38 protein-coding genes, 3 tRNA genes and 1 pseudogene are annotated in these 46580 nt (G+C 66.0%); 24 read left to right on the top strand and 18 right to left on the bottom strand.

The window, feature by feature from the left end; genetic code table 11:
• Positions 1–136: 136 nt before the first annotated feature.
• From HY699_02560 to HY699_02570, 3 genes and pseudogenes are all read right to left on the bottom strand, one after another.
• The gene (locus HY699_02560; protein MBI4514684.1) at positions 137–334 is read right to left on the bottom strand and encodes a hypothetical protein; all 198 of its coding nucleotides are present in this window, start codon (positions 332–334) and stop codon (positions 137–139) included.
• Between the two features lie 952 nt (positions 335–1286).
• Positions 1287–1679, bottom strand: coding sequence for a DMT family transporter (locus tag HY699_02565; GenBank protein ID MBI4514685.1), 393 nt, complete (start codon positions 1677–1679; stop codon positions 1287–1289).
• 130 nt (positions 1680–1809) lie between these two features.
• Positions 1810–2002 (bottom strand): annotated as a pseudogene (locus HY699_02570) (efflux RND transporter permease subunit).
• A 170-nt stretch (positions 2003–2172) separates the two neighbouring features.
• Here HY699_02570 and HY699_02575 point away from each other — a divergent pair.
• The 10 genes from HY699_02575 (at position 2173) to HY699_02620 (ending at position 10967) form a co-directional block, all read left to right on the top strand.
• Positions 2173–3141, top strand: a complete 969-nt coding sequence (locus HY699_02575; GenBank protein ID MBI4514686.1) for a chromate resistance protein — start codon at positions 2173–2175, stop codon at positions 3139–3141.
• Positions 3142–3245: 104 nt separating this feature from the next.
• Positions 3246–3887 (top strand): superoxide dismutase, encoded by a 642-nt coding sequence (locus HY699_02580; GenBank protein MBI4514687.1) that lies wholly within the window; start codon positions 3246–3248, stop codon positions 3885–3887.
• Positions 3888–3900: 13 nt separating this feature from the next.
• A complete protein-coding gene (locus tag HY699_02585) occupies positions 3901–4587 on the top strand; it encodes a DUF1080 domain-containing protein (protein MBI4514688.1) in 687 nt (228 codons plus the stop codon).
• On the top strand, positions 4584–5762 hold the full coding sequence (locus tag HY699_02590; GenBank protein MBI4514689.1) for a chromate transporter: 1179 nt from the start codon (positions 4584–4586) through the stop codon (positions 5760–5762). The genes HY699_02585 and HY699_02590 overlap by 4 nt, the downstream gene beginning before the upstream one ends.
• Positions 5763–5775: 13 nt before the next feature.
• Positions 5776–6654, top strand: a complete 879-nt coding sequence (locus HY699_02595; protein MBI4514690.1) for a YncE family protein — start codon at positions 5776–5778, stop codon at positions 6652–6654.
• The gene (locus HY699_02600) at positions 6645–6803 is read left to right on the top strand and encodes a hypothetical protein (GenBank protein MBI4514691.1); all 159 of its coding nucleotides are present in this window, start codon (positions 6645–6647) and stop codon (positions 6801–6803) included. Before HY699_02595 ends, HY699_02600 begins: the two co-directional genes overlap by 10 nt.
• A gap of 80 nt (positions 6804–6883) precedes the next feature.
• Complete coding sequence (locus tag HY699_02605; GenBank protein MBI4514692.1) at positions 6884–7561, top strand: hypothetical protein; 678 nt, start codon at positions 6884–6886, stop codon at positions 7559–7561.
• Entirely contained in the window at positions 7558–8580 is a 1023-nt protein-coding gene (locus HY699_02610; protein ID MBI4514693.1) for an extracellular solute-binding protein, read from the top strand. The genes HY699_02605 and HY699_02610 overlap by 4 nt, the downstream gene beginning before the upstream one ends.
• A gap of 43 nt (positions 8581–8623) precedes the next feature.
• Entirely contained in the window at positions 8624–10153 is a 1530-nt protein-coding gene (locus tag HY699_02615; protein MBI4514694.1) for a hypothetical protein, read from the top strand.
• Positions 10154–10268: 115 nt separating this feature from the next.
• The gene (locus HY699_02620) at positions 10269–10967 is read left to right on the top strand and encodes an ABC transporter ATP-binding protein (protein MBI4514695.1); all 699 of its coding nucleotides are present in this window, start codon (positions 10269–10271) and stop codon (positions 10965–10967) included.
• A 49-nt stretch (positions 10968–11016) separates the two neighbouring features.
• Here the strand turns inward: HY699_02620 and HY699_02625 are convergent, their stop codons facing one another.
• The gene (locus tag HY699_02625; GenBank protein ID MBI4514696.1) at positions 11017–11793 is read right to left on the bottom strand and encodes a DMT family transporter; all 777 of its coding nucleotides are present in this window, start codon (positions 11791–11793) and stop codon (positions 11017–11019) included.
• Between the two features lie 528 nt (positions 11794–12321).
• Between HY699_02625 and HY699_02630 the strand changes: the two genes are divergently transcribed.
• Positions 12322–12717, top strand: a complete 396-nt coding sequence (locus HY699_02630; GenBank protein MBI4514697.1) for a GxxExxY protein — start codon at positions 12322–12324, stop codon at positions 12715–12717.
• Between the two features lie 408 nt (positions 12718–13125).
• On the opposite strand, the gene HY699_02635 is transcribed toward HY699_02630, so the two are convergent.
• Positions 13126–13926, bottom strand: coding sequence for a type IV toxin-antitoxin system AbiEi family antitoxin (locus tag HY699_02635; protein ID MBI4514698.1), 801 nt, complete (start codon positions 13924–13926; stop codon positions 13126–13128).
• A gap of 147 nt (positions 13927–14073) precedes the next feature.
• Here HY699_02635 and HY699_02640 point away from each other — a divergent pair.
• Positions 14074–14164, top strand: a tRNA-OTHER gene (locus tag HY699_02640).
• Between the two features lie 365 nt (positions 14165–14529).
• On the opposite strand, the gene HY699_02645 is transcribed toward HY699_02640, so the two are convergent.
• Positions 14530–17043: a hypothetical protein gene (locus HY699_02645; protein MBI4514699.1), complete on the bottom strand. Its 2514-nt coding sequence runs from the start codon at positions 17041–17043 to the stop codon at positions 14530–14532.
• Positions 17044–17246: 203 nt separating this feature from the next.
• Here HY699_02645 and HY699_02650 point away from each other — a divergent pair, with 203 nt between their 5' ends.
• From HY699_02650 to HY699_02660, 3 genes are all read left to right on the top strand, one after another.
• The gene (locus tag HY699_02650; GenBank protein ID MBI4514700.1) at positions 17247–17747 is read left to right on the top strand and encodes a hypothetical protein; all 501 of its coding nucleotides are present in this window, start codon (positions 17247–17249) and stop codon (positions 17745–17747) included.
• Positions 17748–17806: 59 nt separating this feature from the next.
• Complete coding sequence (locus HY699_02655; protein ID MBI4514701.1) at positions 17807–19999, top strand: molybdopterin-dependent oxidoreductase; 2193 nt, start codon at positions 17807–17809, stop codon at positions 19997–19999.
• Positions 20000–20155: 156 nt separating this feature from the next.
• Positions 20156–21307: a L,D-transpeptidase family protein gene (locus HY699_02660; GenBank protein MBI4514702.1), complete on the top strand. Its 1152-nt coding sequence runs from the start codon at positions 20156–20158 to the stop codon at positions 21305–21307.
• Positions 21308–21424: 117 nt separating this feature from the next.
• On the opposite strand, the gene HY699_02665 is transcribed toward HY699_02660, so the two are convergent.
• Positions 21425–21497: transfer RNA gene (locus HY699_02665), tRNA-Cys, on the bottom strand.
• 111 nt (positions 21498–21608) lie between these two features.
• Here HY699_02665 and HY699_02670 point away from each other — a divergent pair.
• From HY699_02670 to HY699_02680, 3 genes are all read left to right on the top strand, one after another.
• Positions 21609–22409 carry a PKD domain-containing protein gene (locus HY699_02670; GenBank protein ID MBI4514703.1) on the top strand — a complete coding sequence of 267 codons (801 nt, stop codon included), beginning with the start codon at positions 21609–21611 and terminating at the stop codon, positions 22407–22409.
• Between the two features lie 77 nt (positions 22410–22486).
• Positions 22487–22918, top strand: a complete 432-nt coding sequence (locus HY699_02675; GenBank protein ID MBI4514704.1) for a PKD domain-containing protein — start codon at positions 22487–22489, stop codon at positions 22916–22918.
• A gap of 66 nt (positions 22919–22984) precedes the next feature.
• Positions 22985–23058, top strand: a tRNA-Gly gene (locus tag HY699_02680).
• Between the two features lie 62 nt (positions 23059–23120).
• Here HY699_02680 and HY699_02685 read toward each other — a convergent pair.
• The 3 genes from HY699_02685 to HY699_02695 all read right to left on the bottom strand — a co-directional run bounded on the left by HY699_02685 (position 23121) and on the right by HY699_02695 (position 25672).
• A complete protein-coding gene (locus HY699_02685) occupies positions 23121–23900 on the bottom strand; it encodes an enoyl-CoA hydratase/isomerase family protein (GenBank protein MBI4514705.1) in 780 nt (259 codons plus the stop codon).
• 90 nt (positions 23901–23990) lie between these two features.
• Positions 23991–24995 carry a zinc-dependent alcohol dehydrogenase family protein gene (locus tag HY699_02690; GenBank protein ID MBI4514706.1) on the bottom strand — a complete coding sequence of 335 codons (1005 nt, stop codon included), beginning with the start codon at positions 24993–24995 and terminating at the stop codon, positions 23991–23993.
• Between the two features lie 23 nt (positions 24996–25018).
• Positions 25019–25672, bottom strand: a complete 654-nt coding sequence (locus HY699_02695) for a glutathione S-transferase family protein (protein MBI4514707.1) — start codon at positions 25670–25672, stop codon at positions 25019–25021.
• 179 nt (positions 25673–25851) lie between these two features.
• Between HY699_02695 and HY699_02700 the strand changes: the two genes are divergently transcribed.
• Positions 25852–26616 carry an enoyl-CoA hydratase/isomerase family protein gene (locus tag HY699_02700; protein MBI4514708.1) on the top strand — a complete coding sequence of 255 codons (765 nt, stop codon included), beginning with the start codon at positions 25852–25854 and terminating at the stop codon, positions 26614–26616.
• A 2-nt stretch (positions 26617–26618) separates the two neighbouring features.
• On the opposite strand, the gene HY699_02705 is transcribed toward HY699_02700, so the two are convergent.
• The 4 genes from HY699_02705 to nadB all read right to left on the bottom strand — a co-directional run bounded on the left by HY699_02705 (position 26619) and on the right by nadB (position 33636).
• Positions 26619–28073, bottom strand: a complete 1455-nt coding sequence (locus HY699_02705; protein ID MBI4514709.1) for a wax ester/triacylglycerol synthase family O-acyltransferase — start codon at positions 28071–28073, stop codon at positions 26619–26621.
• Between the two features lie 67 nt (positions 28074–28140).
• Positions 28141–29781: an acyl-CoA dehydrogenase family protein gene (locus HY699_02710; GenBank protein ID MBI4514710.1), complete on the bottom strand. Its 1641-nt coding sequence runs from the start codon at positions 29779–29781 to the stop codon at positions 28141–28143.
• A gap of 127 nt (positions 29782–29908) precedes the next feature.
• Positions 29909–31882 carry a protein meaA gene (locus HY699_02715; GenBank protein MBI4514711.1) on the bottom strand — a complete coding sequence of 658 codons (1974 nt, stop codon included), beginning with the start codon at positions 31880–31882 and terminating at the stop codon, positions 29909–29911.
• Positions 31883–31971: 89 nt separating this feature from the next.
• On the bottom strand, positions 31972–33636 hold the full coding sequence (gene nadB / locus HY699_02720; protein ID MBI4514712.1) for an L-aspartate oxidase: 1665 nt from the start codon (positions 33634–33636) through the stop codon (positions 31972–31974).
• A gap of 97 nt (positions 33637–33733) precedes the next feature.
• Here nadB and HY699_02725 point away from each other — a divergent pair, with 97 nt between their 5' ends.
• The 4 genes from HY699_02725 (at position 33734) to HY699_02740 (ending at position 37075) form a co-directional block, all read left to right on the top strand.
• Positions 33734–34321: a lytic transglycosylase domain-containing protein gene (locus tag HY699_02725; protein ID MBI4514713.1), complete on the top strand. Its 588-nt coding sequence runs from the start codon at positions 33734–33736 to the stop codon at positions 34319–34321.
• 70 nt (positions 34322–34391) lie between these two features.
• Entirely contained in the window at positions 34392–34958 is a 567-nt protein-coding gene (gene pgsA / locus HY699_02730; GenBank protein MBI4514714.1) for a CDP-diacylglycerol--glycerol-3-phosphate 3-phosphatidyltransferase, read from the top strand.
• Between the two features lie 71 nt (positions 34959–35029).
• Positions 35030–35329 (top strand): hypothetical protein, encoded by a 300-nt coding sequence (locus tag HY699_02735; GenBank protein MBI4514715.1) that lies wholly within the window; start codon positions 35030–35032, stop codon positions 35327–35329.
• A 51-nt stretch (positions 35330–35380) separates the two neighbouring features.
• Positions 35381–37075: a hypothetical protein gene (locus HY699_02740; GenBank protein ID MBI4514716.1), complete on the top strand. Its 1695-nt coding sequence runs from the start codon at positions 35381–35383 to the stop codon at positions 37073–37075.
• Between the two features lie 10 nt (positions 37076–37085).
• On the opposite strand, the gene rfbD is transcribed toward HY699_02740, so the two are convergent.
• The 4 genes from rfbD to HY699_02760 are packed head-to-tail and all read right to left on the bottom strand — an operon-like array spanning position 37086 to position 41705.
• Entirely contained in the window at positions 37086–37940 is an 855-nt protein-coding gene (rfbD, locus tag HY699_02745; protein ID MBI4514717.1) for a dTDP-4-dehydrorhamnose reductase, read from the bottom strand.
• A gap of 6 nt (positions 37941–37946) precedes the next feature.
• On the bottom strand, positions 37947–38606 hold the full coding sequence (locus tag HY699_02750; GenBank protein ID MBI4514718.1) for a hypothetical protein: 660 nt from the start codon (positions 38604–38606) through the stop codon (positions 37947–37949).
• Positions 38603–40372, bottom strand: coding sequence for an aspartate--tRNA ligase (gene aspS / locus HY699_02755; GenBank protein ID MBI4514719.1), 1770 nt, complete (start codon positions 40370–40372; stop codon positions 38603–38605). The genes HY699_02750 and aspS overlap by 4 nt, the downstream gene beginning before the upstream one ends.
• Positions 40373–40400: 28 nt before the next feature.
• The gene (locus HY699_02760) at positions 40401–41705 is read right to left on the bottom strand and encodes a histidine--tRNA ligase (GenBank protein ID MBI4514720.1); all 1305 of its coding nucleotides are present in this window, start codon (positions 41703–41705) and stop codon (positions 40401–40403) included.
• Between the two features lie 72 nt (positions 41706–41777).
• On the opposite strand from HY699_02760, the gene HY699_02765 reads away from it, so the two are divergent.
• Positions 41778–46235, top strand: coding sequence for a hypothetical protein (locus tag HY699_02765; GenBank protein MBI4514721.1), 4458 nt, complete (start codon positions 41778–41780; stop codon positions 46233–46235).
• Positions 46236–46580: the final 345 nt, after the last annotated feature.

Below are 46580 nucleotides of genomic sequence, written 5' to 3' on the forward strand. Positions count from 1 at the left end.
GTGCGGCGCAGGGGCATGCGGGCGCACCACGGCGCAACGGTCGCGGCGCGATCGTGAAGACGCAGGGAGTGGGTGGGTGGGAGAATCCGCGGGTGATCATGACGTGTCGTGTGCGGCCGCCAGACGCTGTGGACCATCACGGCGGGCGGGGGGCAGGAGTTCCAGCACTTGCAGCGGCCCGCCGCAGTTGGGGCAGGTGGGCGCCGCTGACATCGCCGTGCCGCTCGCCGCGTTCGTCCTCGCGGCGTGGTCGCAGCACACAGAAGTCCTTGGGGTTGCCCATCGTGGTTTCGACGAGAATGATACTGCCGGCTTTGTCGTACATCTTCTTCACGGAATTGCACGAGGAGCACGGCCTTGGCCTTCGCGCTTGCTCCCTCCGCTCGGCTTACGTACAGTGCGCGCACCATGGTTTACGGGGCTGCTGGTCGCTGGTGTGCGTTGGGATAGATGTGCCGTGTGGCTCCGGCGGAGCACGTGTGCTCGCTGGTCATGTGCTCTCAGCGAAGGTGGCAGTTGGTGGCAGCCGGGAAGGTCGAGGTGAGTTAAGCACCTGATTTTCCTACGAGCCGGGGTGGTGGAATTGGCAGACACACAGGACTTAAAAGTCCGGTGGGTTTCTTGACCCGCGGACACCTTTTGTACACTAATGCGAGCCTGCGGGCGTGGCGGAATGGCAGACGCAACGGACTTGAGTCAAAACTTGAGTGCTCGCCGGGAAACCGGCGATGCAGAACTGCCCAAATTCGGGGAACCCTGCGATGGCAATCCCGAGCCAAGCCCGGCGTATAGCCGGGAAGGTGTAGAGACTAGACGGGCAGCACCTAACCCCCGGATTCTTCCGGGGCACGGTGAAGGGATAGTCCAGACCGCAAACCTGTACGCGTACCGAGCGGAACGCGGCAGGGCGGCGAAAGCCGTAGACGGTACGAAAATCCGTTGAGCGAAGGCTCGTGAGGGTTCGAGTCCCTCCGCCCGCACCATCTCTCCCGCTGTCGAAACAGCGGGCTACCATGCGTCCGCCCGGCCGGAACTGTTCCCGCATGTTTCGCACCTAGGTGGACATGATGAGCTTCGCGTACTGGCCAGCGTTCCGCTCGGCTCAGGTTATTGGTCGAGACGGTTCGTGGGCTGACCGAACGCCCGAGGGGCGCGCCAGTGATCCGCGGAGTTTAATCGCTCGTGGGGGTTCAAGCCCCCATCGCACTATTGCCCTTAATAGAATCAGCTATTTATGAGGCGCAGCAAATTTCGGTTCGGGGGCCAAAAGGGGCACCGGATCGGCCTCACGAATGGCGATGCCGATGATGGAGGTCCGGCCAGTGCGGGTGCGCGTGCGCCAGCGGCTCGTGCTCGTGCCAGTGCTCGTGGATCAGGGGCGCCGTCTCTGCATGATCGTGGCTGTGATGCTCGTCGTCGTCCCGATGTGCGTGCGTGTCCGAGAACGGGTCGTGAACGTGCGCGTGCCCGTGCCGAGCGGCAAACATCACGCCAATTCCCGTTGCCATCAGCAACGAGGCCGTGAACTGGGCAGCCATCAGGGGCTCCCCGAGCAGCACTGCCGAAACCACCACGCCGAAGAATGGCGCCGTTGCGAATAGGAGTTGGCTGCGCGTCGCTCCGAGGTGCTGCGCAGCGCTGACGTACAGGAACGATGCTGGCGCTGTAGGAGAATGCACCGACTGCCAGTGCCAGTCCGGTGGCGAAGGAGGACGCGACGAAGCTCTGCGCAGTAACACCCAAGAGCAGGTTCACCGTACCGGCGACGCTGCATTTCCAGACCGTCGCTCGCGTCGCGCCCATGCCGTACATGATGCCGTTGCGGGTGGCGATGCCGAAGAGTGATGAACCCGATGATGGCCGCGACCGAAAGCACGCCGCCGGAGAGAAATACACCCGCCACGCCGCCGATCAGGGCAAGCGGCAGGTTCGCCATCACCAGGGCGGCGTCCCGGCCTGAGGCGAACGCGACGAAGAGCATCAGGAAGATCGCTACCACCACCGTGGCGGATTTTCACATCGGCGCGCGTTGACGGGGCCGTTGTCCGCCGATGGCCTGACGCGTGTGCGGTGGTGCTCGTGGTCGCCGCGGGCGACGCCGGCGGTGGCAACCCCCGACAATGGGAGATTCAATCGTTGCTCGAATGATTCAATTGCGATATCAGCTCAAGCATGGCAGCCGCCGAGGAGCGCTGGTTGTTGCTGATCCACCAGCTACCGCCGAAGCCCGACTACTTCCGCGTCAAGATCTGGCGCCGCCTGCAACGGCTCGGGGCCGTTGCAATCAAGAACTCTGTGTACGTGCTGCCGCGGAGCGACCAGTCCCAGGAGGACTTTCAATGGATCGTCCGCGAAGTCACGGAGGGTGGCGGCGAGGCTTCCGTCTGCGCGGCTCGCTTTGTCGATGGTCTATCCGATACACAAATCGAGGCTCTCTTCCACGCCGCCCGCGCCGCCGACTACGCCCAGATCGCTGAGGAGGCCCGCACGATCGCGGCCGAGTTGCCGGCCGAGCACGCGAGCAGTAACGATCAAGCCACCGCCTTCCACGCCCAGGTAACCCGGCTCCGGAAGCGGTTCGCGGAGGTGGCGGCACTCGACTTCTTCGACGCCCCCGGCAGGGAAGCTACGGCAGGGCTTCTCCAAGCCCTAGAGGCGCGCGTGCAAAGCGCAGACACCCCCACGGAGAGGGTGCTCATCGATCCCACAGAGCTCCGCGGTCGTACATGGGTCACGCGTCGGGGCATCCACGTCGATCGCATGGCGAGCGGGTGGCTCATCAAGCGCTTCATCGATAGTGCCGCGCGCTTCAAGTACGTCGCCACACGCGAATACCGCCCCGGAGCCGGCGAACTGCGCTTCGACATGTTCGAGGGCGACTTCACCCACGAAGGCGACCACTGCACTTTCGAAGTACTGCTCACGCGCTGCGGCATCACCGACCCTGCGCTGCGACCGATTGCCGAGATCGTCCACGATATCGACCTCAAGGACGGCAAGTTCGGGCGCGCGGAGACCACCGGAATCGACAGGCTCATCGCGGGCATCGCGATGGCGCACAAAGAGGATGAAGACCGCCTCGAACGTGCACGCGCAGTCTTCGACGACCTGTACGAGTACTACCGGAGGAAACGCGCATGACGCAGCCAGCCAGTTCCGATCTCACGCGCCGCCAAGCTCTCCAGCTGCTTCTCGCGAGCGGCGCTGCGACAGGGCTCGTCGGCCTCATCAACGGAGGACACGCAATGGCTGACCCAACGGTCCCGATCGGCCCCGCGCCTGCCTACCGCGGGCGCAACGAGGTCAAACCTCTACCGTTCCCTGCCGACAAGCTCACGGGCCTCTCCGAGAAGCTCATCACCTCGCACCACCAGAACAACTACGCCGGTGCCGTGAAGCGACTGAACCAGATTCAGCAACAGCTCGGCTCGCTCCCGCCCGACGCGGCACCTTATCAGGTCGGCGCGCTCAAGCGCGAGGAGCTCATCGCCACCAACTCCATGATTCTCCACGAACTCTATTTCGGAAACCTCGGCGGCAACGGGAAACCGAGCGGCGCAGCGGTCGACATGCTCAAAGTCGAGTACGGCACCTTCGAGGCCTGGGATCACGAATTCCGCCTCGGCTGCCTATCTCTCGGCGGTGGTTCCGGGTGGATGATCCTCAGTTACGATCCACACAACGCGAGTGTGCACAGCTACTGGGCGGCCGACCACACACACAGCCTGGCCGGTGGTGTGCCCCTGCTTGTCATGGACATGTACGAGCACGCCTACCAGATGGACTACGGCGCCAACGCCAAGGGTTACGTCGACGCCATTTTCCAGAACATCAACTGGGACGAAGTGAACAAACGCGCAGAGCGGGCGCGTCGACAGGTCGGTTGAAAGAGGGAACATCATGGGTGCCCCGTTTACAATCTCAGGGCTCGCACTGCTGGTGGCGTCCGCAGCCATTGCGGGAAGCGTCACCCACGTCAACTTCGACTCGTTCGCCACAGGTCAACCACCGCAGGGCTTCAGCACGGCGCTCACCGGCGGCGGTGGCCTCGTCTCCTGGGTCGTGCAGGAAGACGCAACGGCGCCGAGCGCCGGTAAAGTGCTCACGCAGACGAGCCGCGACACCACCAATTCTCGCTTCCCCCTTTGTGTCTACGACGCGATCGCTACGATTGATCTGAGTGTGTCGGTCCGCTTCAAACCTATCTCCGGCACTGTCGATCAGGCCGCCGGAATCGTGTGGCGCTATCAGGACGCCAAGAACTATTACATCGTTCGCGCCAACGCGCTGGAGAACAACGTCGTCCTCTACAAGGTAGAGAACGGCAGCCGTAGCGACCTCAAGCCCGCCGGAGCGTGGCCGCTCGCCTACGGCAAGAAGGCACCGGTGCCTGCCGGCCAGTGGAGCACGCTCGCGGTAGTCGCCCGAGGAGCACGCTTCGAGGTGCATCTGAACGGCGAACATCTCTTCGACGTCGAGGACACAACCTTTCCGAGTGCCGGCAAAGTCGGTCTCTGGACCAAGGCCGACAGCGTGACCTCGTTTGACGACTTCGCGATTGAGCCACTGGATAGTGCGAAGCCATGAACCAAACGATTGCCAGCCGTCACGACGAGCAACCCGCCATCGTGCCCTGCACGCTGAACCAACTCCTATTCTACTTTCTGCATCTCGGCACCTTCGGCTTTGGCGGCCCGATCGCGCTCGCCGGTTACATGCAACGTGACCTGGTCGAGAAGCGACGCTGGATCTCGAAGCAGGACTATGTCGAGGGTCTCGCGCTGGCGCAGCTTGCGCCCGGTCCGCTCGCCGCCCAACTCGCCATCTACCTCGGTTGGGTCCGTGCCGGGAATCTCGGCGCCACGCTCGTGGCGGGCGCATTCGTCCTGCCGTCGTTCGTCATGGTGCTGGCCCTCTCGTGGCTCTACCTGCGCTACGGCGGTCTCTGGTGGATGCAGGGTCTCTTCTACGGGATTGGGGCGGCCGTGATTGCCATCATCGCGCGCAGCGCCTTCAAGCTCGTGCGCATGACGCTCAGCCGCGACGCGCTTCTGTGGGGTATCTTCGCGCTGAGCGCCGTCGTCACGGCGTGGACCGAGTCGGAGGTCGTGTGGCTCTTCGTACTCTCCGGCCTCGCCGTGCTCGTCCTACGCGCTGCGCCGCGGCCCGCTGCCGCAGCCGTCTTCGTGCCGTGGTTCTTCACTGGCCTCGACGGCCCGGCACCGAGCAGCACGCTCGCCACCATCGCCTGGTACTTCGCGGAAGCGGGCGCATTCGTCTTCGGGAGCGGACTAGCGATCGTGCCGTTCCTGTACGGCGGTGTCGTGCAGGACTTCCACTGGCTCACCGAGCAGCAGTTTCTCGACGCAGTCGCGGTCGCCATGATCACCCCCGGCCCCGTGGTCATTACCGTCGCCTTCATCGGCTACCTGGTCGCCGGCCCCGCCGGGGCCACCGTGGCCGCCATCGGCGTGTTTCTCCCCTGCTACCTCTTCGTGGTCATCCCGGCGAAGTACTTCCGACAGTCGGTCAACAACCGCCACGTCAGAGCCTTCGTTGACGGGGTGACGGCAGCTGCGACCGGTGCGATCGCCGGTGCGGCATTCGTACTCGGCCGCCGCGCGATCTTCGATATCCCGACGGCGCTTATCGCGCTGGTAACGCTGGTGGTACTAGCACGAGTCAAAAAGATCCCGGAGCCGCTGGTGATCGCCAGCGCCGGGGTCGCCGGACTGATGCTCAATGGGGGGATCGCCCCCTAAGAGGAGGACGACGATGATTATCCGCAGCTTCAGGGCGGCCGTCGCCGCAACCGTTGCGCTCGCCGCATGTACATTGGTGTTGGTCCCACAGGTGGCTGGGCAGGACACGCCGCCTGCAGCCGTGGCCTGCGCGTACGTGACGAGCTTCGGCGGTGAGGATGTCTGCGCGATCGAGGTACCGAGCGGTAAGGCGCTGGGCTGCGTGCGGACAGGGGCGAAGCCGCACGGGGTGGCTGTGGCGGCCGACGGGCGTCGAGTCTACGTCTCAAACGAGGGGGCGAATTCGGTTGCGGTCGTTGACGCTTCAGCTCTGCGCGTGACCGCGGAGGTGGCCGTAGGCCGCGCACCAAATCAGCTGGCGTTGACCCCCAAGGGCGACCGCTTGTGGGTCACGAACAATTCGGACTCGACCATCTCCGTGATCGACACGGAGCGCCTCGCGGTCGAACGAACGCTCCCGGTTGGCCGAGGACCGCATGTGGTGGTGACCAACGGCGCTCGCAACATCGCCGTCGTCACCTCCGAAGGCGATGGCGCCCTTGACGTGTTCGATCTCACGACCTTGAAGCCGCTCTCCCACATACCGGTGTTCGCCTTTCCTCGCGTGCTGGCGGTGACACCCGCGGGCGACACGGCCTATCTGACCGTCCGCTGGATCAACGGGGCGCTCGTCGTCGACCTATCGGGCCGCGGCCCGCGTGAGCGCATCGCCCTCGGCGAGACGCGCTTCGCGCCGGAAGGAAAGGACGCCCACGGTCTGGCTTTGACCCCGGACGGCGAAACGGTGCTGCTCACCACGCAGATCACGAACGAGCTGACGTTCGTCGATGCGAAGACGCTCGCGGTCGAGGGGGCGTGCACGTCGGACGGAATCCCAACTGGGTGGAAGTGACGCTCGATGGCCGCTACGCGGTCGTCAGCACCACAGACGACGATTCGGTATCGATCGTCGACGTGCAGACGCGGCAGGTGACGGCTGTAGTCAAGGTCGGCCGCCAACCGAAGCGGCTCGCGGTAGGTCGGTGTGGCGAGCGGCCGTAAGCAGCTGGGCCGGCGTGGCCGCGGTGGCGGGAGCTGTGCTGGCGGCCGGACCGCGTGGAGTCCAGGCGTATCGGCCATTCGTGTCAACCGACGCATCGGTGGTCGCGCCGACACAGCTGGAAGTGGAGCTTGGCTACTTCACCCTCGAGCGCGTGGGCGGACAGATCTCGTACACAACACCCGACCTGGTGCTGAACTACGGGCTCGTGAATGCCGTCGAGATCGTGGGCGAGTTCGGGATCGAGCAGCCGCAGGAGACAGGTGACGTGGCGGACCCGGGCCTCTTCTTGAAGGCGGTGCTTCGACCGGGAGTGTTACAAGGAGCAGGTGGAATCAGCGTCGCGATGGAGGCGGGTCCGCTGCTGCCGTCGACGAAGGAGGGAGAACGAGGAGTCGGATTCGAGGGCCTTGGGATTGCGAGCGGACGCTGGTCCGACCTTACCTTCCATCTCAATGCCGGTGGCGGCGTGGATCGCTCAGCGAATGATCCGTTCGCTCTATGGGGCGCGATCGTAGAGCTGCCCGCGTTCGAGAGCGTGCGCGTCGTGGGCGAGGTGAACGGCGAGAGCACACGGGGGCAGTCACCGGTAGTCTCCGCTCTCCTCGGCGCCATCTGGAACGTGCGCTCGGCTGCGATCGACGGCGGCGTGCGGCGCGGCCTGACACCGGCTGCGCCCGACTGGGAGCTTACGCTCGGGCTGACGTTCAGCTTCAGCACCCCGGAATTCTTCGCAGGCATCAAGGAGCGAGAGCGATGATACGCAAGTGGCAAGCGACGCTGGCGGTGCTGCTCATGACCATCGCGCGGATCGCCGCGGCGGACGAGGTCGTGGTCTACACGTCGGTCGACGAGGTCTTCGCGCGCCCCATCGCGCGCGGCTTCGAGGCGGAGAGCGGCATCACGGTGCGCCTTGTGCCCGACACGGAGGAGACCAAGAGCACGGGCTTGGTGAATCGCCTGATCGCGGAGAGAGCGCGACCGCAAGCAGACGTGTTTTGGAGCGGCGATCCCGTGCGCGCCGCTGTACTTGCGCGGAAGGGTGTATCGGCGCCGTATCGCTCGCCGCAAGCCGACGGCTTGCCGGCGCAGTTCTCCGATCCGAACGGACACTGGATCGGATTCTCGGCCCGGGCACGAGTGCTCATCTACAACCGCACCCTGGTGCCCGAGGGGCAAACACCCACTTCGGTTATGGATCTGCTCGCACCGCGCTTTCGAGGCAAGGCGTGTCTTGCCAATCCCCTTTTCGGAACGACCTCAATGCATGCGGCGGCGCTGTTCGCCGTGCTCGGTGAGGAAAGAGCCCGGGCGTTCTTCGAGGGCTTTACCGCGAACGGTGGAAGGATGCTGTCCTCGAACGGCGAGGTGCGCCGGCGAGTAGCCAACGGCGAGTGCGCCGTGGGCATCACCGACACGGACGATGCAAACGTCGCACGCCTGGAGGGCAAGCCCATCGGCGTCGTGTTCCCCGACGCCGATGGCATCGGCACGCTCGTGATCCCAAACTGCGCCGTACTGATTGCCGGCGCGCCGCACCCAGCAGCCGCACGGCGGTTCATCGACTACCTCCTGCGTCCGGAGAGCGAGCGGGCACTGGCGGAGAGCGCGGCGGCGCAAATGCCGCTGCGCGCCGACGTGCCTGTGCCAGAGGGCGTCGTGCCCCTCTCGCAGCTCCGGCCCATGCAGGTGGACTATGGCGTCCTGGCTCAGCTTCTCGAAACTCTCTCGCGCGGCTACCTGAAGGACTGGGTCGATCGCGCCAACTCACAAAGGTGAGAGCGTTACGTCAGATGACGGGTGCGAAGGCCCCGGTTGGGTCATGATCAGCAGTTTGGCTTTGGAGCGGCCGGGGCGATGGCGCGCCGGTGGCATCGGGTTACTCCTGGGCTTGATCGCCGCGCCGGATGTGCTGCTGCTCTGGTACGCGATGGGTGACGGCGCGGTAGGATCGTCGTTCGTACAGTCGATCGGGCGGAGCGCCTGCATTGCTGGCAGTGCTGGGCTCGTCGGGCTGATGTGCGGGCTGCTGTTGGGAGTCGGTGCAGCCCTCTATCGATTCCCGGGCCGCGCCCTGCTTTTGGCGCTGGTAACGCTGCCCTTGCTCGTCCCGTCGTTCCTGTGGGGGATCGGCTGGTCGTCTTTGGCGGCTGCACTGGGCGTGCCGCTCCTGCTCTCCGGGCTTCCGGCGTGCGTCCTGGTGTTGGCTGCAGGGCTGGTTGTGCCGCTGGTATTGCTCACGGCTTACGCCGCGACGGCAGCGCTGACAGGGTCGCAGGTAGATGCGGCGCGGCTCGCTGGGGGAGAACAGGAGGTGGTGTGGCAAGCTAGTCGGAACGCGAGCGCACCGGCGCTGCTTGCCGCAGCGTTGGGCGGGGTCCTAACACTCGCCGACCCGGGACCCGGGCAGATTTTCGGAGTGCAGACGGCGGCCTCCGAAATTCTGACGAGCTTTGCTGCGCTCTACGACTTCGGCCTCGCGGTTCGGCAGTGCGCGGTTCTAGCAGGACTCGTTCTCGTGGGCGCGGTGCCACCCGCACTCCTTGCCACAGCGCGCTTCGCAGACGATCTCCTGGCCAAGCAGACACGCCAGGCGGTCCCTGTGACGCATGAACGCTCGGCGGTGCTCATGGTGGGCGCGATGGCCGTTCTGGCGGTTACGGCGACTATCTTGCCGACCGTCGGGTTGTTGTTGCCGATGGTTAGTGCTGGACCAGAACTCCTGCCGCGGACGGCGCGCGATCCGTTCCAGATGAACCACCCGGAGCTGGTGCTCTTCGGCGCAGCCGCGGAAGTTGGGCGGACTGCCGCAAACAGTTTCCTCTACGCCGGCGGCGCGGCGGTCGTGGCGATGCTGCTCGGCATCGGGGCGGCGGTGTGCGTCGGGCGCTTTCCACGCCTGCGGGCAGCCTGGCTGGCCGCCATGTTGGCGCTCTTCTGTGTGCCACCGGCTCTACCGGCGCTCGGCATCGTGGCTCTCGCCACGAGCGCGCCAGCTTGGGCAGATGCGTTGCTGCGTAGCCGGCTGACGGTTTGTGTAGCGCTCGGGCTACGCCTCGTGCCGCTGTCGAGTGTGATTGCCCTCCGCGCCTGGGCATCGACGTCCCCCTCGTGGGCGATGGCGGCGGCGTTGCACGGCGTCCCTTTGCATCGCTATGCGGCGCGCGTCCTGGTGCCGGTTCTGCGCCCGGCTGTCGGCGTCGGGCTGCTTCTCGTCGCACTGCATCCGCCGACATCGCAACGGTCTTGCTCGTGCATCCGCCCGGCGAGTCCTCCCTGCCGCTCACGATCTTCACGGTCATGGCAAACGCACCGGAGATGTTGGTGTCGGCGCTCTGCCTCGTTTACATAGCCGGCGCTGCAGCCGTGCTGGGGTGTCTCTGGGTGTTGAGCGGAGCAGCTGAAGTATGAAACGCGCGGATCTCGAGTTGCGCGGGGTCTCGAAGCACTACGATGGACGGCTCGCGTTGGACGACGTCTCGCTGCGAGTCGAGCCGGGCGACCACACCGCCATCGTCGGTTCATCCGGGTGCGGCAAGTCGACGCTACTGCGAATGGTCGCGGGCCTCGAGGCCCCCTCGAGCGGCCAGGTTCTCCTGGGTGGAGAGGTGGTCTCCGATACCCAGCGCATTGTTCTGCCGCCGCACCGGCGGGGCATCGCCATGGTGTTTCAGGACCTGGCGCTGTGGCCAAACCTATCCGTGTTGGAGAATGTCCTGCTCGGACTCGGGGGCGCGGAGTGTTCGAAGGCGGAGCGCGCGGTCCGCGCCGCCGACACCCTGGCGCTTTGTGGAATTCCTGATCTCGCAGACCGCAAGCCCGGCACACTCTCGGGCGGGCAGCAGCAGCGCGTCGCCCTGGCCAGGTCCCTTGCCGTTCGGCCAGCGTTTCTGTTTTTGGACGAACCGTTTGCCGGATTGGACCCGGTGATCAAGGCGAAGCTTTTGCGCGAGATTGCAGCGCTTGCAGGTGAGCACGCGTTCACCATCGTACTCGTTACCCACGACCCCTTCGAGGCGACCGAGCTCTGCACGATAGGGGTGTTGCTCGAGGGCGGCCGCGCAACAGAGCGCGGTAAACTGGTCGATCTCTTCCGCAAGTCGTCGGCGGAGATCCTCTGTAGCTTCCGGCAGCGTTTAGGCGGCTGGGCTGGTGCGCTCACATGAACACGTTCGCCGCAGTGGATGAGGTCGCTGCCGAGAAAGCCGCGCTCACTCACGAATGGCGATGCCGGTGATGGAGGTCCGGCCAGTGCGGGTGCGTGTGCGCTACGGCCTCGTGCTGGTGCCAGTGCTCGTGGATCAGGGGCGCCGTCTCTTCATGATCGTGGCTGTGATGCCCGTCGTCGTGCCGATGTGCGTGCGTGTGCGCGAACGGCTTGTGAACGTGCGCATGCCCGTGCCGAGCGGCGAACATCACGGCAATTCCGGTTGCCATCAGCAACGCGGCCATGAGTTGGGCAGCCATCAGGGTCTCCCCGAGCAGCACTGCCGAAACCACCACGCCGAAGAATGGCGCCGTTGCGAATAGGAGTTGGCTGCGCGTCGCTCCGAGGTGCTGCGCAGCGCTGACGTACAGGACGATGCTGGCGCCGTAGGAAAATGCACCGACCGTTAGCGCCAGTCCGGTGGCGAAGAAGGACGCGTCGAAGTTCTGCGTCGAAGCACCCAAAAGCAGGTTCACCGTACCAGCGACGCTGCATTTCCAGAACGTCGCCCGCGTCGCGCTCATGCCGTCGATCAGCGCCGTCAGGTGGTTGTCGAGCCCCCAGCAGAGGCAGGCCAGACTCACGAGCAGGACCGCAACGGCGCCGCTCCCGATCTCGGCCCCCGCCAGGATTATTCCCCCTACCGCGACACCGCCGATGCCGATCCACCCCGACCATCCCAGGCGCTCGCGGAAGAACAGATGCCCCAATACCGCCGTCGCAACGAGCTCCATGTTCAACCAAAGCGATACCGATGTTGCTGATGCGAGGCGCAGGCCGATCAATCGTGTGCCGTTTCCGGCGCACCTCCGTGTTCTTCGCCAGGAGCACGGTTTCAGGGCCGGGGTTTTCGCGCGCGGCGATGCACTCGCGCACGAGGAGGTCGACCCATTCCCGGTCGTCGCGGATCACTTCGGCGATGACCACGCGATCGCCCGTCTTGACCGCGCGGCCCCGCCGGTGGCGGGATTTTCGCCAAATGCCCTCGGTCCAGCGGATCACGTCCGCCTCGATAGATCCGCTACTGCAAGGAATCCACTCCGCCGCCATGCCTATGCTCCGCCCTTCCAGGGGTCGCCCGGCAGGAGTTCGATGAGGCGGGTAGACACCATCGGGGCTGCTGTCCCGATATCCCAGGCAAACCCCGCTGCGAGCAAAGGACCGATGTCCGCCGTGAATTCCGGATCGCCCAGCTTGCCGGCGATATTCCTCTCGAACAGGGCACGCGTGATCTTGTGCCCCTCCCGCTCGGGTGTGCGACAAATCTGTGGGTAGCGGGCATCCGTGCTGAAGAAGCCGACGGAGGGTCTACCATGAAGAACATGAAGGGCACGAAGAGGGAGTTCAGCGAGCTTTCGAATCGAGTCATTGGCTGTGCGATCGAAGTTCATCGGGTCCTTGGCCCTGGGCTGCTCGAATCTACCTATCAACAATGCCTTGCCAGGGAGCTCACGCTGAATGGAATCGGCTTCAAGCTCGAACATCCGCTGCCGGTCGAGTACAAAGGTATCCGTTTGGACTGTGGCTATCGAATCGATGTTCTCGTCGAAGACGAGCTGATCCTCGAGCTCAAGAGCGTCGATGAAGTCTGCGGTATCCATCAGGCGCAGCTCCTGACCTATATGAAGTTGGCGGGAATCAAACAGGGATTTCTGATCAATTTCAACGTTGCGCTCTTGAAAGACGGTCTCCAAAGCTTCGTTTTATGACGTGATTGGGCCTTCATGTCCTTCATGCTCTTCATGGTGAAAGCAAACCGGGGCGCATCTTGATCCAGGCTCTCCATCCGCCACCTCCGGGCGTCTGACCGCAGGCTACTATCAGACAGCCCTTGCAGAACATGGGTTTTCCGAAGTTCCCCACAATCATGTCGCACACCCCTCCCGCTCCGTGTACTGCAGGAATGCGGCGACGATACGGTCAGGGGCGACGTCGGGTTTTTCCAACGCCGTCGCCAGGTCGAACAGGTCGCGGCCCTGCTTGCGCTAGCGCTTCCCGCAGGAGCGGATGCGAGAAAATCTCCACGAGCGCCCGGCTGATCACCAAGTCCTGCTCCACCTGGAAGTCCTGGACCCACGGCGCTTCCGACCGCCACGAGGTGATGTAATCCCGCGGGATCATAGCTCGGCCTCGACGCGGGCGTTGACGTAGAGCTTCCAGCCCTTGTTGCGCGCTCGCTTCCGCGGCGCCTTCGGCAGGAGAACGGCCGATTTCTTCGCGTGACCTCGGACGTACTCCTTGAGCGCCGCCGTCTTCGCGTCGAAGCCGAGGTGCTCCAGGATGTACCCAAGCCGTTGCGCCCAGGGGACCGGCGCCGTCGCTGCCGCGGCGGCAAGTTTCGCGGAGTCGATCCGCTCCGCCAGTTCAGAGAGAACCGTCGCCACCTGTCCGAGGCCGCCCGCGTGCTCGACGTAACCGGCAAGGTCCAGCGCCGTTGCCTCCGACGACGACACCGTGATCGCGCCGCGCGGCGTGTTGAAGTCTTGAACGGGTACGTCCGCGAGACGCTTGCGGGCGATGAATGCGACCCGCACCATGCCGCAGGCGATCGGTCGGCGGTTCTTGGCCAGAAAGACCTGGAACTCCTGTGGCCGCTGATGCGCCGCGCCGTGGTACTGCGCGGCCGACAGCAGCCCCGCGTAGTAGCGGAGATGCAGGTGCTCCATCAGCGTGGGGATGAACTGGTCGGCGGGAAGGCAGCCGAGTACGCGGTATTCCGGCGGGACGATGACGTAGAAACCCCGCGCCGGGGAGGCGAGGAGCTTTTGCTTCGCGAGGCGATTCAGGGCAAGTTTCGCTGCGGCGGCCGAGACGCCAAGAGCCGTTTGGACATCCCGAGAGGCGAAGTGGTAGCGCCCGCTTGCGGCAAGCCCCTCGATGTAGTCCCTGGCGTGGCGGAATTCTCTTTTCACTTGCATAAGGTATCAGCTTCTGATACTTTCCGCAAGCGGAACGTTATTCATGGCAAGTTTCCAGATGCTGGCAGTCCAGAAAGCCGCTCGATCATTGCGTTTTTCCGGAATTTGCACACTTGCTTACACACTTTCACATAGCGCAGCTAAAACGCCTGTAAATTCGGGTTGTTAGAATCATCGTGTTGGGACTTAAAATCCTGTGGGGGTTTCCCCCGTACGGGTTCGATCCCCGTCCCCGGCATTCCCGTCCTCAAGCACTTTTCCGCGGTGAACCGGACGTCCCTCGCTGAAGGTCTCCAGTTTTGACCCTCCGGTGGCCTCACGGCGGTACTCCGGTTCCCGGGAGTCGGCCTCCAACAGAAGCCGCAGCTGCGCTTCTGCGCGGTCCCGTACGAACTTCCCGTAGTGGCGGCTGCGGTCGATCATCACCGCGCTCGTCCCGCAGTACTCGGCGACGAACTTCGGATTGAGCCCGACCGTCAGCGCCCTGCTGATGAACGTGTGGCGTAGAACTTCCTGGGGCGAATGCCGAGACTGCGCAGTGCCCGTTGGAAGCGCGCCGACCGGTGACGTCAGCACGGCTCGGCTTCCTTGCGATACCGTGCCTCATTGCGGCGTGACCGTGCCGCGGTCGGCGTCGACGGCGACGTGCTGGCCGTTGCGCAGCCTGCGCGTGGCGCCGCTGATGCCGAAGACCGCCGGAATCCCCAACTCCCTGGCGACGACCGCGGCGTGGCACATCAAGCCGCCGACTTCCATGACAACGGCTGCGGCGCGTGGAAACAGCGGCGTCCAGCCGGGGTCAGCGAACTCCATGACGATGACGTCACCGTCGCTCATTGCCCGTGGATCGGGCTCGCGCAGGATGCGCACCGGCCCGGAGGCGGTGCCGGCCGACACGCCCGTGCCGTGCAGGCCGCCACCGTCATCATTCACGGCCGGCGCACTTTCTGTGATAACCGGCACGCCGTCGGAACGCAGATAGTCCGGTGGCCTTTCGGCGCGGAAGCGCTCGAAGCGCGCCCGCCGCTCGGCCACACGCGCGCGCCAATCGCGGCCGCCCGAGTTGCCGGCGGTCAGCGTCTCGATCTCCGCCAGATCGAGGAAGAACACGTCGGCGCGCGCGCCCAGGTGGCCGCGCTCGGCGAAACGACCGCCAAGCTCGAGCGCGGCCTCGCGCATGCGCTGAAAGCTGAGCATGACGTAGTGCTTGGGGGCCTCGCGTAGCGGCATGTACAGTTCGACCAAGCGCGCGAGCCAGCGTAGCATCGGGCGGCGCCACCACGGAGCTGTGGCCACCGCGGTCGCCACCGCGGCGGCTCGCTCCTTCGCCAAACGATCGAGTCGCTGGCTCACTCGCTCCACCGCCGGCGATGCGAGTCCCGCCCGAACCAACTCGATGATCATGCTGGGGTCTTCTCTCCAGCGCGCGGCCCCGATGTCGAATTCCTTTGGGCCACGATGTCCGAAACGCGCCAAGAAGCCGTGCAGTTGCTCCAGCCACACGCGGCCATCCGGCTCGGCCTCGAGACGCGCGAGCAGTTCGCTGCCGGCAAGCGGATCGAGGAATATCGCCGCGAGCGGGCGGGCGGCGATGGTCAGCTCGTCGATGGCAAGCGAGATCTGCGTAGTGGGGTTGGCCGGAATCCCAGCCGCCAGTAGCCGGCTGGCTTGCGGGTAGTCGCGGAATGCGCGTAGCGCTTGATGGTATACGACGATGGCGAGGACCTCGCAGTGCAGGCCGTGCAGCGGCGCAAACTCGGCGGCACCACCGAACTTCATCTCGCCAAGTAAACCTTGATCAGTGAGCGACGACAACGGCTGCTCGCGCTGGCGCTGCAGTGTGCGGGCGGCGAAGTCTTGGAAGTCTTGCAGCGCTCGGCGCGGGCGCAGCGCAACGGCGAAGCGCGACGCCGACACCAGGTTCGCCCGCAAGGTACTCAAAAACAGCCGCGCGCGCGGCCCCGGCAGCCGCCGCGGCCGCAGTACGCCCGCCGCCATCAGCTCTCCGCACACCGCGGCCGCCTGGGGATCGATGAGCTTCAATACCCGAGGCCGCAGCAGCGCGCCCACCACCGGCCAGCCCAGCACGCCGTTCATGTTGAAATAGATGCGGCCGTGAACCAGGTCGAGGCAGAGCAGATGGGGAAAGAGCGGCGATGACCGCGGCGTACCGAAGATCACGTCGGTGATGAGCGCGTGGATCACGTCGCGCCACAGACTCCAGGTCAGCGGCAGCAAGGGATCGGGCAGCGTCTCACGCACGTTCCAGTTGGCCCATACCGTGACCGGCCCGTCATCGACACGTTCGAAAGCGCGTTCGACCTCGAAGCACTGCGGTGAGCGGGCGGCAGTAATCGCGCGCGCCTGCAGCCACCAAAGATCGCCGCTGCGATCCACTGCCCATTCGAGGTCCAAAGGCCGATTCAGCGCGGCAGCGTGCCGGGTCGCTTCTTTCGCTATGCGTGTTGCTTCACTTGGTGTGATCACCGCCGCCTCAGGCGCTCCGTCCTCCCGCGTGTCCCACGTTCCCAGGCCCGAACGGTAAACGCGCCAGCGCGCCGGTTGGGCGTGTCCCGAGACCAACCGGTCGCCGCTGCCGGCTACTGCCTCGATCACCACCGCGGCGTCTCGGCCCGACGGATCGAGCGTAAAGCAGACGCCGGCTGCACGAGGCTCAACCTGCTGCTGAACCACCAAGCCGACGCCGGGGATCGGCTCCTCGCCGGCATACGCGCGCACACGCGCACTGTCTGCCGAGGCGATGCAGCACGCGGCCGCGTCGAATGCGGCTTCAACGTCGGTCACGCCCAGCACCGTCTCGAACATGCCGGCGAATGACCGCTGCGCGGAGTCCTCCCCGACGGCGGAGGAGCGCACGGCGAGCGGGCCGCGGTCAAGCAACGCGGCCGTATGGCGGCGGAAAGCCTCGCGGGTATCGTTGCTCCACTGCCGCGGGACCAACATGGTGGCCGCGACCGCAAAGCCGGCAGGCACTTTGGCACCGGCTGCAAGCAGGCGCGCCAGGCCGCAGGCCTTGCCGCCGAAGACGGCCTCGCTCTCGGGGGCAACATCGTGCAGAGCGGTTATGCGCAAGTGATCGCCGTTCTCGGTCTCCATCGGCCGGCATTGTACCTCTCCTACCCCCGCCTTGTCGCGCTGGAACTGCGGCAGCGCCAACGCGGCGCGGCCAGGCCCGGCCGCTGAGCTGTCTGGCGCCAAAGGCGGCGCGGGGAGGCGCTTTGCGAGCCTTGCTTGCGCCAGACTCCGCGCTTGTTTATGCAAGGGCGGTAGGCGTGATCTAGAGCCAACGAGGCCAGGCGATGATTGCCTTCGACTATACAGGCGCGGACATTCCCGTTCGTACTGACCTTCGCGACGCACATCGGTTTATCTGGGAACATCTGCGCTCGCCGGGAACCTGGTGGACGGGCCGGCAGCGCGTGGCGATCGCGGCCGAGAGCCGCAACGCGACCGCTTGCACGCTGTGTCACGAGCGCAAGGCGGCTTTGTCGCCGAATGCTGTCAGCGGCAGCCACGACACGCTCGGCGAGCACGGCGCACGTCTGATCGCGTTTACGGAAGCGGTGATGAGTAACAGTGAAGCGGCCATCGCCCGCGAACGCGCCGCGCTCAGAGGCGTACTCTCGGCGGCAAGCTTCGTTGACGTGGCTGCGATCATTGGAGCGTTCAACGTCGCGGATCGTGTCGCCGACGCGACCGGGATCGCGCTCGACCCCATGCTCGAAGGCATGAGCGTGGAGCTGCGGCGCGAGTTGAACTTGGCGCGTTTCGCCTCCTCCGCCAACACTCCGGGAGCGTAGCAGTTGACTCCTACGGTTGCGGCAGCGAGGACGTGGAGCGCCCACAGAAGGGGAAAGAAATGGCAAACCCGAGCAACGGCGGCTGGCAGAGCACCGCGTGCGCGCTCTGCGCGACCAACTGCGGCTTGCAAGTGCAGGTCGAAAATAACCGCATCACCAAGGTCCGTGGCGACAAGAGTAACCCGTTCAGCCAGGGCTACACGTGCAGCAAGGGCCTCACCATCGGCAAGCTCGTGGACCACAAGCAGCGCCTGACCACACCTCTCAAACGGATGCCCGACGGCAGTTACGCACCGATCCCATGGCCGCAAGCGCTGTCGGAGATCGCGGCCAAGCTCGGCGACGTCGTCTCGCAGCACGGTGCGGAAGCCGTCGCGCTGCTGGGCGGGGGCGGACAAGCCAACCATCTGGACTTTCTCTACGCCGTCGGCTTCCTCCACCTGCTGGGTTCGCGCCGCCACTTCCACGTCCTGGCGCAGGAGTTCACCCAGAAGTACTTGGTCAACGGGCTGGTATTCGGCAGCGAGGGCCTCGACTACGAAGAGAACTGGCACCGCTCCGAGGTGATGCTGGTGATGGGCTCGAACCCGTGGATGAGCCACGGCTTCCAGCAGGCGCGGGTTGTCATCCGAGCGCTTGCGAATGATCCGCAACGTACGCTGATCGTGGTCGACCCGCGACGCCATGAGACCGCCGAGAAGGCCGACGTCTATCTGCAGATTCGCCCGGGCACGGACCTCTACTTCCTGTTGGGCATGCTCAACGCGGTCGTCGAGGAAGGACTGGTTGACGACGCCTTCGTCGCCGCCCACGCGCACGGCTGGGAGGAGGCCCGGTTCGTCGCCAACCTGGTCACCCCGGGTGTGGCAGCCAAACTCTGTGACCTCGAGGAGGAAGACATCCGCGCCGTGGCGCGGCGCTTCGCCACCGCCAAGAGCGCGAGCATCCGCACTCACCTCGGCATCTGCCACGGCAAACACATGGTGGAGAACTGCTACCTGATCACGCTCCTGCACGTTATCACCGGCAACATGTGCACGGCCGACGGGGCGCACTTCCCGGTGACCTTGTTCACCGGGGCCGGGGTGTTCCGCGAGGACCAGCCGTCGCAGAAGGCGCGCACGCGCGTGGCCGGGATTGCGGCCATTCGCGGCTTCTTTCCGCCGAATGCCCTGGCGGAAGAGGTCTTGGAGGCCGGCGCGGCGCGCGTGCGCGCACTGATAGTGGAGGCCAGCAACCCGATCTGCTCGTATGCCGACGCGCCGAAGATGACCGAAGCATTCGAGCAGCTCGACCTGCTCGTGGTCGTCGACCCGGCGATGACCGAGACGGCGCGGCTGGCGCATTACGTCCTGCCGGTTCCGAGCGGCTACGAGAAGTGGGAAGCGGCCACCTTTGCCAAGGGTCACCCGGAGGTCTACTTCCACCTGCGGCCGCCGGTGGCGCAACCACCGCCGGAGGCCAAGCAGGAGTGCGTCATCTTCTACGAGCTCGCCAAGGCCATGGGCCTCGACTATCGCTCCAACCCCGCCTTCGCCGCCCTGGAAGCGGCAATCGCCGCGGGAGATCCGGCACCGGTCCTGACTATCATCAGGGGGTTGTGCACGATGTTCGCGATGACCCGGCAGCAGGAGCTGCTCGCGGCCGGTACTATCAGTGACGGCGGCAATCCTGCCGATGAGGTCTTCCAGAAGCTGCTCGATCACCCCGAAGGAGTCATGCTGTGTCAGGTGGACCCGGAACGGAACTGGGAGCAGGTGCGAACGGCCGATCATAAGGCCGTGCTCAACCCGCCGGTGATCCTCGACCTGTTCCGCCGCCTCGCGATTCCTGCCGATACCGACTTCCGCAGGAATCCGGCTTATCCCTTCGTCCTGCAGACCGGGGAGCGTACCGATTACAACGCCAACACCGTGCACCGCGACCCCAGCTGGCGCAAGAAGCAGCACGACAGCTATCTCAGGATGCACCAGTCGCTGGCGGCGGAGCTCGGTGTCGCCAACGGCGAGCCGGTTCGTCTGGTTACCGAGTACGCCGAGGCGTTGGTGCCGGCGCTGGTCACGGACGACATCTATCCTGGCAACCTCAGCATGCCGCACGGCTACGGCCTGCTCTGGGAGAACGAAAAGACCGGCCGGCTCGAGCCGGTCGGCACCAACCCACAGAAACTCGTCAGCGCTCAACACCGCGACTCACTGACTGGGATCCCGCTGCATAAATACATCCCGGCCACGGTCAAGAAGGTGCGTTGAGCGGCGGCCAACTCCTGGCGGGAAGGATCTGCGGTTTCTGGGGGCGTCGCTGGCGTGTCTTGGCTCCGCGCCAGCGCTGTGCTTGAATAGCGCCGGTGGTAGGGACGGGCGCGGTGCGGTGTCGATCCGGTGCAACACGTTGAACCCCTCTATACAATGAACTCGCTCCGCCCATGCTTTCGGGGCTTTGCCCTGACGATTGTCGTTGCGGTCGCCCTCGCCGGCGGCGCCGCGTTGGCGCGGGAATGGAAGGAAGAGGATTTCCTCCACAAGACCGGCGGTACGCACTTCATGGTGGTGGCCGGAAGGGACTGGCGAACTGCGCAATCGGTGGTCGGCAGCACACGCTTCTATCAGGTGCAACGGGGCGACACCTTTCTCGACCTCGCTCGCTACTATGGCTTGGGATACAACGAACTCGTCGAGGCCAATCCCGGCGTCGATGTATGGGTGCCGCCGGCGGGACAGATCATCTTGCTGCCGACGGAGTACATCATCCCTGAGGTCGAGCCCCGCGGGGTGGTGGTCAACATCCCCGAGATGCGATTGTATTATTTCCACCCGCGCCATGACGAGCAGGCGCCGTTGCTGGTGACAACGTACCCGGTCGGCCTCGGCCGCGACGACTGGAAGACGCCGCAGGGCCGCTTCAAGGTGCGCGGCAAGACGGTCAATCCGACCTGGGTCCTGCCCGAGTCCATCCGCGCCGAACATCGCCGCGACGGCAAGCCGGCACCGCCTTTCATCGCCGGCGGCTCTCCCGACAATCCTCTGGGCAAGTATCGCGTCGAGTTGACCCTGCCCCTCTATGGCATCCACGGCACGAACATCCCGTGGGGCGTCGGCATGCAGGTGAGCCACGGCTGTATCCGGTTGTACCCGGAGGATATCGAGCAGTTGTTTCCTGTGATCTCGATCGGTGATGCCGGCGAGTTCGTCTATCAGCCGGTGAAGATCGGCGCCCGCAACGGCGAGATCTACGCCGAAATCCACAAGGACATTTACGAGTACACGCCCGGGCCGTATCGCGAGGCCCAGCGACTGCTGCAGAAATTCGGCTGGGCCGATCGGATTGACGACCAGCGTCTGCGCCGGGCCATCGCCGAGCAATCGGGCGTGCCGATGTTGATTTCGCGTGATGCCGGCAGCGAGTCCGTGATCGAAGAACGTTTCCGTCCCCGCACCGGCCAGGCCGGTCCGCGCGGTGGCCGAACGCAGTCGGGAACCGCGCCGAATCACAAGGGTCGCACCGAAGCCGCGCCTCATAGTGCGGCTGATACCCCGCTGGTTGATGAGGCTCTGAACTAGCCGCGGAATCGCGCACCCACCTCCATCCCCGATCTTCTTCCGCCGCCCTTGACGCTGTTTCCGCTGAGGGGAGTTATCCCACTATCTTCGGCACCGCGCGTGAAGCCATGAAATGAAAGGCGGCGAGCGGATTCGAACCGCTGCATCGAGGTTTTGCAGACCTCTCCCTTAACCACTTGGGTACGCCGCCGCGCCATGGTCTGCTAACACACGGTCTGCACCCGCGCAACACTGCTCCGGCCGCCACGAATGCGCGCGAGCTAATTGACAGAGCGCGTCCGACACCAGTAAAGAGCCGGCCATGAGTACCACTACGGCACCGTGCCGCTGGGCACTACAACTGCCCGTGCTCGCCTGCTTGGCGCTGATGGGCTGCCGCCTGATCGGCTGCGGCGAGCCGTCCGAGGACTCGGGCGACGAGTCGAAGAGGCCGGTTGTTGCCGAGCGCTTGGTAGCCCCGACCGCGGGCGGCGCCGGGGTGGTGGTGGCGCCAAAGGCAGAGCCGTTCGAGGCCGACGATGACGGCGAGGATAGCCCGGAGGAACTCCGCTTCGAGGCCGAGGCCGCGCCGGAATCTGGCGGCGCGCCGCTAGATGTAGCCTTCACGCTGACGATCGAAAATCCCAGGCCAGGGCTGACGGTGCGTTGGGATTTCGGCGACGGCAGCGCCCCGGTCGGTATCAGAAACCCATCGCACATCTATCGTGACCCGGGTGAGTACACCGCCATCCTCACCATCACGGCACCGGGGGTCGAGGAAACTCGCGAATTCAACATCGAGGTAGCCGAGGAAGCTTTCGACATCGATATCGAGGTCGATCCCGACATCGGCAAGGCGCCGTTGTTGTCACACTTCACCGGCGTGGTCCCTGAAGAGATCGAGAACGATGTCACCTACGAGTGGAATTTCGGGGACGGCGCGCAAGCGACCGGCAAGGTTACCGAGCACGTCTACCGCGAGCCGGGCACCTACAACGTGAAACTTACCGTCACTCACACCAACGGCCAGCACGGCACGCGCGAGGTGGAAATCCAAGTCGACGAGCCCGACGACAGTGACGATGAGAACTCGCCGGACGAGGACGCTGAGGACTTAGGCTGACCTCAGCCCATCAACCGAAGCAACCCCAAGCGGCTCAGGGTTGACGGCCCCATCACACGCCGCTAGAAGTTGTCGCCATGTCACGTACCGGCAATTTGCTGATGGTTGTAGCCGCCAGCACAGCGGCGTTGTTGGTGGCCTCGTGCCGCTCTTGTACCGAGGCTCCTCCCCCGCGGCGCGCTCGGCCGATCGAGGGCAAGCTGCCTCCCGCTCCGCGCGCCGTAGCCGAGCCCACTGCCACGCAAGAGCCGGCCCGCTGCGCCGTCATAGCGATGCCCGAGCTTATCGAGGGCGGCGCGCCGTTCCGGGTCGAGTTGCCCGCCGAAGGCGGCTGCACCGATGGCCCGGCCAGCTTCGAGTGGGATTTCGGCGACGGCAGCGCGCGGGTCAAGCAGCAGAGCCCGACCCATGTGTACGAAAAGCCCGGTGAGTACACGGCGAAGGTCACGATCAGCGATCCCGAGGGGCGCACTGATTCCGATCGGGTGACGATTACGGTCACCCCGTAGAGAGCGCCATTTGGCGCGCAGGGTGCTTTGACAGCGCCGCTAACCTTCGCTACATTCCGAGCGTATGCGGGCGTAGCTCAGCTGGCTAGAGCGCAACCTTGCCAAGGTTGAAGTCGCCGGTTCGAACCCGGTCGCCCGCTTTCAACGCAAACGGCCCGAGTAACTTTCCTCGGGCCGTTTGCTTTCGCAGGACGCCGGCAGCTCACTTGCCTTTCCACTCGGGCTTGCGCTTCTGCGCGAAGGCCAGCACGCCTTCCATCATGTCTTCGGACCCGAACAGTGCGCCGACCAGCGGGTACGACTTCTTCATCGCCTCTTCGAGCGGCATGCCCTGACTGAGCATTGCCACCTGCTTGGTTGCCCACACCGAGGTCGGCGAGCAGGCCAAGATCTCGTTCGCCCAGCGATCCGCCGCCGCCGCCAGATCCTTCGCCGGCACGACTTCGTTGACGATGCCGAGCCGGTGCGCCTCCTCGGCCATGATGTGCTTGCCGGTTAGCATCAACCCCATGGCGATTTTCGGCGCCAGCTGCCGCGGCAACCGCTGCATACCGCCGGCCAATGCGGCCAACCCGACCCGCGGCTCGGGCAGGCCGAAGCGCGCGCTGTCGGCGGCGACGATGATGTCGGAAGCCAGCGCGATCTCGAAGCCGCCGCCGAGCGCCAGCCCGTTGACCGCCGCGATCACCGGCTTGAAGAGATCGAAACGCGCAGTGATGCCGCCGAAGCCGTTCTTCGGCAGACGCGTGCCGGCCATGCCGTGCTGCGCCGAATACTTGAGGTCGTTGCCGGCCGAGAACGCCTTCTCGCCGGCGCCGGTAACGATCGCCACCCAGCAGTTGGCATCGCCGGCGAAGTCATCCCAAATCGCCTGCAGCTCGTCGTTGGCGGGTGGATGCAATGCGTTCATCACCTCCGGGCGATTGATCGTGATGCGGGCGATGCGGCCGTCTTTCTCGTACTTGATGAACTCGTAACCCATGCGGTTCCTCCCACTGGTGTTGGCCGGCCCGGACAGGCCCGGTACCGAAGCATGAACCTATACCAAACGGCCACCGCCGCGAAAACCGGCCTACTCGCCGACCTGCAACACGCCCGCGCCGGCGATAGCGTCGTGCTTGAGGCGGCCGAGCGCTTCGTTGGCGGACTCCAACGCAAACGCCACGGTGCGAGGCCGCAGCGGTATCTCGCCGGCGATGCGCAGTAACTCCTCGCCATCTTGCCGGGTATTGGCGGTAACGCTGCGAAGATTCTTTTCGTGGAAAAGATGGCGCTCGTACTGCAGCGGCGGGATGTCGCTGAGGTAGATGCCCGCCAGCGCCAGCGTGCCGCCGTGATCGAGCGCAGCCAACGCCGGCGGCACCAACTCCCCGGCCGGCGCGAACAGCACCGCGCTGTCGAGCGGCTCCGGCGGCGGCGCCTCCGCGCCACCGGTCCATGCCGCGCCCAGCTCGCGCGCCAGGGCTTGATGTCGCTGGTCGCGAGTCATCACGAAGACACGGCAACCGAGGTGGCGTGCCACCTGAATCGCGATGTGGGCCGAGGCGCCGAAACCGTACAGACCGAGGCGGCAGCCCGGCTTGATCTCGGCCCGGCGCAAGGCGCGATAGCCGATGATGCCGGCACACAGCAAGGGCGCGGCTTCGGCATCGCTGATGGTTCCAGGCAAGGTGTAGGCGAAGTCCTCACGCACCACGGCATAGTCGGCAAACCCGCCGTCTTCGTGGTAGCCGGTGAAGCGCGCCGCGGCACAGAGATTCTCGCTGCCCGCCTGACAGCGCGCGCACGCCCCGCACGTCGAGCGCAGCCAGGCAATCCCGACACGGGCGCCCAGCGGGAAGCGCTTGGCGCCGGCACCACACTTGTCCACCAGCCCGACCACTTGATGACCGGGAACGACCTGCGGCCGCTGTGGCGGCAGTTCGCCCTCGACCACGTGCAGATCGGTGCGGCAGATGCCGCAGACCCGCACCCGCACCCGGATCTCGCCGGCCGCGGGCTCCGGCACCGGCCACTGGCGCAACGCCAACGGCCGGGTGGCGATCGGTGCCGGCTGGGTGAGCACCATCGCACGCATAACCGAGAGCGCTCGCCCTCCCGCTACCGGCGCTGCTGCTGCATCTGAATGAGGGCTTCCTGCTGCTCAGCCAGAACTTTCTGCACGCTCGGCCGCTCTTGCACCTTTCCCCACCACGCCGCCAGCTTCGGCCGGCCTTCGCTGAACGACGGCGCGCCGAGCATCGGCAGCAGCAAGTTGGCAAAGAAGATGGTCGGCGCCAGGGCGCAGTCGGCCAGGGTGAAAGCGTTGCCGAGCACATACGGGCCGGCAGGCGCCAGCATGCCCTCCAGCTGATCGAGCCGGGTGGCTACCTCCGCCAGCTTATCCGCAATTAGCTTCTGGTCCTTCTGCGCCGCCGTCACTTGCGGGAACAGCGCCCGCAGCGGTGGCTCGACGTAAAGGTCGTGAAAGCGGCTCACGCCACGCGCCCGCGCACGTCCCTCCGCATCCTTCGGGAGCAGAGGTTTGTCCGGAAACTTGTCTTCGAGGTACTCGTTGATGACCTCCGACTCGCCGATGATCTCGCCGTTGACCTCCAGTGCCGGAGTCTTGCCGAGGGAGTAGATCTTGAGGTACGCGGGCGACTTCAAGTCGCCGCCGGGGATCGGCACAATGTCGACCGGGGCCCCCTTCTCGTAGATCACCAAGCGACACTTCGAGGCGAAGTTGCTCAAGTTCATGTTGTAGAGCTTCATAGTTGCCCTCCTCGCAGATGATGTGCCGCGGAGTATCGGCCAGTGGCACCCGGAGTTCAAGCCGTGCCCGAGCACGATTGCCGCGGGTTGTTCGAGCGGCGGCGGAAGCGCTCCGCAACGCGCGCCGCCGGGCATCCCGTTAGGCGCCAGTGTGCTATAGGTCGCGCATGGCTACGGTAATGGCGACGGTATCGGTTGAAGATCGGGCGGGTGGTGTTCGTGTGCTAACGCTGTCCAAGCCGCCGGCGAACGCCATCGACGAGGCCTTGCTCACCGACTTGGCGGCGGCGCTGGCAGAGGCGCGTGCGGATGAGACGGTGCGGGCGCTGGTCTTGACCGGCGCCGGGCCGTTCTTCTCGGGCGGCTTCGACTTCGCCGCCCCCCGGCGCGATGACGAGGTCGCCCACGACCTTTACGCCCTCTATCGCGACAGCCACCTGCAGCTCTTTACGTTTTCCAAACCAACCATTGCCATGGTCAACGGCCATGCGATCGCCGGCGGCTTGGTGTTGGTGTTGGCCTGTGATCACCGGCTGGCGGTCGACGGCGACTATCGCGTGGGGCTCAATGAAGTTGCCGTCGGTGCCTCGTTTCCGCGCGCCGCCTTTGAAATCGTCCGCCTGCGCTTGGCGCACGCCGGTGCCAACGAGCTGCTGCTGGGTGCCTCGCTGTACCCGGCCAGCGAAGCCGTGCGCCTGGGCATAGTCTCCGAGCTGCTGCCGGCCCACGGGTTCGAGCAGGCCGTACTGACACGCGCGGCTCGGCTGGGCACGTTTCCCCGCGAAGCTTATGCTCACACCAAGGCGGCGCTGGTTGCCGCTGCGGCTCGAAGCATCGCGGCGGAAAGCGCCGAGGAGGCGCTGCAGGCGATGTCGGTATGGATCACCTCCGAGAGCCGCGCCGCGCGCCGCCGCCAGCGCGAGAAGCTGGGCGTGGGTTCGTAGCGCTACCCGCGCCGGGCCCGGCGCGCCCGGGCGCGCGTCGCGGTCGCGAGGCCGGCGGCCCGTTTGAGTGCGGTGAACTCCTCGGTGAAGCACCCCACCAAGTCGTGCAGGTCACTGAGCGCGTCCCAATCGGCATTGAAGCCCCAGTACAGCCCGCCGTCGTAGCTCAAGAGCGCGATCCCCAGCGCTTGATTGGCCATCATCGGAACCACCGGGTAACCTTCGAGCAGCCGGGCGCCGAGCAAATAAAGCGCCGTCGTGGGCCCGGGAACGTTGGTCACAATTAGATTGCCGGCCCACCAGCGGGTCACTCGGCGCACCAGCTCGGTGAGCAGGGCGGCTTCGGCCCAGTTGGACATGTCCTCGAACAGTTCGACGGCGTGGATTTCCTTCGAAGCCTTCAACGCCGCCGTGGTTTGCGCCACCGCTTGCAGTCGTTCACGCGGATTGCGCAGCTCCAGCGGCAGCCGGGCCAGCGTCGGCACCACGCGGTTGCCCAGTGCCGCGGCGGCGGCTGCCGGCCGGGTATTGATCGGAATGACGATGCGGAAATCGAGGTCGCTCACCGCTGTCCGGTGCGCGCGGAAGTAGCGCCGGATCGCACCGGCCACCACTGCCAGCACCACGTCGTTGACCTTGCCGCCGAGGCGGTTCTTAACGGCTTTGACTTCATCGAGGTCAAAGCGGGTCCAGTCCAAGCGCCGGTGCGGCCCGACCTCGTCGACATTGAGCGGGGTCTTCGACGCCGGCTGGAGTTTTCCGACCACCGCCTCGACCGCCCCTTCGGCGGCGTCACGGATGGCTTCGAGCGCGTGCCCGGGGTGGGCCAGCGCCGAAGCCAGGCTGCGCCCCAATGCCAGCGGCGCGGTCATGCGCCGTTGCAGCTCCCCGAGCGCAAGATCGACGGTGCGCGGTGCCGGCCGCGGCCGCCAACTCGAGCGCCGGTGGGCAGGGGCGTGGCGATCGGGCGAAAAGAGCGCGGCGAGCACCGCGACCGCCGAGACACCATCGACCATGCAGTGGTGCAACTTGTTCACCATCGCGACGCGGCCGCCTTCGAGCCCCTCGACCAGCCACAGCTCCCACGGCGGCTTCGAGAGGTCGAGCGGCTGTGACATGAGGCGGCCGACCAACCGCTTCAGCTGGCGAACACTGCCGGGTCGCGGCAACGAGGTGTGTCGCACGTGGTAGTTGAGATTGAAGCGGTCGTCGTCCACCCACACCGGGTGGTGTTCAACAGGAATGAAAGCGAGCCGCTGCCGGTGTCGCGGCACGGCATCGAGGCCGCCGGCCACGTGGGCGCGGATGCGCTCGACGTCAAGCGCGCCGCTGCTGCTGGTCAGCGGTCCGCCTTCGAGAATGCCGACCTCGCCGATGTGCATGTGAGTATGGCTCGTCTCCATGAACACCATCGAAGCATCGAGCGCTGACAAGCGTTCGTAATAGGTACGTGCCATGCCGGCTCCTCAGCCGCCGAAAAGCCACCGGGCCATCAAGCTACAGCTGCCGTTTCATGCCCCGCAGTCATCCGCCCAGGAGCGTGCGCGCGATCACCTTTAACTCCAAGATCGGCTTCACGCCTTCGAAGATCGGCAGCACTTGCGCGTCGACGACGTAGCGCGAAATAGCAAACTCTTCGGCATAACCCCAGCCGCCGTGGATCAGCTGGCCTTCCTGAGTGGTCCACACCGCCACGTCGGAGGCGAAGAGTTTGGCCATCGCCGGCTCCAGCGCTAGCGACTCGTCCTTATCCATCGCCCGCGCGGCCGCGTACGTGAGTTGGCGTGCGGCCATGATGTGCGCCGCCATGCGGCCGAGCTTGTGCTGCGTGAGCTGGAAGTTGCCGATCGGCTCGCCGAATTGCTTGCGGTCGTTGGCGTACTCGGCGCTGCGCTCCAGGCCGGCTTGCGCCAGCCCGGTAGCTCGGCCGCCGGTCTGCAAGCGGCCGGCAGCAAAGCCGCCCATCTGGAGATAGAAGCCCTTGTTCAAGCCGGCCTCCTCGCCCACGAGATTGGCGGCGGGCACGAAGTAATTGTCGAAGTTGAGCGTGAACGAATGCATGCCGCGGTAACCCGGAGTGGGATCGGCTTTGCCCACGAGCGTGCCGCCGTTGGGTTGTCGCAGCGCGAAGCTGTGGCCGTCGAAGGCCTCCTTCTCGACGATGAACAGCGACAATCCCCGCGCACCCTTCTTCAGGTCCGGATCGGTGCGCGCCAGTAACGCCAGCACGTTGGCGCGGCCGGCAAAGGTGCACCAGGCCTTGGCGCCGTTGAGCAGATAGCCCGGCTGGCCGGCCACCGCACCGGCATCGGCGCGGCATTTCACCCCCGCGACATCGGAGCCGATGTCGGGCTCGGTCACCGAGATGCCGACCATGATCTTGCCGGCGGCGATCGGCGGCAGCCACTTGTGCTTCTGCGCCGCGGTGCCGCCTTTCAATAGAGCTTTGGTGAGAATCTCCGGGCGCGTGATCAGACTGCCGGCGGCGGCCAGCGAGCCGCGCGACAGTTCCTCGGTAGTAATGATCATGGCGAGGTTGCCCATGCCGCCGCCGCCGTACTCTTCGGGCACGGACATGCCGAAGAATCCCAGCTCGCTCATCTTGGCGATGATGGCCTCGGGTATCAGCTCGTCGTGGCGATGGATGCGCTCGGCGATCGGCGCCACTTCGCTTTCCGCGAACTGGCGTACCGAGTCCCGAGTCATCGCCGCCAGCTCGTCGCCGAGCCAGCAGTGATTAGCGCCGCGCTGCTCGATCACGCGGCGGCCGATGGCGCAGACGGCGGCGTCGGCCGCGGCGGCGCGAATAAGTCTTTTGATCGCCGCCGCGCCCAGGGTCGCGTCGAGGCCTTGCTCGCCGAGGCCGAACTCGCCGGCGTGGGCATCGATCTGGGCCGCCAACCGCTGCGCCACCTCAGCGGCAAACAATGCCGCCATCGCCTCCAGGCCGGGCTCGCGCCCGGCCGCGGTCTTGGAATAGTCGAGCAGGGCGCGAGCCGCCGCCACCTCGGTGGCGGCGTAGGCGAGGCGCTCGCAGTGTACCTGCTCAGCGTCGATGTCTTTACCGCCGGCGGTGCGCCGGCTGGCGACTGCGATGGCCTCGCGCACGACCGTGTCGCTCGTGTTCACCAAATGTTCTACGCCGGCCAGATCGACCAGATTCATGCTCGCCTCCGCCATGTTCGAGACAGCTCCTTTGTCGTGCGGCAACCAAGTGCGCCAGCCGGCCGGCTTGTACCATCGCGGCAGCCCCGAGCAACGCCAGTTGTTTGCCCCCGGTTCGTCAGCTCCTTCAAGCGCGGGCAACAGCCCGACCGCTGCGCGCCGCCACCAGATCGGCGATGTCGCCGATGATGGCCGTGAGCGTCGCCTGACCGGGGGTATACACGCGCGCCACCCCCGCCCGCAGCAGCACCGGCTGGTCGCGCGCCGGGATGACGCCACCGACGAAGACCGGCACCTCGGCCAGGCCGTTGGCGCGCAGCAGCTCGAGCACGCGCGGCACTAGCGTCAGGTGCGAACCGGAGTGAATGGAGATGCCTAGTGCATCGACGTCCTCTTGCAGCGCCGACTCGACGATCTGTTCCGGGGTGAGCCGAATGCCGTCGTAGATCACCTCGAAGCCGGCTTCTTTGGCGCGCACCGCCACCTGCTCGGCGCCGTTGGAGTGCCCGTCCAGGCCGGGCTTGGCCACCAGTAATCGCAGCGGATGCCCGATTTGCGCGGCTGCTTGCTTGACACGGCGGCGCACGCCCTCCAGCGCGTCGCCGTCGCCGGAGAACGCCAGGCCTTGCAGCCCGGTGGGGGCACGATACTCGCCGAACACCTTTCGCAGCGTGCCCGCCCACTCACCTGTAGTGACGCCGGCATGGGCGGCGCGAATCGACGCCGGCATGATGTTGCTGCCCGAGCGCGCCGCCTCTTCCAGCGCACGCAAAGCGGCGCTGGCCTCGGCGGCGTTGCGGGCCGCACGAAACCCCCGCAGTTGCTCGATCTGCCGGCGCTCGGCGTCGGGATCGACCACCAGGATGCTCTCCGCCTCGGCCGCGACCAGTGGCGACGGCTCGTGGTCGACGTACTGGTTGACGCCAACGACCGCCAACTCACCGCTTTCGATCTTGCGCTGGCGTTCGGCGTGGCTCGCTACCAGCGCCCGCTTCATCACCGCAATCGCCTGCGCCGTGTCGCCGAGGCTTTGAATGCGCGCCAGCTCGGCCTCAGCGCCGTCCATCAGCTCCTTGACCTTGGCCTCGATCACGGTCGAGCCGGCAAAGATATCGTCGTATTCGAGCACGTCGGTCTCGTACGCCAGCACCTGCTGCATGCGCAGTGACCACTGCTGGTCCCACGGTCGCGGGAGGCCGAGGGCTTCGTTCCAGGCCGGCAATTGCACCGAACGCGCCCGCGCCTCTTTCGACAAGGTGACCGCCAGCATCTCGAGCAAGATGCGCTGGACGTTGTTCTCGGGCTGCTGCGCGGTCAGCCCAAGCGAGTTGACCTGCACGCCGTAGCGGAAGCGGCGCTTCTTGGCATCACTAATGCGGTAACGCTCGGCCAGATAGCGATCCCACAACCGGACGAACGCCTTCAGCTTGCAGCTCTCTTCGATGAAGCGAATGCCGGCGTTGACGAAAAACGAGAGTTGGCCGACCACCTCCGGCAGTGACACGCCCGGCCGCTGTTGCACGCGATCCAAGACCGCGAAGGCGTTGGCCAGCGTGAAAGCCAACTCCTGCACCGGCGTGGCCCCGGCTTCCTGCAGATGGTAGCTGCAAATGTTCACCGGGTTCCACTTCGGGATGTTGGCCACCGTGTACTCGATGGTATCCGCGGTCAGCCGCAGCGAAGGCTCGGGCGGGAAGATGTAGGTGCCGCGCGAGAGATACTCCTTGAGAATGTCGTTCTGCGTCGTGCCGCGCAGCGCTCGCGGGTTGGCGCCTTGGCGCTCGGCGGCGGCGACGTATAGTGCCAGCAGCCACGCCGCGGTGGCATTGATGGTCATCGAGGTGTTCATCTGCGCCAGCGGAATACCGGCGAACAAGGCCTCCAGGTCCTGGAGGTGACCGATCGGGACACCGACCTTACCGACCTCGCCCAGCGCCATCGGATCATCGGCGTCGTAGCCGGTTTGCGTCGGTAGATCGAAGGCCACGCTCAAGCCGGTCTGACCCTTAGCGAGATTGCCGCGAAACAATTGGTTTGCTGCTCGCGGATCGGTGTGACCCGCGTAGGTGCGCATCAGCCAGGGTTGCTCGCGCTCGGCCATAGCGGCGTCAGCTAACCACGCGGCTCGGTATCAGGCAACCACGCCTGCCCGTGGAAGGCCCGTGGAACCGCAGCGCGGCGGCATGCGGCTCAGGCCTCGCTGCCGCCGGGGCGGCGCCGGCGGTACAACGAGCCGAGAAACTCGGCATCGGGAGCGAACTGCTCGGCGCGGGTGACCACCGTATCACGCAGCCAGTTACTATCGTCACGATCGCAATAGTCGATGGTGAAGTGCAGGCCGCGGCTCTCCTTGCGCATGATCGCGGCAACCACGATCAGTTCCGCCACCAGCGTCAGGTTGCGCAGTTCGATGAGGTCGGCGGTGACTTTGAAGTCCCAGTAGTACTGCCGGATCTCTTCCTGTAACAGCAGGATGCGCTTGAGGGCGCGCGCCAGACGCCGATTGGAGCGGGCAATGCCGACGTAGTTCCACATCAAACGGCGGACCTCGTCCCAGTTCTGCGTCACCACGACTTCTTCATCGCTGTCACTGGCCTGGCCCGGATTCCACGGCGGGCAGCGCGGCGGCTGGGCGCGATCCCGCGCCAGTAAGGCGGCGGCGTGGTGCGCCGCGCGGTGGCCGAAGACCACCGCTTCGAGCAAGGAATTCGAGGCCAGGCGATTGGCGCCGTGTAGGCCGGTCATGGCCACCTCGCCGGCGGCGTAAAGGCGGCGCACGGTGGTAGCGCCGTCGATGTCGGTCATGACACCGCCGCAGCAGTAGTGCGCTGCCGGCACCACGGGAATGGGGTCGCGGGTGATGTCGAGGCCGTACTCCAGGCAGCGCGCGTGGATGGTTGGGAAGCGCGAGCGCACGAAGGCCGCCCCTTTGTGCGTGATGTCGAGGTAGACGTGCTCGAAGCCGTGGATCTTCATCTCGCTGTCGATCGCACGAGCGACCACGTCACGCGGCGCCAGTTCGGCTTGCGGGTGGTAGCAGCTCATGAATTCGCTGCCGTCCGGGCGGCGCAGCACCGCCCCCTCCCCGCGCAGGGCCTCGCTGATCAGGAACGACTTGGCCGCCGGATGAAACAAGCAGGTGGGATGAAACTGCATGAACTCCATGTTGCCGATCGGCACCCCGGCGCGGTAGGCCATGGCGATGCCGTCGCCCGTGGCGATGTCGGGATTGCTGGTGTACAGGTACACCTTGCCGGCGCCACCGCTAGCCAGCACGGTGGCGCGCGCGCGGATGGTCTCAACCGTGTTGTCGGTCCGATTCAGGGCGTAGACCCCCCAGCACGATGGCGCTCCGATGGAGGGATCGAACTTGGCGTCAATCAGCAGATCGATGGCGACGTAATCTTCGAGGACAGTGATGGCCGGCGTGTCGCGTACCGCCGCCACCAGCGCGCGCATGATCTCCGCCCCGGTGGCGTCCGAGGCGTGCAGAATGCGGCGGCGGGAATGGCCGCCTTCACGACCGAGGTCGTACTCGTCCTCGGTTCCCGGACGCAGCGAGAAGTTGATGCCCAAGGCGATCAGGTCGCGAATGCGCTCGGGTCCCTCGCGGACCACCATTTCCACCGTGTCGCGGTGACACAGCCCGGCCCCGGCCACCAGCGTGTCCTCGGTGTGCGAGGCAAAGGAGTCCTCCGGGCTCCATACCGAAGCGACTCCGCCCTGGGCATACGCGGTGTTACTTTCCGGCAGTGGCCGTTTGGCCAGCACCACCACCGAGCCATGCGGTGCTGCCTGCAGCGCGAAGGTGAGCCCGGCCAGGCCACCGCCAACTACGAGGAAGTCTGTTTCCATGGCGGTCGGTTCGCCGCTTATCACACGCCGTGCGCCAGGCAAGCGCAGGTAAAAAAGCGATTGACCAACAAGCCAAAACCTCGTAGCCTCCGGTGCCATGCGGAGAGGAATCCTCATCGCCCTGCTTGTCTGCGCTTGCGCCGGTGTGGCCCGTGGTGAGATCTACATGTACCGCGACCGCGCCGGCGTGCTGCATTTCAGCAACGCCCCCTCGGAGCCCGCCTACCGGCCTTACGTGCCGGATTTCGGCGGCTGGGTGCGGCGGATGGGACCGATCGTGGACCGCGCCCGTTATCAGCGTTACGACCAGGTCATCCTCGACGTGGCCCAGCGCCATGGCGTCGATTCCGCGCTGGTCAAGGCGGTGATCCGGGCCGAGTCGGATTTCGTGCCGCACGCCGTGTCGCCCAAGGGCGCTCAGGGGCTGATGCAGTTGATGCCGGGGACGGCGCGGCGCCACAACGTGTGGCGGGTGTGGGAACCGAAACAAAACGTCGAGGGCGGAGTCCGCCACTTGCGTTGGCTGCTCGATCGCTATGCCGGCAACGTGCGCCTAGCGGTGGCGGCTTACAATGCCGGCGAGAAGGCGGTGGACTCGTACGGCGGCGTGCCCCCGTACCCCGAAACGGTTCAGTATCTCGAGCGCGTCATGCGCTTTCGCGACCACTACCTGCACAAGCCCTAGCAGCGCCAAGGCGGCGATTGCTTTTGCCCGCCGGCTTTTCGCGGCGCGGCTTTCGTGGTAGCCGACCGCTGTGAGCCGCCTTCCCAATCTGCTGACGCTGTTTCGCATCGCCCTCATTCCGCTGCTGGTTTGGCTGCTCACCAGCCCGGGCAAGGGCGCGGCCCTGCTGGCCGCCTTGGTCTTCTTCATTGCCTGCTGGAGCGACTTCTTCGACGGCTACCTGGCGCGGCGCCAGGGTCTGATCACCACCCTGGGCAAGTTCCTCGATCCGTTGGCTGACAAGCTGATCGTCATGGCCGCGCTGGTGATGGTTGCCAGCCTCGAGCGCGAGCCCAGCCTGCCGGGGTGGATCGTGGTGGTGGTGGTCGGGCGCGAGCTGGCGGTAACCGGGCTGCGCGCCATTGCCGCCGACCACGGCATCGTGTTGGGAGCGGAGGAACTGGGCAAGTATAAGATGATCTTCCAGATGTTCGCGATCCAGGGCCTGCTGCTGCATTACCGCTTTCTCGGCATCGATTTCCACGCGGCCGGTATGTACTTCTTGTGGATATCGCTGGTGATCAGCCTGTGGTCGGCCATCCACTATCACGTCGAGGTGACGCGGGCGGTCATGAGCGCCACCGGCCGCACAAACTGAGACCGGCACGTCTGAAGCAGCTTGCAAAACCTGTCCGCTGCCGTCATAGCTGGAAGCCGGAAGGAGTACCCGTGCAACAGAATTTGACTGTGGTGGATCGCGGCGTCGCGCTCGCCGGCACGCCTAGTTCGGAGTCGACGCCCTCGGTGTGGCGCCGGGCGTGGGAGGGCTGGAAGCGGCTCGCGCACGCCATCGGCGTGGTCCAAACCCGGATCATGATGGTGGTCTTCTACTTCATCTTCGTTTTCCCGCTCGGCCTCGTCCTGCGCCTGGTACGTGACCCGCTGCATTTGAAGCATCCCGCCGACACCAACTGGGTACCGCATCAGCAAGAGCCTGCGACCATCGAGACCGCCCGGCGACAGTTTTGAGCGAGCGCCTGCGCTTGCCCAAGCGCCTGGCCTTCTGTTAGGCGCCCCTTCATGCGGTGGTGGGAGTGTGTGTTCGTCTTGCTGGCGCTGGCCGTTGCGGCGTGCCTGCGTCTCCAGCATCTTGACGCCACCGCCTTCTCTGTGGACGAGATTAACGACCTAGTGGTCGCGGACCAACCTTTGGCGCGGTTGCCCGCGGCCGTGGCCCGGCAGACCGGGGCGACACCGCTGCATGCGCTGCTCACTCACTGGATCATACGCCGCCACGGCCGCAGCGAACAACCCGCGCGCGCGCTGGCCGCGGCATTTGGTGCACTGACGGTAGTGGCGATGTTCGTCGCTGGCCGTGTGCTGTTCGGCCAAGCGCCGTGGATTGCCATCGCCTTACTGGTGATCTCGGCGCCGCACATCAGCGCCGGCCGCGAAGTCCAAGCAGCGGCATTGTCTGGGCTGCTGAGCACCGTCCTGCTAGCGGCGGCGGCACATGGCCTGCAAGCACCCTCGCGGGGCGCGTGGGTCGTGCTGGTGATCAGCGGAGCGCTGGCCCTCTATGGCCATTACGGCGCTGCGCTGGTTTGGGCGGCAGTAATCATCGTCAGCTTCATCGCCTGGTGGGGCCGGGCGCTTTCGACCCGGGCACTGCTGTTCGTGGCAACGGCGGCCGCGGCGGCGCTGCTCTGGTTTACCCCGTGGTTATGGCTCGACTACCACGGCGGCCGCGGTGGCGCACTGTTTGTGACCCGGGTCACGCCGGCGACCTTCACCGCGTTGGCCCAGCGGCTGGCCGCCGGCACGCAACGTCTGCCGCCGTACTGGGGGCTGATACTGGCGGCCGCTGCGGGGCTCGGCGTGCTGCGTGGTGTAGTACAGCGGCGCCTGGCCTCCGCGCTGTTGAGCACCGGCATCGCCTTTGCCGTCGCCGGAACCCTGATCGCCACCAGTGCGCTACCCTATCCCTTTGATCCGCATCAGGTGCTCTTTGTGTTGCCGCTCTACTTGCTGCTGGCGGGCCGCGGCTTCGAGTGGGCCTTGACCCCGGCGCCCTCACGCGTGCAGCCCTGGCTCACCGCGGCGGCGGCCGCCGCCGTCGTGGCCGCGGGCGGGTGGGTGCTGCGCGCGCCCACCGGGCCGGCTGGTCCCGACTGGCGTGCGGTTGCTGCCGTTGTCGGTAACAACGCGTGGGCTGAAGACACAGTGGCGGCACCCGAAGTGCGCGAGGCGCTGCTGTTCTACGCCCCGGCATTGCGGCGCCAGCTGTTGCCCGAGATGCCGGCGAGATTGCTCGCCAGTGCGCTGCCCAAAGGTCCACGCAGCTGGTTGGTGGTTCCTCTTTCCGTCCGCTTGGGAGCAGCCTGGCCGCAGCTGATGCCCTGGTCGAAGGACGCCAACGTGCTCGACCTCAGCGCCGGCAACGATCCGCTCATTCTCTACGCCGGTAGGACCGGTCGTGACCAGCTGTTGCGTGAAGTGGCGACCTTTGACTTACCCGTGGCCAGCCTCGCCCGGGGCAGCTGGCTGCGTGAACTGCTGCAACTCACGGGACCGCTGCGCCCGCTGCTCCGCTTTATAGACCAGTTGGCGGCAGCCCCCGAGGGAGCCAAGCTGCGCAACCCGGAGTTGCTCGGTGTCGTCTCACTACTTGCGCGCAACGGCGAACGTGACCGGGCACGGGCACTGGCAGCGCGACTGGCGCAGGAGGAACCCGACTGGCTGGAAGCGCAGCAGGCGCTGGCGGCGTTGCAGTAACCTGCGCTGCCTAGCACCGCCCCCGCAGGTAGCGGGCAAGGGCGTCATCCCAAGGCGGCAGATCATCGAGCCCCAGCCGCGCGAGCTGGTCGTGGCGCAGTACCGAGTACGCCGGCCGGCGCGCCGGCGCGCCGAACGCGGCCGAGGTGGTCGGCGACAGCTCGGCGGCAACCCCGGCGAGCTGGAAGATCTTGCGCGCAAACTCGAACCACGAACAGGAGCCGGCGTTGGTGATGTGGTACAGGCCATATTCCCGCGTCTCGAGCAGCTGCGCCACCTTGGCCGCCAGATCGACCGTGGCCGTAGGCGTGAGGATCTGATCCGCCACCACTCGGATCGGCTTGCGCTCGGCCGCCAGTCGCAGCATGGTCTCGACGAAGTTGCCGCCTTTGCCGCTGCTGCCGGCATGACCGTAGAGTCCGCAGGTGCGGATGACAATGTGGCGCGGGCAGGTCTGTCGGACTAGGTACTCGCCGGCCAGTTTCGATGTGCCATAGACACTAAGCGGTCCGGGCAGGTCGCCCTCGCCCCGTGCCGCCGCCACGTCGCCGGCAAAAACGTAGTCGGTACTGAAGTGCATCAGCTGCGCCTGGTGGTCACGGCACCAGCGGGCGAGGTTGAGCACGGCGAAGACGTTGACGGCGAAAGCGGCCTCGACCTCGCGCTCGCAGTCGTCAACCCGATGGAAGGCGGCCGTGTTGATCACCACCTCCGGACGCTCGGCATCAAGCCGGCGGCAAACGGCGTCGTGGTCGCGCAGCTCCAGCTCGCTGTGGCGCAGCGGCGCCACCGTGTGGCGCGCGGCCAGCAGTGGCACCAAGTCAGCCGCCAGCTGTCCGTTGCCACCCGTGACGACAATGCGCATGTCCACTCACTCGAGCAGCCGCTCCAACTCAGCGAGCTGCTGCTCGACTCCGAGCCGGGTGAGCTCGGCAGCGGTGAACCAACGCGGCCCGGCGCGCCAGAACATCCACCAGTTGAACAGGTTCGCGCTCAGCGACTGTTGCGTCTGGTCGAAGCTGCCCTGCCACACGGTTTGACCGCTGGCCACCGCCAGCAATGCCAGTCGAAACGATACCGAAGCCGGCCGCCGGGCCCCGTACTCGCTGCCTTCGCGCTCGCGCAAGCGCGAGACCGAGCCATAGAGCACGCCGTCGGCGCCCACCGCTTTGCCCAGCTGCGCCGCGCGGGCTTCGAGCGAGCCGTCGGCCGGCAAATCGCGCAGCGCCTGCTCCACCACCAGGTCGGGCACGAAGCGCCAGCGCGGGCCTTCCGCCATCACCCCGTATATCTGCGCGCTGACCACCAGGCCCGCGTTCGCCGGCAAAGCGGTCACCGGCACCTCGACATCGACGGCCTTGGGTTGCGCCGCAACCACGACCGCTTCGACCGGAAGCACGGCGAGCAGCTTGATCGGCGGCAGCTCCGCCTGCGGGTGCCGTTTCAGCACCGAGCCGCAGGCACAGGCCACGAGTAGGCATGCGATCAGAGCCCAATTACGGGCTTGCGGAGTGCGTGCCGTGGACTTCATGCCAGCCGTAATCCGAGTTCGCGCAGCTGGCGCGGGTCGACCGCACTAGGTGCTTCGGTCATCAGGCACGCGGCCCGCTGCGTTTTCGGAAACGCGATCACGTCGCGGATCGAGTTGGCGCCGGACAGCAACATGCACAAACGATCCAGGCCGATCGCCAAGCCGCCGTGGGGCGGCGCGCCGAAAGCCAAGGCGTCGAGCAGGAAGCCGAACTTGTCGCGCGCCTCCGTCTCACTGATGCCCAGCAGCGCAAACACCCGCGCTTGCACCTCCGGGCGGTGGATACGAATGCTGCCACCGCCGAGTTCCGTACCATTGAGCACGACGTCATAGGCCTGAGCGCGCACCGCCGCGGGAGCGCTCTCCAGCCTTGCGAGGTCCTCGGCGTTCGGAGCGCTGAAAGGATGATGGACCGCCACCATGCGCTTCTCTGCCGCGTCGTATTCGAGCAGCGGGAAGTCGGTCACCCAGGTGAAGGCGAAGGCGTTCTCCGGCACCAGCGAAAGCACGTCGGCCAGGTGCAGTCGCAAGTTCGCCAGCGATTCGTTGACCACTTTGGCGTCGTCGGCCACGAACAAGATGACGTCGCCGGCCGCGGCGGCGCAGGCGGCCTCGATGGCGGCGCGCTGCTCGGCGCTGAAAAACTTGGCGATCGGCGACTGCCAACCGTCGGGGTTCAGCTTCACCCAGGCAACTCCCTTGGCGCCGTACGGCGCCGCCACCTCGGGCAACGAGTCGAGATCCTTGCGCGAGAGCCGGCTGCCGTCGGCTACCCGCAACGCCTTAACGATACCCCCGCGTTCGACCGCCTCGCGAAAGACCTTGAACTCCACCGCGCGCACCAGCTGCGAGATCTCGGTCAGCTCCAGCCCAAAGCGCAGGTCCGGCCGATCGGTACCGAAGCGTCCAATGGCGTCGGCGTAGGTCAAGCGCGGCATCGGGTTCGGCAGCGCGATCTCGCGCAAAGCAAACACCTCGCGCAGCATCCCTTCCACCAGCGCCATCACCTGATCGCGGTCGACGAAGGACATCTCCAGATCGATCTGCGTGAACTCCGGCTGGCGATCCGCGCGCAGGTCCTCGTCGCGAAAGCAGCGCACAACCTGAAAGTAGCGATCGTAGCCACTGACCATCAGCAACTGCTTGTAGAGCTGCGGCGACTGCGGCAGGGCGTAGAACTCGCCCGGGCTGATGCGGCTCGGCACCAAGTAATCGCGCGCGCCTTCCGGCGTGCTGCGCCCGAGCACCGGCGTCTCGATCTCCAGGAAGCCGTGGCGATCGAGGTAGTCACGAATCGTCTTGGTCAGGCGATGGCGCAGAATCAGATTATTCTGCATCGCCGGCCGCCGCAGGTCGAGGTAGCGGTACTTCAGGCGGGTCGCCTCAGCGACGGCGTCGCCACCGTCAATCGCGAAGGGTGTCGGCCGGCAGCGGTTGAGAATGCGCGCCTCGCTGACCATGAGCTCGACTTCGCCCGTGGGCAGGTTGGGGTTGACCGTTTCGGCCGAGCGACGAACGACGGTGCCGCGGGCGGCGACTACGAACTCCCCGCGCAGCTCCTCGGCGACCACGTGTGCCGCCGCGCTGCGCTCGGGGTTGAACACCAGCTGCAAGATGCCCGAACGGTCCCGCAGGTCGACGAAAACCACGCCGCCGTGATCGCGCCGGGCATTGACCCAGCCCATGACGACGATCGCGCGCGCCTCGTCGGCCGCGCTCACGCTGCCGGCGTAGCAGCTGCGTTGCCAACCATCCAGTCCCGCCATGCTCACTTCTAGTTCGCTCATGTCTGATCTACTCGCCGCCGGCTGACGCCGTGGTCGTCTGCGCCGCTTCACTCAAGCGGCTGAGGGTGGCGCGGATCTCACCAACCCCGAGTGCCAGCGGCAGCGCCGCCGGATAATCCTGTTTGGCGATCATGTCGCGCACGGTGGCCGCCTGACGCGTCAATTCATCCTCCCCGACAATGAGCACGAAACGCGCGCCGCTCCGGTCGGCCCGGCGCATCTGGCTCTTGAGGCTCTTGCCGCCGGCCTCGACCTCCAGCGCCATCCCCTGGCGGCGCAGGCGGTGCGCCAGATGAATCGCCTCGGCTTCGGCGGCGCTGCCGAGCGGGCAGATGAAGAGGTCCGGCACCGCTCGTACCGGCAACTCGGGCAACAACATCACCAAACGTTCCACGCCGAGGGCGAAGCCGACGCCGGGAACATCGGGGCCACCAAGTTCTCGCACCAAGCCATCGTAACGACCGCCGGCGCCGATGGCGTTTTGCGCCCCGAGCCCCGGCGCCAGCACTTCGAAGGCGGTCCGATTGTAATAGTCGAGCCCCCGCACGATGCGCGCATTGACCGTCGCCGCGACTCCTTCGCGTTCGAGGATGGCGCGCACGGTGGCGAAGTGGGCGGCGCAGTCCTGGCAGAGATGCTCGATCATCGTCGGCGCAGCGGCCGTGGCCTCCCGGCATGTGGGCACTTTGCAATCGAGCAGCCGCAGCGGGTTGCGCTCCAACCGCCGCACGCAGTTCTCGCACAACCGCTCGCGCTGCCCTTGGCCGTAAGCGGTCAGCGCCGAACGGTAGCCCGGGCGGCATTGCCGGCAGCCGAGCGAGTTGATCGCCAGGGTCACTCCGGGTGCTTGCAACGCGCGCAGCAAGTCGTCCAGCAGCAGCAAGGCCTCGGCATCAGCCGCGGCGTCCTCGCGCCCGAGCAACTCGAGGCCGATTTGGCTGAACTGGCGCAAGCGCCCCTTCTGCGGGCGCTCGCGGCGGAACATCGGGCCGAGGTAATACCACTTAGAGACCGGTTCGTGCTGGGCCACCGCGTGCTCGACGTAGGCCCGCACCACCGCGGCCGTCCCTTCTGGTCGCAACGACAAAGAGGTACCATCGCGATCCAAGAACGTGTACATTTCCTTTTCAACAATATCGGTGGTGTCACCAATAGAGCGAGTAAAGAGGCTGGTGCGCTCAACAATCGGAATGCGAATCTCGGTTACATGGTACTGGCGGAAGACGATGCGCGCCTGTTGCTCGATCCATGTCCAGCGCGCGCTTTCGTCCGGTAGGACGTCGTGAAATCCTTTCACAGAGGGAAATTTCATGCGGCAAGCTTGTGCCGGAGGCGCGGCCTAGGTATCAAAGGCCCTCTAACGAGTCAACGCACTTTCACGCCCGTGGAGCCCACAGAGCTGAGTCTGACACGCCAATACCGACCGCGGCCCCACTGGCGGTTGTGCGGCCTCGCGCTCGTCGCCGGTGCAGTGCTCTTCTGCACGGCCGCCGGCGCTACCACTCGCGACTTCGACCGTTTCAATGGCTTCGAGGGCGGGGACGCCGGCGACTACGCCCCCGGCGGCGGCGCTCCCACCGGCGACCCGACCAGGCACAGCGGCTCGTACGGGCTGCTCACAACTGCCACCTCGGGAGCGAGTGAGTACGTCGCTGCCACCCTTTCCGCCAGTGCCACGATCGTGACCGACGGGATCTGGGCTTGTATTCGGGAGAACAACGCCGCCAACACTCGGCGCATCCGCAGCTGGCTCGGCGCGGGCGGCACAGTCGCCGAGCTGGTCCTGCGCCCGGACAACACAGTGGAGTTGCGCGTCGGCGGCAGCACGGTGAGTCTATCAGCCAGCGCGATCAGCGCCTGCCCCACGTTTACCCACCTCGAAGTGCGCTACCGGGCCATCGGCAGCGGCGGCGACGCGGTCCTGCGCCTTGACGGCATCAACCAGGGAAGCCTCGGCCCGCACTTCTCCAGCGCGGCGGTTGATACCACCCGCATCGGCTGTGACGGCAGTGAACCGGGAAGTGTCGCGCTGGTGTGGGACGATCATAGCATCGCGCGCACGGCCACCTTTCCCGGCGAATTGCAGATTGCCGGCTTGGCCCCTACCACTGCCGGCGAGAGCAATTGGGCACTGAGCGGATGCGCAGCCGCGGTGGAGTGTGTCAATCAGCGGCCGCCGGACGCCGGCACGACCGTGGTGTCATCGGCCAGCTCTTTGGCGCGGGAGTCGTTCTGCCATTATCCCGCCACCTTGACCGGCATTTTTGGTCAGATTCTCGGAGTGAAGACGTTTGTCGTCGCTGCCGCTCCAGCGGGGCCAGCTACACTAGATATGCGCGTGGGTCCGAATGCGGCCAACTGCGGCGGCAGCGGCGGGCTGGAATCGCTGCCCCGCTCGCTGCCACTGACACAGCCGGGTTTTCTCGGCTATGCCCGCATCGACTTGGGCAATCCGGCAGGGGGCGACTGGAGCCCTGAAGCGATTGATACGCTGCAAGCCGGGTTCACGTATACCGGCGCCGGCAACCCGGTGTTGATCACCCAGGTGTGGCGTGAGATCGCCTTCGATACCACCGGCTTTCCCTCCCCCACCCCCACAGCCACGCCGACTTTGACGCCGACCGTGACACCCACCTTCACCAGGACACCGACACCGACGCCCACCTTCACGCCCACCGCAACCCCATCGCTGACCCCGACACCGACCGACACCCCGACGGCCACGCCCACCATAACCCCGACCTCGACGCCGACAAGCACGCCCACCGACACTGCCACTTCAACCGCAACACCAACAGTGACGCCAACGCTCACTGCCACCGCAACGCCGACGCTGACGCCGACACCGACCCACACGCCCACAGAGACCGCGACCGCCTCACCCAGCGTGACCGCGACGCCGACCGATACCCCGACGTTGACCGCCACAGCAACGCCGACGCCGACGGAGACCCCGACCGCCACTTTCACCGCCAGCGCGACTCCGAGCGACACCCCGACGCCCACGGACACCCCGACGCCGACTTTCAGCCGCACCGTAACGCCGACGCCGACAGCTACCCCAACTGCGCCGCCCCTACGGCTGATCGATCGGATGAACGGTTTCGAGAGTGGTTGGCTCGGCGACTATACCGGCAACGCCACGGCCGTCGCCACGCCCCGCAGCGGCCAGTACGCCTTGCTGACCTCGGTCGGCATATCTTCGACCAATAACGCCAGCATCAGCCTGAGTGCGCCGGCGGCGGTCTTCAGCGACGGCATCTATGCCTGCCGCGCTTCGACCGCCTTGGGATCGGCCAGCCCGCGCCGGATTCGCGCCTGGATGAGCGGCGGGGTAGCCGTGGTCGAGCTACTGCTCAACAGCAACTGGGCAGTCACCCTGCAAGTTGCGGGCGCCCCGGTCGGCAGCTCGTCCCTGCCGCTGTCACCTTGTCCGATCTTCACTCACTACGAGGTGCAGTACTTCGCCGCCGCGGCCGGCGGCACCGCGGAACTGCGCATCAACGGCCTACCGCTGGTCGCTGGCAGCCACTTGGCGACGGCATCCGTGAGCAGCACGGTCATCGGTGCCGACGTCGTCAGTTCGAACGATTTGCGCTTGGTCTGGGACGATCACACCATCTCACGCAGTGACGTCTGGCCGGCGAACGTGCGCATCCTCGGCGCCATGGCCTCTGCCGACGGCACCTATGTTCAGTGGGCGCCGGGCAACACCAGCTGCGGCACCGGTGGTGACTTCACTTGCGTCAACAGCCGTCCCCCCAGCCCGCCCGGTGTGCAAACCAACCACGCCAACTTCCGCACCTCCTTCTGTCATGAGGCGATCGTACCGCTCGGCTTCGTCGGACGTATACTGGCCACCAAGATGCTGGTGGCCGGCTGGGAATCAGCCGATGAGCCGAATACCGACACCGGGCTGTTTTGGCGAACCGACTCGGCCAACTGCGGCGGTAACGGCGGCAGCGATTCCGCCGAGGTCATGGTCGATTTCTCGGCCACGCAAAAAGGCTTCGCTCGCTTGGATCAGCTGGACCCGATCACGCTCCAGCCCTGGACGGTGTTCGGGCTCGATACCGCCGAGCTCGCCATCCGCCACTCCTCTGGCTCACGACAAACCGCCGTGACACAGGTACTAGTGGAATTCGCCTTTGATCCCACCGATCTCCCAACCCCGACACCTACCGTGACCGACACCGCCACGCCGACCCCCACCCCCACACTGACCCTGACCTTCACGCCCACCCAGACTCCGCTACCAACTGCCACGGCCACCGACACCCCAACCTTCACCAGCACGCCAACGCACACATACACCGCGACGCACACCGCCAGCTACACGCCGACCCGCACCGCAACACCCACGCCGACCCCCACCCTCACTGCCACCGCCACAGCAACTGTGACCAACACCGCTACAGCGACGGCCACCGCCAGCGCCAGCCGCACCCCAACCAACACCTCGACCTTCACGCGAACAGCCACTGCAACACGCACTCCGACCGGCAGCCTGCCACCCACTTTCACCCCCACGCTCTCGCCGACGGTGACGCGCACCTTCACTCCGTCCGCCACGCCCTCGACAACGCCAACACCCACCCGGACCGGCACTCCCACTATCAGCCCGACCGCGACCTCGACCGCGACACCGACACAGACCGCAACCAGTTCGCCGACTCCCCCGCCCCCACCCACGGCTTCGTTCACCGCCAGCTACACCGTTACCGCCGCTCCGACTGATACGCCCAGCCCTTCTCCAACGGCCTCCGCCACCGATTCGCCAACCGCGACGTTCACGCCGACGATCACTGGCACCCCACCGACGGCCACGCCGACGCCGAAGCCGCGTGCCGATTTCATCCTGCCCCAAGGTGCCGCCAACGGAGAGAACCAAGTACCGTGCACCACCTCGCAGTCGCTGGCGCTCTTCTTCACCTCGTACAGCCCGGGGTTGAACACCCTACCATCGCGCTCGCCTGCCACCTTGCAGCAGCAGTACAAGACGCTGTACCTGGCCCCGGGCCAATCGCAGGGCGACTACGACCTGTTGCGCGCAATGTCACAGCCCGGCGGCTTTATCGAGCAGTTCGTGTCCTTCGGCGGCGTGGCCGTCATTCACGCCGCCAATGACCCGGACACGGACGGCGAGCAAATTGCCATCGCCCCCGCTGGCGTCGGCTTCCTGCCCACCACGGGGCACGACCAACAAACGATTGTTGCCGCCAGTCACCCCTACCTCACCGGCACTGGTTACGGCGGCGAACCCCTCGGCGCGGCTGACTTCCAGGGTTGGAGCACCACCGACAACGGGGTACTAATCAACATCCCGCCCGACGCCACCACGGTGCTTCGCAACGCCGACGGCCCAACCTGGATCGAGTATATTCGCGGCGAAGGCCGCGTGATCGTCAGCACCTTAGCTTACTGTTGGGAAGGGCGGCCCAACTCCGACGGCGCGGCCTTGCGTAACCTCCTCAAGTACAGCCGGTTCTTCGCCGGCAAGGCACAAACGCCGGCGCCAACGGTGACCATAACCTTGACGCCAACCGCCACGGCATCACCGACCGTAACCCAGACGCGCCCGAGCGCCACTCCCAGCGTTACCCGTACGCCGACACCGAGCGCGACCAGTGGACCACGCTCGCCGACCCCGACCTTCAGCGCAACACCAACGCCGACACCGCTGCGCGGCGATTTCACCGGCGATGGCCGGATTGCCCAAGACGACCTCGACCTACTGCTCGACGCGATCTTCAACGACCCTGAGTTTGCCGCACTTGACCTTACCGGGGACGGCCGTGTCAGCGCCGCGGACGTGACCGCCCTGCTCGCTCTAATCCCGTAGCCCCGGTACTGCCGCCCCCGGCGGGGGCGCACCACAAGCCAAATTCCCGGTTGACAGGTCGAACTCGGCACGTGGATACTGGGGGCGTGTTGCAACCATGGGCACCAAACCGCCGAGCGTTACGCGCCGCTAGCGCAGGCGGGCTGTCACGACCGCCCTTGGGTGCGGTTGGCCGAGTGCCGCCGGACCGCTTCGCAAGCCGCCGTTTCTTCCGGCTTGTCGCTCACTTAGTACCGCAATTCGTAAATACGATGACGTATTATCTTGTGGGAATTCCCCGGGTGCCGTGCTACCGTCTCCGCCAGCGGTGGAGGCGGTGCGGATGCCCAGAAAAAGCCCATTCGA

The sequence above is a fragment of the Deltaproteobacteria bacterium genome (genome assembly GCA_016210005.1).
Classification (GTDB): domain Bacteria; phylum Desulfobacterota; class Binatia; order HRBIN30; family JACQVA1; genus JACQVA1.

Coding starts and splice junctions, on each gene's coding strand:
- HY699_02575 (MBI4514686.1), top strand. CDS start 2,173: ATGGCAGCCGCCGAGGAGCGCTGGTTGTTGCTGATCCACCAGCTACCG.
- HY699_02580 (MBI4514687.1), top strand. CDS start 3,246: ATGGCTGACCCAACGGTCCCGATCGGCCCCGCGCCTGCCTACCGCGGG.
- HY699_02585 (MBI4514688.1), top strand. CDS start 3,901: ATGGGTGCCCCGTTTACAATCTCAGGGCTCGCACTGCTGGTGGCGTCC.
- HY699_02590 (MBI4514689.1), top strand. CDS start 4,584: ATGAACCAAACGATTGCCAGCCGTCACGACGAGCAACCCGCCATCGTG.
- HY699_02595 (MBI4514690.1), top strand. CDS start 5,776: ATGATTATCCGCAGCTTCAGGGCGGCCGTCGCCGCAACCGTTGCGCTC.
- HY699_02610 (MBI4514693.1), top strand. CDS start 7,558: ATGATACGCAAGTGGCAAGCGACGCTGGCGGTGCTGCTCATGACCATC.
- HY699_02615 (MBI4514694.1), top strand. CDS start 8,624: ATGATCAGCAGTTTGGCTTTGGAGCGGCCGGGGCGATGGCGCGCCGGT.
- HY699_02630 (MBI4514697.1), top strand. CDS start 12,322: ATGAAGAACATGAAGGGCACGAAGAGGGAGTTCAGCGAGCTTTCGAAT.
- HY699_02635 (MBI4514698.1), bottom strand. CDS start 13,926: ATGCAAGTGAAAAGAGAATTCCGCCACGCCAGGGACTACATCGAGGGG.
- HY699_02645 (MBI4514699.1), bottom strand. CDS start 17,043: ATGGAGACCGAGAACGGCGATCACTTGCGCATAACCGCTCTGCACGAT.
- HY699_02650 (MBI4514700.1), top strand. CDS start 17,247: ATGATTGCCTTCGACTATACAGGCGCGGACATTCCCGTTCGTACTGAC.
- HY699_02655 (MBI4514701.1), top strand. CDS start 17,807: ATGGCAAACCCGAGCAACGGCGGCTGGCAGAGCACCGCGTGCGCGCTC.
- HY699_02660 (MBI4514702.1), top strand. CDS start 20,156: ATGAACTCGCTCCGCCCATGCTTTCGGGGCTTTGCCCTGACGATTGTC.
- HY699_02670 (MBI4514703.1), top strand. CDS start 21,609: ATGAGTACCACTACGGCACCGTGCCGCTGGGCACTACAACTGCCCGTG.
- HY699_02675 (MBI4514704.1), top strand. CDS start 22,487: ATGTCACGTACCGGCAATTTGCTGATGGTTGTAGCCGCCAGCACAGCG.
- HY699_02685 (MBI4514705.1), bottom strand. CDS start 23,900: ATGGGTTACGAGTTCATCAAGTACGAGAAAGACGGCCGCATCGCCCGC.
- HY699_02690 (MBI4514706.1), bottom strand. CDS start 24,995: ATGCGTGCGATGGTGCTCACCCAGCCGGCACCGATCGCCACCCGGCCG.
- HY699_02695 (MBI4514707.1), bottom strand. CDS start 25,672: ATGAAGCTCTACAACATGAACTTGAGCAACTTCGCCTCGAAGTGTCGC.
- HY699_02700 (MBI4514708.1), top strand. CDS start 25,852: ATGGCGACGGTATCGGTTGAAGATCGGGCGGGTGGTGTTCGTGTGCTA.
- HY699_02705 (MBI4514709.1), bottom strand. CDS start 28,073: ATGGCACGTACCTATTACGAACGCTTGTCAGCGCTCGATGCTTCGATG.
- HY699_02710 (MBI4514710.1), bottom strand. CDS start 29,781: ATGAATCTGGTCGATCTGGCCGGCGTAGAACATTTGGTGAACACGAGC.
- HY699_02715 (MBI4514711.1), bottom strand. CDS start 31,882: ATGGCCGAGCGCGAGCAACCCTGGCTGATGCGCACCTACGCGGGTCAC.
- nadB (MBI4514712.1), bottom strand. CDS start 33,636: ATGGAAACAGACTTCCTCGTAGTTGGCGGTGGCCTGGCCGGGCTCACC.
- HY699_02725 (MBI4514713.1), top strand. CDS start 33,734: ATGCGGAGAGGAATCCTCATCGCCCTGCTTGTCTGCGCTTGCGCCGGT.
- HY699_02740 (MBI4514716.1), top strand. CDS start 35,381: ATGCGGTGGTGGGAGTGTGTGTTCGTCTTGCTGGCGCTGGCCGTTGCG.
- rfbD (MBI4514717.1), bottom strand. CDS start 37,940: ATGCGCATTGTCGTCACGGGTGGCAACGGACAGCTGGCGGCTGACTTG.
- HY699_02750 (MBI4514718.1), bottom strand. CDS start 38,606: ATGAAGTCCACGGCACGCACTCCGCAAGCCCGTAATTGGGCTCTGATC.
- aspS (MBI4514719.1), bottom strand. CDS start 40,372: ATGGCGGGACTGGATGGTTGGCAACGCAGCTGCTACGCCGGCAGCGTG.
- HY699_02760 (MBI4514720.1), bottom strand. CDS start 41,705: ATGAAATTTCCCTCTGTGAAAGGATTTCACGACGTCCTACCGGACGAA.